The 56741-nt window shown below is 52.0% G+C and carries 58 protein-coding genes and 1 pseudogene (2 of these 59 only partly in view); 17 read left to right on the forward strand and 42 right to left on the reverse strand.

Annotated elements, in window-relative coordinates:
• Positions 1 to 59, forward strand: partial view of a hypothetical protein gene (locus ACNA6I_RS11990; protein WP_053072431.1) — the 3' end only. 403 nt of this gene lie to the left of the window's left edge; only the last 59 of its 462 coding nucleotides appear in the window; the start codon falls outside the window, past its left edge; its stop codon occupies positions 57 to 59.
• A 45-nt stretch (positions 60 to 104) separates the two neighbouring features.
• On the opposite strand, the gene ACNA6I_RS11995 is transcribed toward ACNA6I_RS11990, so the two are convergent.
• Positions 105 to 950, reverse strand: a complete 846-nt coding sequence (locus ACNA6I_RS11995; protein ID WP_048005174.1) for a sulfite exporter TauE/SafE family protein — start codon at positions 948 to 950, stop codon at positions 105 to 107.
• A 101-nt stretch (positions 951 to 1051) separates the two neighbouring features.
• On the opposite strand from ACNA6I_RS11995, the gene ACNA6I_RS12000 reads away from it, so the two are divergent.
• Both ACNA6I_RS12000 and yyaC read left to right on the forward strand, forming a co-directional pair.
• The gene (locus ACNA6I_RS12000) at positions 1052 to 1891 is read left to right on the forward strand and encodes a LysR family transcriptional regulator (protein WP_063190778.1); all 840 of its coding nucleotides are present in this window, start codon (positions 1052 to 1054) and stop codon (positions 1889 to 1891) included.
• Positions 1892 to 1959: 68 nt separating this feature from the next.
• Complete coding sequence (yyaC, locus tag ACNA6I_RS12005) at positions 1960 to 2544, forward strand: spore protease YyaC (RefSeq protein WP_148795950.1); 585 nt, start codon at positions 1960 to 1962, stop codon at positions 2542 to 2544.
• Between the two features lie 17 nt (positions 2545 to 2561).
• Here the strand turns inward: yyaC and ACNA6I_RS12010 are convergent, their stop codons facing one another.
• Both ACNA6I_RS12010 and ACNA6I_RS12015 read right to left on the reverse strand, forming a co-directional pair.
• The gene (locus ACNA6I_RS12010) at positions 2562 to 3872 is read right to left on the reverse strand and encodes a CitMHS family transporter (RefSeq protein WP_148985310.1); all 1311 of its coding nucleotides are present in this window, start codon (positions 3870 to 3872) and stop codon (positions 2562 to 2564) included.
• A gap of 131 nt (positions 3873 to 4003) precedes the next feature.
• Complete coding sequence (locus tag ACNA6I_RS12015) at positions 4004 to 4879, reverse strand: LysR family transcriptional regulator (protein ID WP_048005177.1); 876 nt, start codon at positions 4877 to 4879, stop codon at positions 4004 to 4006.
• Between the two features lie 125 nt (positions 4880 to 5004).
• Here ACNA6I_RS12015 and ACNA6I_RS12020 point away from each other — a divergent pair, with 125 nt between their 5' ends.
• Positions 5005 to 6135 (forward strand): 2-methylaconitate cis-trans isomerase PrpF family protein, encoded by a 1131-nt coding sequence (locus ACNA6I_RS12020; RefSeq protein ID WP_048013596.1) that lies wholly within the window; start codon positions 5005 to 5007, stop codon positions 6133 to 6135.
• Positions 6136 to 6173: 38 nt separating this feature from the next.
• Here ACNA6I_RS12020 and ACNA6I_RS12025 read toward each other — a convergent pair whose 3' ends face one another.
• The 18 genes and pseudogenes from ACNA6I_RS12025 to ACNA6I_RS12110 all read right to left on the reverse strand — a co-directional run bounded on the left by ACNA6I_RS12025 (position 6174) and on the right by ACNA6I_RS12110 (position 23493).
• Entirely contained in the window at positions 6174 to 6620 is a 447-nt protein-coding gene (locus ACNA6I_RS12025) for a toxin-antitoxin system YwqK family antitoxin (protein ID WP_048005179.1), read from the reverse strand.
• Positions 6621 to 6630: 10 nt separating this feature from the next.
• Positions 6631 to 7101, reverse strand: coding sequence for a GNAT family N-acetyltransferase (locus ACNA6I_RS12030; protein WP_148796085.1), 471 nt, complete (start codon positions 7099 to 7101; stop codon positions 6631 to 6633).
• Positions 7081 to 7491, reverse strand: a pseudogene (locus tag ACNA6I_RS12035) (DinB family protein); the annotation flags it as partial. The pseudogene ACNA6I_RS12035 and the gene ACNA6I_RS12030, both read right to left, overlap by 21 nt.
• 3 nt (positions 7492 to 7494) lie before the next feature.
• Positions 7495 to 7992 carry a hypothetical protein gene (locus ACNA6I_RS12040; protein ID WP_416313372.1) on the reverse strand — a complete coding sequence of 166 codons (498 nt, stop codon included), beginning with the start codon at positions 7990 to 7992 and terminating at the stop codon, positions 7495 to 7497.
• A complete protein-coding gene (locus tag ACNA6I_RS12045; protein ID WP_416313373.1) occupies positions 7989 to 8750 on the reverse strand; it encodes a class I SAM-dependent methyltransferase in 762 nt (253 codons plus the stop codon). The genes ACNA6I_RS12040 and ACNA6I_RS12045 overlap by 4 nt, the downstream gene beginning before the upstream one ends.
• Positions 8751 to 8858: 108 nt before the next feature.
• Positions 8859 to 10622 (reverse strand): acid phosphatase, encoded by a 1764-nt coding sequence (locus tag ACNA6I_RS12050; RefSeq protein WP_048013599.1) that lies wholly within the window; start codon positions 10620 to 10622, stop codon positions 8859 to 8861.
• A 272-nt stretch (positions 10623 to 10894) separates the two neighbouring features.
• A complete protein-coding gene (locus ACNA6I_RS12055; RefSeq protein ID WP_416313374.1) occupies positions 10895 to 11350 on the reverse strand; it encodes a GNAT family N-acetyltransferase in 456 nt (151 codons plus the stop codon).
• A gap of 97 nt (positions 11351 to 11447) precedes the next feature.
• Entirely contained in the window at positions 11448 to 12650 is a 1203-nt protein-coding gene (locus tag ACNA6I_RS12060; protein ID WP_416313375.1) for a Bcr/CflA family efflux MFS transporter, read from the reverse strand.
• A 168-nt stretch (positions 12651 to 12818) separates the two neighbouring features.
• Positions 12819 to 13736: a cupin domain-containing protein gene (locus ACNA6I_RS12065; protein WP_048015168.1), complete on the reverse strand. Its 918-nt coding sequence runs from the start codon at positions 13734 to 13736 to the stop codon at positions 12819 to 12821.
• 75 nt (positions 13737 to 13811) lie between these two features.
• Positions 13812 to 15014 (reverse strand): sensor histidine kinase, encoded by a 1203-nt coding sequence (locus ACNA6I_RS12070; RefSeq protein WP_048005185.1) that lies wholly within the window; start codon positions 15012 to 15014, stop codon positions 13812 to 13814.
• Between the two features lie 212 nt (positions 15015 to 15226).
• Positions 15227 to 17011 (reverse strand): ABC transporter ATP-binding protein, encoded by a 1785-nt coding sequence (locus ACNA6I_RS12075; RefSeq protein WP_416313376.1) that lies wholly within the window; start codon positions 17009 to 17011, stop codon positions 15227 to 15229.
• Positions 17008 to 18747, reverse strand: a complete 1740-nt coding sequence (locus ACNA6I_RS12080) for an ABC transporter ATP-binding protein (RefSeq protein WP_048005187.1) — start codon at positions 18745 to 18747, stop codon at positions 17008 to 17010. The genes ACNA6I_RS12075 and ACNA6I_RS12080 overlap by 4 nt, the downstream gene beginning before the upstream one ends.
• A 159-nt stretch (positions 18748 to 18906) precedes the next feature.
• Positions 18907 to 19446 carry a ferric reductase-like transmembrane domain-containing protein gene (locus ACNA6I_RS12085; protein ID WP_048005188.1) on the reverse strand — a complete coding sequence of 180 codons (540 nt, stop codon included), beginning with the start codon at positions 19444 to 19446 and terminating at the stop codon, positions 18907 to 18909.
• Complete coding sequence (locus ACNA6I_RS12090) at positions 19443 to 20336, reverse strand: FAD:protein FMN transferase (protein WP_053072435.1); 894 nt, start codon at positions 20334 to 20336, stop codon at positions 19443 to 19445. The genes ACNA6I_RS12085 and ACNA6I_RS12090 overlap by 4 nt, the downstream gene beginning before the upstream one ends.
• Positions 20333 to 20614, reverse strand: coding sequence for a hypothetical protein (locus ACNA6I_RS12095; protein WP_048005189.1), 282 nt, complete (start codon positions 20612 to 20614; stop codon positions 20333 to 20335). The genes ACNA6I_RS12090 and ACNA6I_RS12095 overlap by 4 nt, the downstream gene beginning before the upstream one ends.
• Before the next feature lie 71 nt (positions 20615 to 20685).
• A complete protein-coding gene (locus ACNA6I_RS12100; RefSeq protein WP_416313377.1) occupies positions 20686 to 21330 on the reverse strand; it encodes a hypothetical protein in 645 nt (214 codons plus the stop codon).
• Between the two features lie 125 nt (positions 21331 to 21455).
• Positions 21456 to 22841, reverse strand: a complete 1386-nt coding sequence (locus ACNA6I_RS12105) for a sensor histidine kinase (protein ID WP_048005190.1) — start codon at positions 22839 to 22841, stop codon at positions 21456 to 21458.
• Positions 22831 to 23493, reverse strand: coding sequence for a response regulator transcription factor (locus tag ACNA6I_RS12110; RefSeq protein ID WP_048005191.1), 663 nt, complete (start codon positions 23491 to 23493; stop codon positions 22831 to 22833). Before ACNA6I_RS12110 ends, ACNA6I_RS12105 begins: the two co-directional genes overlap by 11 nt.
• A gap of 122 nt (positions 23494 to 23615) precedes the next feature.
• Here ACNA6I_RS12110 and ACNA6I_RS12115 point away from each other — a divergent pair, with 122 nt between their 5' ends.
• Positions 23616 to 24032, forward strand: a complete 417-nt coding sequence (locus tag ACNA6I_RS12115) for a hypothetical protein (protein ID WP_048005192.1) — start codon at positions 23616 to 23618, stop codon at positions 24030 to 24032.
• Between the two features lie 4 nt (positions 24033 to 24036).
• Here ACNA6I_RS12115 and ACNA6I_RS12120 read toward each other — a convergent pair whose 3' ends face one another.
• Positions 24037 to 24498: an N-acetyltransferase family protein gene (locus tag ACNA6I_RS12120; protein ID WP_414130285.1), complete on the reverse strand. Its 462-nt coding sequence runs from the start codon at positions 24496 to 24498 to the stop codon at positions 24037 to 24039.
• Between the two features lie 69 nt (positions 24499 to 24567).
• Between ACNA6I_RS12120 and ACNA6I_RS12125 the strand changes: the two genes are divergently transcribed.
• The gene (locus ACNA6I_RS12125; protein ID WP_048005193.1) at positions 24568 to 25566 is read left to right on the forward strand and encodes a GTPase; all 999 of its coding nucleotides are present in this window, start codon (positions 24568 to 24570) and stop codon (positions 25564 to 25566) included.
• A 93-nt stretch (positions 25567 to 25659) separates the two neighbouring features.
• Here the strand turns inward: ACNA6I_RS12125 and ACNA6I_RS12130 are convergent, their stop codons facing one another.
• The 3 genes from ACNA6I_RS12130 to ACNA6I_RS12140 form a co-directional block, all read right to left on the reverse strand.
• A complete protein-coding gene (locus ACNA6I_RS12130) occupies positions 25660 to 26754 on the reverse strand; it encodes an NADH:flavin oxidoreductase (RefSeq protein WP_063190784.1) in 1095 nt (364 codons plus the stop codon).
• A gap of 212 nt (positions 26755 to 26966) precedes the next feature.
• Positions 26967 to 28274, reverse strand: a complete 1308-nt coding sequence (locus ACNA6I_RS12135; protein WP_048005195.1) for a hemolysin family protein — start codon at positions 28272 to 28274, stop codon at positions 26967 to 26969.
• 294 nt (positions 28275 to 28568) lie between these two features.
• On the reverse strand, positions 28569 to 28922 hold the full coding sequence (locus ACNA6I_RS12140; protein WP_048005196.1) for a winged helix-turn-helix transcriptional regulator: 354 nt from the start codon (positions 28920 to 28922) through the stop codon (positions 28569 to 28571).
• Positions 28923 to 29078: 156 nt separating this feature from the next.
• Between ACNA6I_RS12140 and hxlA the strand changes: the two genes are divergently transcribed.
• From hxlA to ACNA6I_RS12160, 4 genes are all read left to right on the forward strand, one after another.
• Positions 29079 to 29711, forward strand: a complete 633-nt coding sequence (gene hxlA, locus ACNA6I_RS12145; RefSeq protein ID WP_048005197.1) for a 3-hexulose-6-phosphate synthase — start codon at positions 29079 to 29081, stop codon at positions 29709 to 29711.
• Between the two features lie 4 nt (positions 29712 to 29715).
• Positions 29716 to 30273: a 6-phospho-3-hexuloisomerase gene (gene hxlB, locus ACNA6I_RS12150; RefSeq protein ID WP_159644478.1), complete on the forward strand. Its 558-nt coding sequence runs from the start codon at positions 29716 to 29718 to the stop codon at positions 30271 to 30273.
• Positions 30274 to 30369: 96 nt separating this feature from the next.
• On the forward strand, positions 30370 to 31230 hold the full coding sequence (locus ACNA6I_RS12155; RefSeq protein ID WP_416313378.1) for an alpha/beta fold hydrolase: 861 nt from the start codon (positions 30370 to 30372) through the stop codon (positions 31228 to 31230).
• A complete protein-coding gene (locus ACNA6I_RS12160; RefSeq protein ID WP_416313379.1) occupies positions 31227 to 31526 on the forward strand; it encodes a hypothetical protein in 300 nt (99 codons plus the stop codon). Before ACNA6I_RS12155 ends, ACNA6I_RS12160 begins: the two co-directional genes overlap by 4 nt.
• Positions 31527 to 31570: 44 nt before the next feature.
• On the opposite strand, the gene ACNA6I_RS12165 is transcribed toward ACNA6I_RS12160, so the two are convergent.
• Positions 31571 to 33517, reverse strand: coding sequence for an LTA synthase family protein (locus tag ACNA6I_RS12165; RefSeq protein ID WP_416313380.1), 1947 nt, complete (start codon positions 33515 to 33517; stop codon positions 31571 to 31573).
• 200 nt (positions 33518 to 33717) lie between these two features.
• Complete coding sequence (locus ACNA6I_RS12170) at positions 33718 to 34725, reverse strand: NUDIX hydrolase (RefSeq protein ID WP_416313381.1); 1008 nt, start codon at positions 34723 to 34725, stop codon at positions 33718 to 33720.
• 111 nt (positions 34726 to 34836) lie between these two features.
• On the opposite strand from ACNA6I_RS12170, the gene ACNA6I_RS12175 reads away from it, so the two are divergent.
• From ACNA6I_RS12175 to ACNA6I_RS12190, 4 genes are all read left to right on the forward strand, one after another.
• Complete coding sequence (locus ACNA6I_RS12175) at positions 34837 to 35451, forward strand: LysE family translocator (protein WP_416313382.1); 615 nt, start codon at positions 34837 to 34839, stop codon at positions 35449 to 35451.
• Positions 35452 to 35577: 126 nt separating this feature from the next.
• A complete protein-coding gene (locus ACNA6I_RS12180) occupies positions 35578 to 35889 on the forward strand; it encodes a metal-sensitive transcriptional regulator (RefSeq protein WP_048015083.1) in 312 nt (103 codons plus the stop codon).
• 37 nt (positions 35890 to 35926) lie between these two features.
• The gene (gene copZ / locus ACNA6I_RS12185) at positions 35927 to 36133 is read left to right on the forward strand and encodes a copper chaperone CopZ (RefSeq protein ID WP_048013621.1); all 207 of its coding nucleotides are present in this window, start codon (positions 35927 to 35929) and stop codon (positions 36131 to 36133) included.
• A gap of 84 nt (positions 36134 to 36217) precedes the next feature.
• Positions 36218 to 38632 (forward strand): heavy metal translocating P-type ATPase, encoded by a 2415-nt coding sequence (locus tag ACNA6I_RS12190; protein WP_416313383.1) that lies wholly within the window; start codon positions 36218 to 36220, stop codon positions 38630 to 38632.
• A gap of 34 nt (positions 38633 to 38666) precedes the next feature.
• On the opposite strand, the gene ACNA6I_RS12195 is transcribed toward ACNA6I_RS12190, so the two are convergent.
• The 3 genes from ACNA6I_RS12195 to ACNA6I_RS12205 all read right to left on the reverse strand — a co-directional run bounded on the left by ACNA6I_RS12195 (position 38667) and on the right by ACNA6I_RS12205 (position 40324).
• Entirely contained in the window at positions 38667 to 39023 is a 357-nt protein-coding gene (locus ACNA6I_RS12195; RefSeq protein WP_416313384.1) for a MerR family transcriptional regulator, read from the reverse strand.
• 149 nt (positions 39024 to 39172) lie between these two features.
• A complete protein-coding gene (locus ACNA6I_RS12200) occupies positions 39173 to 39967 on the reverse strand; it encodes a class I SAM-dependent methyltransferase (RefSeq protein WP_048005207.1) in 795 nt (264 codons plus the stop codon).
• A 180-nt stretch (positions 39968 to 40147) separates the two neighbouring features.
• Positions 40148 to 40324, reverse strand: coding sequence for a hypothetical protein (locus tag ACNA6I_RS12205; protein ID WP_156183332.1), 177 nt, complete (start codon positions 40322 to 40324; stop codon positions 40148 to 40150).
• Positions 40325 to 40409: 85 nt separating this feature from the next.
• On the opposite strand from ACNA6I_RS12205, the gene ACNA6I_RS12210 reads away from it, so the two are divergent.
• Positions 40410 to 40931 (forward strand): putative glycolipid-binding domain-containing protein, encoded by a 522-nt coding sequence (locus ACNA6I_RS12210; protein ID WP_048005208.1) that lies wholly within the window; start codon positions 40410 to 40412, stop codon positions 40929 to 40931.
• 93 nt (positions 40932 to 41024) lie between these two features.
• Here ACNA6I_RS12210 and ACNA6I_RS12215 read toward each other — a convergent pair whose 3' ends face one another.
• The 8 genes from ACNA6I_RS12215 to ACNA6I_RS12250 form a co-directional block, all read right to left on the reverse strand.
• Positions 41025 to 41456 (reverse strand): NUDIX hydrolase, encoded by a 432-nt coding sequence (locus ACNA6I_RS12215; protein ID WP_048005209.1) that lies wholly within the window; start codon positions 41454 to 41456, stop codon positions 41025 to 41027.
• A 19-nt stretch (positions 41457 to 41475) separates the two neighbouring features.
• Positions 41476 to 44697, reverse strand: coding sequence for an ABC transporter permease (locus ACNA6I_RS12220; protein WP_416313385.1), 3222 nt, complete (start codon positions 44695 to 44697; stop codon positions 41476 to 41478).
• Positions 44694 to 45386, reverse strand: coding sequence for an ABC transporter ATP-binding protein (locus ACNA6I_RS12225; RefSeq protein WP_053428231.1), 693 nt, complete (start codon positions 45384 to 45386; stop codon positions 44694 to 44696). Before ACNA6I_RS12225 ends, ACNA6I_RS12220 begins: the two co-directional genes overlap by 4 nt.
• A gap of 167 nt (positions 45387 to 45553) precedes the next feature.
• A complete protein-coding gene (locus tag ACNA6I_RS12230) occupies positions 45554 to 46087 on the reverse strand; it encodes a GNAT family N-acetyltransferase (protein WP_231579072.1) in 534 nt (177 codons plus the stop codon).
• A 32-nt stretch (positions 46088 to 46119) separates the two neighbouring features.
• Entirely contained in the window at positions 46120 to 46488 is a 369-nt protein-coding gene (locus tag ACNA6I_RS12235; protein ID WP_048005212.1) for a hypothetical protein, read from the reverse strand.
• Positions 46489 to 46881: 393 nt separating this feature from the next.
• Positions 46882 to 48966, reverse strand: coding sequence for a heavy metal translocating P-type ATPase (locus ACNA6I_RS12240; RefSeq protein ID WP_416313386.1), 2085 nt, complete (start codon positions 48964 to 48966; stop codon positions 46882 to 46884).
• A gap of 18 nt (positions 48967 to 48984) precedes the next feature.
• Positions 48985 to 49248 (reverse strand): ArsR/SmtB family transcription factor, encoded by a 264-nt coding sequence (locus ACNA6I_RS12245; RefSeq protein ID WP_231578972.1) that lies wholly within the window; start codon positions 49246 to 49248, stop codon positions 48985 to 48987.
• A gap of 202 nt (positions 49249 to 49450) precedes the next feature.
• Positions 49451 to 49627, reverse strand: coding sequence for a hypothetical protein (locus tag ACNA6I_RS12250; protein WP_156185293.1), 177 nt, complete (start codon positions 49625 to 49627; stop codon positions 49451 to 49453).
• A 175-nt stretch (positions 49628 to 49802) separates the two neighbouring features.
• Between ACNA6I_RS12250 and ACNA6I_RS12255 the strand changes: the two genes are divergently transcribed.
• Positions 49803 to 50261, forward strand: a complete 459-nt coding sequence (locus tag ACNA6I_RS12255; protein WP_159129427.1) for a VOC family protein — start codon at positions 49803 to 49805, stop codon at positions 50259 to 50261.
• Positions 50262 to 50445: 184 nt separating this feature from the next.
• Here ACNA6I_RS12255 and ACNA6I_RS12260 read toward each other — a convergent pair whose 3' ends face one another.
• The 4 genes from ACNA6I_RS12260 to ACNA6I_RS12275 all read right to left on the reverse strand — a co-directional run bounded on the left by ACNA6I_RS12260 (position 50446) and on the right by ACNA6I_RS12275 (position 56151).
• Positions 50446 to 50796: a hypothetical protein gene (locus ACNA6I_RS12260; RefSeq protein WP_159129426.1), complete on the reverse strand. Its 351-nt coding sequence runs from the start codon at positions 50794 to 50796 to the stop codon at positions 50446 to 50448.
• Positions 50797 to 50934: 138 nt separating this feature from the next.
• A complete protein-coding gene (locus ACNA6I_RS12265; RefSeq protein WP_159130331.1) occupies positions 50935 to 52074 on the reverse strand; it encodes a mannitol-1-phosphate 5-dehydrogenase in 1140 nt (379 codons plus the stop codon).
• A 5-nt stretch (positions 52075 to 52079) separates the two neighbouring features.
• Positions 52080 to 54152 (reverse strand): BglG family transcription antiterminator, encoded by a 2073-nt coding sequence (locus tag ACNA6I_RS12270; protein ID WP_159129425.1) that lies wholly within the window; start codon positions 54150 to 54152, stop codon positions 52080 to 52082.
• Positions 54153 to 54237: 85 nt separating this feature from the next.
• Positions 54238 to 56151, reverse strand: coding sequence for a PTS mannitol transporter subunit IICBA (locus ACNA6I_RS12275; RefSeq protein ID WP_048013632.1), 1914 nt, complete (start codon positions 56149 to 56151; stop codon positions 54238 to 54240).
• 200 nt (positions 56152 to 56351) lie between these two features.
• Between ACNA6I_RS12275 and ACNA6I_RS12280 the strand changes: the two genes are divergently transcribed.
• On the forward strand, positions 56352 to 56741 hold the 5' portion of the coding sequence (locus ACNA6I_RS12280; protein ID WP_416313387.1) for a class I SAM-dependent methyltransferase. It continues 156 nt past the right edge of the window; only the first 390 of its 546 coding nucleotides appear in the window; it begins with the start codon at positions 56352 to 56354; the stop codon falls past the right edge of the window.

Raw genomic sequence — 56741 nt, forward strand, 5'->3', positions numbered from 1 at the left:
TCATCCTGGTTTATATAAACTGGTTTCGCATGGCCCGTTCCATTACCGCTGCAACATAAAAACGAAGCCCACGTCACCATCTGACGTGGGCTTCTTCTCTGTACCTAGGCTGACGCACTCGGCTCTTTTCTTTGCTTGTTGATCAAGACGGCGAAAAAGGCTACCATGGCCGCGCCGATTAGAATCAGGGAAAGGGTCGGGATCTGAAGCAACTTGAGGATGACGCTTGCTGCTACGATGATATACAGGAAAGCGAGCATGCGTTTCACCTTATCCGTCGCAAAGTTCTTCAGCTGGGTTGAACCGATCGGGGTTCCGATCAGTGCACCTGCGATGAGAAGCACGCCGTGGCGATAGTCCAGTGTTTCACCCGCTGCCATATAGGAACCGATCCCGGATAGGACGATGATGGAAGCCGCCGTGATGCTCGTTCCGATCGCTTTCTTCAGATCCAGCCTGATCCATTTTGACAGGAGCGGGGTCATGACGAACCCGCCGCTGACACCCATCAGGGATGAAATGACCCCTGTGATGAACCCGATCACCGGAACGGCACCCTTGCCTTTCGGTTTCGCATCCGACTTCTCTTTCCTGAAGAATTGGTAGGAGAACCAGCCAAGGATCGCGATATAGACGATGGAAATGACGAGGGATGCACCATTTGATGCTTCAAGCCATTTCACGAATGGGGCTGTGACCGTTGAACCGATCACACCTGCAATCCCGAGGATGATGGCAAGGCGTCCGTTCACATTTTTCAACCGTATATGAGAAATCGTGCCGGTCACCGTGGATCCGAGGGTCAGCATCAAGGAGAGGATGATTGCCTGACTCGGGTCATAGCCGAGAACCAGGAGCGTAGGAGTCAGGACGATTCCTCCTCCGATGCCGAAAAAACCTGACAGAATCCCGATGAACGCACCACCGATGATAAAATAAATCCATTCCATTTCTGTTCACTTCCTTCCCTTTCATTATACAGCGGGGAAGTTTATAATAGAAATGAATAATACGAATAATGATGATTACGTTTCGTAATGGAGGTGCCCTTATGCAAATCGATTGGATCCGGACGTTTGTCACCCTTGCGCAGCTTCAGCATTTCACGAAGACGAGTGAATTCCTGAATCTGTCCCAGCCGACGGTGAGCGTCCATATCAAAAAGCTCGAGCAGGCTCTCGGCGTTGCCCTCATCAGCCGCTCTTCCAATTCACCCGCCTTTCAATTGACGCCTGCTGGACAGAAAGTTTATGAGCAGGGCAAGAAGATGCTTGAGATTGCCCGCTCCATGGAACATATCCAGGAAGAAAAGGAAGAATTCCACCTGCGGATCGGGTCCACCCATACGGTAAGCGATGTTCTTCTCCCCGATTTTGTGAAACAGCTGAAGGTGATGTATCCACATGCCCATCTGCAGCTCCGGATCAACAATCATGAGACGATCGTGGAGGAATTGAATCACGGTGAGATTGATTTTGCCCTTGTGGAAGGGACGAAGGGACTCGAGCCTTTCCAGGTCGAAGTCATCGCACGGGATGAGATACGTTTCTTTGCTAGCAATCGCATGAGCCTGGAATCGTCCCCCATCATTCTGAGGGAGCTTGGTTCCGGAACGCGTGAATATGCTGATGATCTCCTGCGCTCAGAGCGGATCCAGCCTGTGGAAATCCTCGAGGCAAGCAGCCACTCCCTCATTAAGCAGCTGGCGATCCGCGGACTTGGGATTGCCTTTCTTTCCACTTCCATGGTGAAGGAGGAGCTCAGGCAAGGGAAACTTGTCCCCATTGATCCTTTTGTCGTCTACCGGCCCTTCTATTTCGTACACGCTGGAAAGTCCGGCGAGGGAAGCGTCGTGGACAACCTGATCCAACTTGTTAAAGGTTTGTCATGATGTGGAAATCCTTTCACACCGGCTGCATGTATAATGGAAGTACGACCACATGGAAAGGAGCTTGAGAGATGCGTTCATTCGATAGAAGCCAGCCCGATCTGCCAGTGTGGATCTCGGCACAGTCCAGGGAATACGAAACGGAGACCCTCCTCCAACTGCTTCAATCGATGCTGACCGATCTGGAGGAAAGTGGACGCACCCCCGTCATTCTCTGTATTGGATCTGATCGATACGTAGGCGATTCATTGGGACCACTCGTCGGAACGATGCTCACCCGGTTTTCGATTCCTTCACCTGTCTATGGAACCCTTGAAACGCCCATTCACGCTTTTAATCTTAAACCAACGTTGAAAGCCATCCAGAAAACGCACCGTAACCCATTCATCATGACGGTGGACGCGGCACTCGGGAAACAAAATGCGGTCGGTTCCATCCTTTTCAACACCGGCCCCCTCACCCCGGGGAAGGCACTCGAAAAGATGCTTCCTGAAGTCGGGGACTGTCACTTCCAGGGGATCGTGAATTCCGCCGACCCCCTTCCCTCTTCCCAGTTCCTGAATGACACCCGCCTATACACGGTGATGACGCTCGCTGAGCGAATATCCGCCATCATCCAAGAAGCCCATATACGCAAAGAAGCAGGGACCCTTTGAGATCCCTGCTTCTTTTATTAGAGAATGGCTCCTGTGATGAAACCAACGATGATAATGATGACGGAACAGAATAGCGCCCATTTGATGGCATATTTCTGAAGCTCTCCAATATCGGTTTTCACCATCCCTACGAGCAACAGCGTGGATGCCACAAGCGGACTCAGGAAATGGACCGGTTGCCCGAGGACAGACGCCCGTGCGATTTCAAGCGGGCTCACCCCATATGCCGCTCCTGCTTCTGCAAGGATTGGAAGCACCCCGAAGTAATATGCATCGTTTGATAACACAAAAGTGAACGGCATGCTCGTGATGGCTACGACGAGAGGGAAGAATTTCCCCACGGACTCAGGGATGATCGAGACGAGGGAATTCGAAATGGCATTGACCATTTCCGTACCCGAGAAGATTCCGGAGAAGATCCCAGCTGCGAATACAAGAAGCACGACGGTCATGGCATTCCCCGCATGGGAGAGGATCCGCTCCTTCTGTTCTTCAAGATTCGGATAGTTGATGACGGTGGCCAAGACGAAGCCGAGAAGGAAAAGCACCGGGATCGGCATGAGGCCCATGACCAGGATGGTCATGACCGTCACGACGAGGATCAGGTTGATCCAGCGGAGTTTGGGACGCTTGCAGCTCTCTTCCAAGGCAAATGATGCTGCGGCCTCGTTTTGGCTCAACTCCTCTGTGCTATGTTCATCAAGGGAGATGACGCCGATCCGCTCCCGTTCTTTCTTCCCAAGGAAGTATGACATCAGGAGGATCGCACCCATCCCGGACAACATCGTCGGGATCATCGGGATAAAGAATTCATTCGCATCGAGTCCCAAAGCGGCAATGGCCCGGGTCGCCGGTCCTCCCCAGGGCGTCATACCGCTCATGATGCTGACAGACATGAGCGAAATCGTGGCGAGGATCAGCGGGTTCATCCCGATGCGCAGGTACAGAGCGAGCATCGCGGAGATCGTGATCATGTGGGTAGTCGTCCCGTCCCCATCAAGGGCGACCGTCATGGCAATCACGGCCGTCCCGATGGCGATCTTGAGTGGGTCACCTTTGACGATCTTCATCATCTTCTGGATGAGGGGATCAAACAGCCCCGCATCGATCATGATCCCAAAGAACAGGATGGCGAACAATAAGAGGGCCGCTGAAGGCGCAACGGTCTTCAATCCTTCGAGCATCATATCCCCCAGTTGCAGTCCAAACCCTCCTATGATACCGAATATGACAGGCACGAGTACAAGGGAAGCCACTGGCGAAAGTTTTTTCGACATGATCAAATACGTGAAGACAACCACCATGGAAATACCTAAAAATGTAAGCATCATTTCATCCTCCTTATAGAAAACGCTTTCAATTACCGATCTGTTTTTTTCAGAAAATTGATACTATAAGAATATGGGACGCTTACAAATAAGTAAAATATAGAATTTTTACTTATACTTATAAGTATTTTTTATAATCCAACAGAGATATCGACGTGCTGATTCAAAAAGTCCACAAAGTGCTTCACCGTCGCAAGCTGAAGGGATGATTCATTATACATGAGCCATGTATCCCTTTGGACAGGCGTCCCGTCTTCGTAGGTCAATCCATACGTATACAGGTTGTCGGAAGGTCGCAGGCAGATCTCAGGCAGGATGGCGACACCGAGGTCATGCTTGACCATTTCCTTGCACGTTCCCTGGCGATCCGTATCCATCGTCGTTGAGGGCGGTTCATTGAAGCGGTCATTCCACCAGCCCGTGATCAGGTTTTTCAAAGAGGAGTCGGTGTTGTATTGAATGAACGGGAGCTCCGGCAGACGTTCGATATCGACTTCGTTCTTCGATATGAGAAAAAGTCTTTCTTTGTGAAGGAGCTTCTTCTTCCCGTTCCATTGATAATCGCCCCGCATGATGCCAAGCTGGACGCTTGATGAATCGAGCAGCCCCTTGATGACCGTACTCCACCCCGTCTTCACGCTGAACTGGACGTTCGGATAGAGAGTGGAGAATTCTTTCAGGATCTTCGGAAGCTTGTACTGGGCAAAGTTGCTTGATACACCGAGTCGCAATGTGCCACGCACATCGTCTTGCATGTTGAGCATATAGTCCTTCGTCTTTTGAAGCTTCTCCTGCATTTCTTCAGCGTACTGGGCCAGATACAAGCCTTCACTTGTCCACTCGATCCCCCCTTTGATCTTATAGAACAGATTGATCCCAAACTCCTTCTCCAGGTTTTTGAGGCGGTATGTCAATGCCGGCTGGGAGATGTAAAGCCGCTCTGAAGCCCTGCTGATGTTCTTCTCTTCCAGCAGGACGCTGAGAGCGGTCCAATCCTTTTCATCCATGCAAATCACTCCTGATTATAAATATTTTTTTGATGTTTACGACTAAATTATCTATTTTACTTATAGCTATTCTTATCATACTATAGGGAGCAACAAAAGTGGATTCCTGAAAGGTGGTTTTTTCTATGAAAGTTCCAGTTGTGATCATGCGCGGAGGTACGAGTAAAGGAGTGTTCCTGAATAAAAAGGATATGCCCGGGGACCGTTCCCTTTGGGAGGAATTCCTCCTGGATATCATGGGGAGCCCCGATCAGCGTCAGATCGATGGTCTCGGAGGGGCGAATTCCCTGACCAGCAAGGCTGCCATCATCCAGGCTTCCTCCATTGAGGGGATCGATATCGAGTATACCTTCGCCCAGGTGAGCATCGGAAATCAGATGGTGGACTTCAGCGGAAACTGCGGTAACATCTCGTCAGCGGTGGGACCGTATGCCATTGAGCAGGGGCTGGTAAAGGTGAAGGAGCCACTCACTGCCGTCAGGATCCTTAATACGAATACTAATAAGGTCATCACGGCAGAGGTGGAAGTCGAAGACGGCAGGGTGAAAACTGAAGGGACTACGACCATTCCTGGTGTACCCGGATCCGGTTCGCCAATTTACCTTTCGTTCTCAAATGCTGAAGGGGCCGTGACGGGACGGGTCTACCCTACTGGAAATCCTGTTGATTCGATGACTACGGGAAGCGGGAGCACCATCCCTGTATCCATCGTCGATGCCGCCAACCCCCTTGTGTTCGTGCATGCAAGGGACGTCGGACTGGAGGGAACCGAGCTTCCCGAGGATTTCTCTGCTGAAAAGCTTGCGGAACTGGAAGATATCCGTTCCCGGGCAGCTGAACTATGCGGTTTTGCATCGAAAGAAGACGCGACCCGTCTGTCACCGGCCATCCCGAAGATGACCATCATCGCACCTCCGAAAGACTATGTGGATGTGGTCGGGACCACCCACCACGCTTCCGACATCGACTGCCTGATCCGCATGATGAGCATGCAGAAGCCCCATCAGGCACTCGCCATCACCGGAGCCATCTGTACGACGACCGCCGCCTTCCTGAATGATACGATTTTATCGGATATCCTCGAAGTGAAAGGGGATATTGTCAGACTTGGACATCCCGGGGGTATCATGCAGACCAAGGTGGACCTCATTGCCGGACATATCAGCGCCATCAAAGTCGTGAGGACCGCCCGGACGATCCTTGAGGGATCCGTCCATACGAAGAAAGAGTACACCTCGGCCGTCCAGTCGGCATGACGAGCAAAGAACCGGATCGCCTACTCTGGCCATCCGGTTCACTCTTTTCCCCACTTTTCTGCAAATCGGCGATCCGACTCGGTCCACTCCGCTTTCTCATCTGTCACCTGACCATTCCGATCATACAATCTATACGTGATGCGTTTACCAGCGAAACTCTCAAATTCTTCGCGTATTCCACCGTTTTCGTAGAACTCCAATTGTCTTCCATGAGAAGCACTCTTATGCATCGTCCGTATCGACTCGACGGCTCCGCTTGGGTAAAATTCCACGTAGCGCCCCTCCTTCACCCCTTCATCAACATAGAAATAGCTTTCCAGTTTCCCATTTGGATGCAGATCATAGGCGAGCCCGGTGAAGAGATGTTCTTTACCGTCGTGATCGATGTAGACGATCCCCTGCCCATAAGGCCCTCCATATTCGAGCTGGGTCTCAAATTCCACCCCATGCCTCAAAACATATTCCTTGGTGAGCAGTTCTTCCATGTTGTCCTCCTTATAGATCCTTTTTCATGTAAAAATGGGAATGGTCCCTTCCGACGTTTTCAAGGGTGCCGAACACATCATATCCATGCTTCTCGTAGAAGCCTCTCGCCTGAAAGCTAAGGGTGTCGAGTTTGATGAAATCGCAGCTTCGTACAGATGCAATCCGTTCAGCTTCTTGGAGGAGCCTGCTCCCGTGGCCTCCGCTCCTCAGACTTTCATCCACCATGAGGATCTTGATCTCCATCCAGTTCCAGCAGATCTCTCCCACAAGGCCTCCCCTGATTTCACCCGTTGCATCACTGAGCGTCAGTGTGATCTCCTCATATCGCCCCTTCAGATCTTCGGGGAAGTGCTTGAGGTTGAAGGAATAGAGCTTTTCTGAAATGCTTTTAGCTGCTTCGTCACCTTCCGTCCGTTGAATGGTGAGCCCATCTGAAAGGAATGCATCGATCTGCTCTTTATGGTGAAGATCATGCTCCATCAGTCCAAGGAAATAACGACCGATGGAGATGTCTTTTTCACCGATGGTCATGATGTAATCAGCGTTCAATTCCTTGATCTCTTCTATGATTCTAAGCTTTGTTTCGGTAAATTGCCGGAACAGCTCCGCTTTTGATGCCTTCTCCATCCGTGTGACTGCCTCATGATTGAATGCATCCACTTCCGGGGCAGGGGACATGCTTTCTGCTGACCCGATTTCCCTCAGCCGATGATCCAGGAGGAATTCATCCCACGCGATGAGGTGGGCAAGTGTTTCTCCTATGTTCCATTTCCCTGGTTTGAGTGGGGTTTGCCATAGGGTATCGTCAAGGTCCATCAGGGATGCTCCCCATTCGACCATTACATGTTGATGTTGGATGATGGTTTCCATTTCTCAACTCTCCTCCAGCCAGGCGTGGACTATTTTCTTCATGTCTTGATCAAGACCCGCGGCCGATCCTTCATCTTTCATGGCTTTCTTCGCCAACTTCTTAGGGAATATACTTTCAAGGGAAGATTGATGAGTGCTTCCGTCATCGGGTTCTTCGTACTTCACCACGGTGTAGTGATTTCCTTCTTCCTTTAATTGAATATGGGCAGGGAGAGAGGCTCCTGCTTGTATGTCGTCACCGGTTGCCAAGTCATACCCTTCGTATAGGGTGTAAAGATATACATCGATGGTACCGTCCCCTTCTTTCGTACCATAAATCTTATGTACTTCAAATTGTTCGTCCGTCTTTTCGAACTTAGGTTCATTATGTTCGACGATGGCGGTAGAGATCACGTTATCCATTTCCGGAGTGACCTCTTTATCCCCGTTCGCTATACCTTGGTTGCAGGCCGCAAGCAACGGGATCATGACGAGGGCCGGTAACCAGGTCAATTTGCTCATCTTTCATATGTCCTTTCCTCGAATGACCCGATGGACACTTCTGTTTCATATGGAATGGTCAGGCTTCCCTCTTGGCAGTGCTCCCGGAAAAGTGTTCCCAGTGCGTTTACAAATGACTGATACTCGGGGTGATCGGCCGAAGGCGTGTAGGACAGCGACAGACCATGATGAATCAATTCCTCTTCATCGAGGGTATGGGCATTATCCATCTGTACGAGTTTGATGTCTGATCCGAAAAATTCCCGTTTCGCTTTTAGATGATCACCGCTTGAATTCCCCGCCGTCTGCTTGATGGTGAAGTCCTGCAGCACATTGGAATACGCCTCAACGAACGGATCATCCCCCTTCATAGAATTCCAGATGAGGAGCACCCGGCCACCCGGTTTCAGGATACGCTGGAACTCCGTGCGGCAACGGTCTTTATCCAACCAATGAAATGCCTGGGCAACGGTGATGAAATCAACGCTTCCCGTCTCCAGAAGGGTTTCCTCTGCCGGTGCTTCCATGTAGGAAACACGTTGGTTGTCACGGCAGGTATGACGACATTCCGCCAGCATGTCGGCACTTGGTTCCACGGCCGTGATGAAGGCATTCAATTCTCCCAGCAGGCGTGTCAGTCGTCCTGTCCCGGCTCCGATGTCTGCAATCCGTGATTGGTCATCAGCTCCGAGGCTTCGCATAAGTTCAAGGATGCCTTTTGGGTAAGGCGGTCTTCCTTTTGTATAAGAAGAAGCCCTTCCAGTAAATTCTGTCTTCATCTTGATCTCCCCTTCCACATTTTGTATTACCATCCATTTTACGCTTTTTAAAGATGTTTACAATAAAAAAATCAAACCGCTCCCCGTTTTGGAGCGGCTTGATCCCTCTTATTTTATCAGCTTCAGTTCCAGACTGTGGGCCTTGTAGACCGTCTTTACTTTGGTCCCTTTTGGAAGCCCGGTCGTTTCGATATGATTGAACACTTTATGGCGGTCCAGTTTCCCGTAGGTCATGACGGTGACGGATTTGCCGGGGCGATGATCGCTTGGGAAGTGTACCTTGAGTGTGCCGCCTAGCTCCGCTTCCCCTTTGATGACGAGAACATCTTCGCGGCTGTCTGCATCCAACTCGAGTACGGATTTCTTCGATTGGCTGTAATCACCATTGATGACGAGTTTTCCTTCATGTTCTTTTTGAAGGGTCCCTCCATCCACGTCCACATCCCCTTGTCCGAGAGCCGTTTCCGATGCAGCAACAAGGATGCCTTTCTCCACTGTCGTGTCGCCGCCATATGAGTTATCCCCCGACAGTGTCAGTTCGCCTGTTCCTTTCTTCGTCAGGGATCCTTTCCCTGAAATATCATTTGCCCATGTATCTTCTGCATGGAATCCACCTTTGGAGGCGTCCATCTTCACCTTGACATCTGTTTCAAACGATCCGAATCCATCTGCAGCAGCATAGAGGTTCAACCGTCCCCATCCTTCCAGGTCATCAAGAAGCGGGTAGCCGGATGAGAGTCCCGTTGTGGAAAGTACGCGGCGGCGATCCTCGTCGCTCAGGTATGGAAGACGGGTTTCGAGGAGCACCTCAGCTCCCTTCGGCACGACCATGGGCTTCTTGGTGGAACCGGTCGGTTTGAAGCCATAGGTGAGCCTCTCTAGGTAGGCGTGTCTATTGGCCTCCTTATCGGCAAATCGGTCCGGTGCATTCCCAGACTGCGTCAGTAGCTTGGTGTGAGCTTCCTCATAGGCTCCTTCCTTCAACGCTTCATTATCGGGATCTGCGAGGATGGAAGCAGCAAGCGCCGTGGCCATCGTGCGGCCGCCCATCACATCGAGGGGTGAATGAACCCCGGCAACGAGGCGGTTATCCCCGAGCTCCGACGCGCGCGTCAGCATTTCCTGATACCGTTCGGGAACCGCATAGGCAATGGCGAGTGCCGTCAGATAGGCGGCGTTCGTATGGCCGCTCGGGAACCCTCCGTCATTGGTCGGGTCCTCCTTCAGCGTCGGACGCAGTTCCGGGACGACGATGGATGGATCGGCCCATCGGAAAGGACGCTTGTACGAGTAATAATCTTTGGCCGAGCTGGTTGATGAGTACTCGCCCCTGAGGGTTTCCACAAGTCCGGCCATCTGTCCGAGCTCAGAGTCAGTGGTGCCCGCGCCTGTCCCTTCATCGGTGTATTTCTTCGTCAGTGCATCCTGTGGGATCCCCGTGATGGTGGTGGTGGCGTTGGCATCCCTCCGGTAGATATCCGTGAGGGACCCGAGTCCATCAAGGGCACTGTAACTCTGGCTCACGCGGTCATCCAGATAGGCGGCATCCGCTTGAGCCTTTGAGCGGGAGGACGTCTTGTCCAACACGGTTTGAATATTATGTTCATGGACCGATTGATCCAGTACGACACCTGAATCCCAGGTTTCCCCCGGTTGCCAGATTCTGTTGTACTGTGAGAGGACGCTGATGGTCGGATTGCTCGCGGTCTTATTGCCCGACACATTATTCTTATATGTATCGATGAAGTAGCCTGACGGCGGTTCCGGTACCGGATCCACCCCTTGTTTCGCCCCTGCCTGGACGCCTCCAAGAGCGCTTTGTGAAATCACAAGTGATAGTACGACGGCCGAAATCGGCTTTATTGCCTTCATTTTCTCCCATCCCTTCTGTCCGCATTGAGCCGTGGGTGACACCACTCTTTGCGCTAATCTCCGATTAGGGTAAGCGCTTTCTCTTTTACCTAAAAAAAATCGACTTCCCTCTCGGATTCAAACTGATTATAAAGTAAGTAGACTGAAAATTCAATCTCACTAATATAAAACAGGTCCTACTTCCCATGATGGGGGTTGAGACCTGTTTATATCAGCATTTATGGAAAAGGAGATGAAAGTCCATATCTTTAAATCATCCTCATGGCTCATTTCTATCGCCTTCTCTCCTTTTCAAAGAATACCAGAGTCAGAATATCATTGATTGTGAGGGTTCGGACCTTCTCATACCCTGATTTTTCATAAAACCTGATGGCGGGCAGATTCTTCTCTGCTGTCGCCACTTTGTAGAGAGAATGGGGATGAGACCGTTCCAATTCCTGCAGAAGCCTCCCGGCAATGCCTTTGCGGAAGTGCGCTGGCTCTACGATGAGACGGTGGATGTCCACCTCGTTTTTTTCTTTTTTATAGGCAATCGCTCCGCATAGAACACCTTCTTCAAACCAGCCAAGAAATGTTTCTCCGCATTGTTGCAAGTCTTCGGTGGTTTCCTTCAATGGCGGGATATCGTCCGTTCCAATCAGCCCTGCCTCTACCTTGTAAGAACGGAGCTGCATGGATAAGACGGTTTGTGCCTGGAGCGGATCGTTTATATCCATCGTTGCAATCATGATGAACCCTCCTTCTCCTTGCATCATATCACTGATCACACGGCTGGAGAATATTTTTCCATATCCCAACGATAAAAAAGAAGCACAAGGGAGACCCTTATGCTTCTTTTACTTCTTTGGTGAACGTGAAGAATGCGATGGCCCCCAGGAGGGCGGTGGTGAATAGGATGGCTCCCATGGGAACCGGTGAAGCTTCGTTGATCCCGACAAGGGGAGAAACGATGGCACCGACAACGAGGGGCAGCATCCCGAGGAGGGCACTTGCACTGCCTGCCCTGTGGCCCTGTTTTTCCATGGCCAGGGTGAAGGTACTCGTCAAGATCATCCCGATCGAGATCATATACAGGAAGATCGGGATGACGATGGTGGCCAGCGGTCCTTGGATGAAGGTCGCGACCAGCAGGATGGCAGTTGCGCTTACAGAGACGATGACGGCCGTCTTCAATAGATTCCGTTCCCCGACATACTCACTGAAGCGCCCGATGATGAAGCTCCCTGAGATGATGGCCAGTCCATTGATTCCGAACAGGATGCTGAACGTCTGCTCCGACACTCCATAGATCCCCTGATAGACAAATGGGGTTCCGGATACATAGGCGAAGCTTCCTCCGTGGATAAGTCCGATCGTCAGGACGTATCCGATGAAGGAGCGGTCCACCATGAGGCTTCCCATCGTGCGGACGGATGACCCGAGCGTACTCGGGATCCGCCTCTCGGGCGGAAGGGTTTCCTTCAGCTTCAGGAAGATCATGAGGACGATGACGAATCCGATCAGACAAAGGGCATAGAAGATCGTATGCCAGCTGGCGAATGGCAACAAGAGGATCGCACCACCCGTGATGGGCGCGATCATCGGTGCCGTTGCATTGATGACCATGAGGAGCGCGAAGAATTTGGTCAGCTCACGCCCCGTGAAGACATCCCGCACGACGGCACGTGATAGCACGATTCCGGCAGAAGCCGTGAAGCCCTGAAGGAATCTCGCCCCGATGAGGACGGTGATGTTCGGTGCAAGGGCACAGAACAGGGAAGCGAGAGCAAAGAGGAAGATGGAAATGAGAAGCGGTTTCCTCCTCCCCTGCGCATCACTGATGGGACCGACGATGACCTGTCCGATGGCAAGACCGATGAGGCAGGCCGTCAGACTGAGCTGGACCATCGAGGCACTTGCTCCGAGGTCTTTGGCGATCCCTGGAAAACTGGGTAGATACATATCGATATTAAGAGGCCCCAGTATACCGAGCATACTGAGAAGGAACGCAAGGGCGATCCGCTCTTTTCCTTGTGGTTGTTGATTCATGGCCTGAACACCTTTCTACTGCGTTGAAATTCTTGTTGATTTTAGCAGAGCCCCCTCCCATTTACAATACATTTGTTTCAATTTCCGGAAGAGAACGTTTTCAATGCAAAAGAAGGATCTATAGCTACACATACAAGAAAAAACAGCCCCCATTGGGAGCTGCCCTTCTTACCACCAGACCCCGTTGGAATATGGAAGTCTCGGCTGGTTTTCCGCCGCCTCGGCATCGGCTTTGGTTTTGTGCACCGTTCCCCTTGCATGGTGCGGAGGGGCATAGATGGAGTAGAGCTTGATCGGGGTGTTCCCCGTGTTGATCACGTTATGCCACGTTCCTGCAGGCACCATGATCGCAGATGCATCCTTGACGGGCTGCTGGTAATAGAGATTCTCCGGACGGTCCCCCATCTGTACGATCCCCTGCCCTCCTTCAAGACGCAGGAATTGATCAGTGTCCGGATGGATCTCAAGGCCGATATCCTCTCCCGGCTTGATGCTCATGAGGGTGACCTGCAGATGATTCCCCGTCCACAGGGCCGTGCGGAACGTATTGTTCTCGAGTGTCGCTTCCTCGATATTGACGGAGAATGGACTCGGACCATAATCCTTGAGGACGACACGCTGACTCCGGCCTGCCCCGATGGCGCAAAGGCGCTTCGCGTGCTCCCATCCGCCCTGATTGGCATTCAGCAGCACTCCATATACTTGGGAATGTTGACCTGAACCTCCCACTCTCGAAAATTCTTCGTATCTGTTCAGTTCCCGATCATAAGCGATCTGAAGGCCTTCATCGTACGAACTGAAGGGAATGGATTCGACATGGTACACCGGTGCCGTCCCCGTCATGGACATATACCAGTTCGTCAGCTGCCAGCACATCCGCTGTTCATTCTCCATCAGTTCAAGGAGGGTATCCTGGGAGTCCCGGTCATGGGTTTCATTCACCAATCGACTGTACAGATCCACGGAAGAAGCCTTATGGCTGATTCCCGCTGCTAAATCCGCTATTTCATCGTACTGCACGGTTTCCCTCATCACTCCGGTCTCGACGGCCGGCTCCACATAGCAGTATGACTGATTAAAAGGCATGCATCTCAACATCACTCAATCCCTTCACATGAATATCCACGATATCATATGCTTCCAGGGCGGATGTGTGTATGCCTATTGCTGCACGAGCGGGAAACGCACGGTGACCGTCGTCCCTTCTCCTGGTTCGCTTTCAAAATGAATATGACCGTCGTAGCGCTCGACGATGTTGTAGCAGATCATGAGACCGAGTCCGGTCCCCTTGCTCTTCAATGAATAAAACGGCGTCCCGAGATGATCCACCTGCTCCTTCGTCATCCCCCTGCCGCGGTCGGTCATCGTGATGAACACATCCCGACCGATCCTTGCCGCCTTCACCGACACCGATTCCCCGGAATCAGACGCTTCGATGGCATTTTTCAACAGGTTGACGAAAAGCTGCTTCACTTCCATCGGGTTGGCCGCGATCAGGCACTGTTCATCCACCTCAAGCTCGATGCTGTTGTCATGAAGGATCCCGTACATGGATAGAAGCTCTGTCACATCCCTCAGGATCTGTTCCATGTCGACACGATCCACTTCGTCCGTCTGCTCCGGTTTCGAAATGGACAGGAACTGCGAAATCACATGCTCCGCCGTATCCAGTTCATTCAACATGAGGCTGAAGTTTTGCTTATAGTCCTTCGGCAGATTCTCATCCTGTGAGTAATACTGCAGAAACCCCTTCACCACGGTCAGTGGGTTCCGGATCTCATGGGCGACGGCTGCTGCGAGCTGCCCCGTCGTTTTCATCCGCTCTGCCTGCTGCACCTCTTCATAATACATCCGCTGTTTCTTGATGCGGCCATTCGTCAGGTAGAAGATGAAATAAAGGATGATCTGACTGGCTACGAAATTGACCAGATTGCCGGGAATATCCGAGTAGAAGAAGGAATAGGTCCTTCCTTTATCCACCCAGCCGATGTACATCGCCATGCATGCCACAAAGAATATGTTCAACGAAAGCGAAGAGTAGAAAAGCTTCTTATCGAAGAACAGGATGGAGAGTGCCGGGACGAAACAAAGAAGGACAAACGCCGACCACGTACCCGGGTACATATAAAACAGCGCATAAAAATAAAGCGATACCGTCAGCACCGTGATGGACCGGAGCCATCTCCGTTCATGCGTCGGATACAGGAGAAGGCAGACAGAGATGATCACCACCATGATCCCGTGCACTGCCACACCGGACCCTGCAGGATTATCGACGATCACCCCGATGATCATGAGGATGATGGCGACAACCGCCACGGTATAGTAATTCCTTTTATGAAATCGTTCGCGAAATTCTCTCATAACGTACTCCTAAATGAAAAATAAGAAAAGATACCTGCAGACGAGGTATCTTCTTCCGATTTTAACATTGTACCATTATATGGATTGATTTTGTTCGATTTTTTCTCAGGAAGTTTTTCCATGGCTGGCAGCTCCTGCTTCCCGGCTGACACCTGAGGATCAGGATCTTGGCCATATTAAAACCGGCCCGGATATTCCGGACCGGTACTCTGTTACATACCTCCGACGGTCGCACCGCCGATTTCCGCTTCGCGGCCGAACAGTCTGGCGTAAACGCCATCCCGATGGAGAAGAAGGTCGCCGTGCGTCCCTTCTTCCACGATCCGCCCGTTCTCGAGGACGACGATCTTATCGGCAGCAAGCACGGTGGAAAGCCGGTGGGAGACGATGATGATCGTCTGGTTTTTCCCTGCGCGGAGCACGGCTTCATTGATCTTCGTTTCCGTGATTGGATCAAGAGCCGAGCTCGCTTCATCAAGGACCATGATCGGTGCATCCTTCAAGATGGCGCGGGCAAGGGATAGGCGCTGCTTCTGACCGCCCGACAGGAGACTTCCCCTTTCCCCGACGAGGGTGTCGAGGCCGTCGGGAAGCGTGGTGATCAGATCTCCGAGACCGCTCGCTTCAAGGGCTTGCATGAGCTCTTCATCTGTGGCATCCCGCTTACCGATCCGCAGGTTTTCAGCAAGGGACCCACTCCGCATCATCACGTCCTGGGTGACGATGGCCATCTGGGACCTGAGCCAGTCCGTGTCCCATTCCGTCACGTCTCGTCCGTCCACCCTGATGCTGCCTTTCCCTGCATCATAAAACTTGAAGAGAAGGTCGACGATGGTAGATTTCCCCGATCCACTCGAACCGACAAGGGCACATGTCTCGCCCGGTCTGATCGTGAAGGAGACGCCTTTGAGCACATCTTCTTCCTTACCAGGATAGGTGAATGTCACATCTTCAAGCTGGATATCCCCCATAGCACGCTTACCCCGGATCCCTTTGCTGGATTCTGCATGGGATGCTTCTTCAGCAAGGAGGATCTCCGAACGGTCAAGGGCCGGACCCGTCCGTCTCACTGACAACCAGTTCCGCAGGAGGCGCTGCATTTCATTCGCCGCGATGGTGACAAGGCCGCCCGCTGTCAGCATCTGACCGCTCGTCAATCCCTTATCCCAGATCAACAATGTGGAAATCAGGTAAACCAGGGCCAGAGCGAATCCATTGTAGCTTGATACGACCACGACGGACTGCATGCGGGCCTTCAGCTCTTTGATGGAGTGCTTGACGAATGTATCCCTGATGGCGACGACGCTCTCCACTTCACTGTCGGATACGCCCGAGACCCGTGAAAGGTGGATCCCCGTCACCGACTCGCGCAGCCGTTCAAGGTAGCGCGACGCTTCTTTCCGTGCATCGGCTGATGCCGCACGGGTCCTTGCCCCGACCAGATTGGACGTCCAGTAGAAGAGGACGCCGAATACAACGCTCGCAATCATGAGGTACGGATGGATAAAGAACAGGACAATGCTGTAGATGAATACACCTTGTGCACTTGCCATGAACGTGGAGCCTTCCCACGCGAGGAAGTTATGCAGGGTGTCCGGATCATCCGACACCCTCGCAAGCATTTCTCCGGTGGAATTATGATGATAGAACGAATACGGCAGGACCTGTAGATGCCTGAACAGCCGCAGCTTCTGCCAGTTCGTCACGGTCTTCGCGGTCTGATGGCAGAAGTATTCATCGATGACCATCATGACGAGGTCGAGGACTGCCGAAAGGATCAACAGCCACATCAGACCCCATAGCCATTTGGAGTTCTCCCCCGGCAGGATCGTATCCACGAGCCAGCTCAAGGCCAATGTCGGGATCAGGGCGGAGAACACCTGAGAGATGGCGATGACCACGGAATCCGCGATCACCCATTTTTTATAGGGACGGAGGAAGGACAGGACCCTCCTGCCGTCACGGCTTTTCTTTGGTGAAACCGTACCGGCGCTCATCCGATCAGCTCCCTTTCCAGTTCGCTGTACTGAGCTTTGTACAGTTCATAGTATTTACCCCTCTGCATGAGGAGTTCTTCATGTGTTCCTTTTTCCGCGATGACCCCTTGATCGAGGAGGATGATGACATCCGCCTTCCGTACCGTGACGAGGCGGTGGGCGATCGTAATGGTCGTCCGTCCAGGGATCAGTTCTTCAAGGGAAGCCTGGACCCGTTCTTCGGTCTCGCCGTCCAATGAAGACGTGGCTTCATCAAAGATCAGGACGGGTGGCTGCCTCAGGATGGCACGGGCCATGGCGACGCGCTGGCGCTGCCCGCCTGAGAGCTTCAATCCACGCTCCCCGACGATGGTGTCGTACTGCTCATCGAGGGACTCGATCAATTCCTTGAGCCCTGCGGCATCCACCGCCTGCTCGAGTTCTTCCTGTGTGGCATCGGGCTTTCCATAAAGCAGGTTTTGACGCAGGGTGCTGTTCAAGAGGAATGTTTCCTGTGATACGACCCCGACCTGCTGGCGGAAGCTGTTCCGATTGTACTCATATAAATTCTTGCCGTCGATTTCGACAGAGCCCTGATCCGGCTCATACAGACCGAGGAGGAGCTGGACAAGGGTACTCTTCCCTCCCCCGCTCGTACCGACGATCCCGATGTGGCTTCCTGGATTCAAGGAGACCGATACGCCTTTCAGCACCTGCTTGTCACTGCCAGGATACGAGAACCATAGATTCGTAAGATCGATTTTCCCAACGACGTCCCCGAAGGCAGGAAGGTTCTCATCATGTTCTTCCGGCAGATCGAAATATTCATAGATCCGCTGAAGGGCCGGGATTGCCTGCTGGATCGTCAGGGCATGCTCCGCCATGGAACGCACGGGCTGGAACATGATGGGGATGAACGTCAGGCAGGCGACCAGGGTCCCGACCGTGATGCTTCCCTTCCAGATGGCAAGGCCACCGACCAGCATGACGACACCCGGTGCCGCGATATTGAACAGATTTCCGAGACGCCAGTTCACCTTTCCGATCAGGGCCGCACGGATGGAGAACGTCTTCCAATCGGAGAGCTTCTTCTCCTGCGCCCCCGTTTCCTGATCCTGCGTCTGATATGTCCGGACGAGCCGGACGCTTTCGATGCTTTCCTGCAGGTGATTATACATGTCAGCGCTCATATCGCGCTGAATGGCACTCATCTTCCTCATCTTCGTTCCAAGAGTGAAGGACGGGATGATGTAGATGGCGAACACACAGAACATGACGATCGCCGCCGGCCAGAAGAGCACGAAGACGGCCGAGAATGCCGCCACCGCTCCGACCACCTGCTGGAGGATCCGCGGAACAACCGTGTTATTCAAGTTCTGGATCGACTCGACATCATGGGTGAGCCTGAAGAGCATATCGCCCCTAGGTGTTCTCGAGAAGAATGACATCGGTGCGCGGTGAAGCTTCCGGAAGGCCCGGATCTGCATATCGGTGATCACGTCGAGGCCGATCTTCACCTGGACGAACTCCTGCATCGTCTCGAATAGGGATTTCCCCAGGTAGGCACCGAGGACCCCGCCCGCCACCCACAGAAGGAGGGTAAGATCGCCGCCCACGATCACGTCGTCCACGAGCTTCTTCACAAGGACGGGCGGTGCGATGGTAAAAAGACCACCGATAATAGAAAAGATAAGAGCAACTAAAAGCATGCGCCAATAAGGCTTAAAATGATTCACTGTCGTGCGTACTAGATTCATGGTGCTTCCTCCTCACAAAATACTATTTTATTACAATCGATGGGAATATTCACTATAAACTGAATCTTTTTATGATTAAAAATCATTCGAAGCGTTTTCATGAGGAGAGGGGCTGTGGAGGAGGAAAGTGAGAAAGGCAGGACCATGTCCTGCCGATGATCAGTAGGAGGAACGGGCATCCACAGGTTTTTTCTGCTTCCTTCGTCCTGCCGTCATGTAGATCGTGGCCAAAAGGACGAGAAGGAACGTGGATCCGTACATGGCTAGTGCCCATTCTTCCCTGCCTTCCGACCCCATGAATAATCCATGGGCCCAGATCAACAGCCAGGACGGAAATGCAAGGTAATGGGCTTTCTTCCACGCTGCACGTCCGATCGTTTTCATGAAGTCGGAGGTCAGGATGACGATGAGCAGCAAATACAACCCGATCGTCCCGAATCCGCTCAGAACCGGCTCATAGGAGGAGGCAAACGGGACAAGGAGCCCGACCAGGCTATACGGTTCATACGAATCGAACAGCAGGAGGAATCCGTGTAGTCCACCGAGAAGGAGGGCGATCTGTCCGATTTGCTGATGGAATTGAAGCAGGAAGAATTTCTTCTTCGGTACCCCCCTCAGGATCCCGCCGAGCACCGACAGGGTCAGGAGAAGATAGGAAGTGAGTCCGAGGACCCTGATGCCGAACCAGATCCAATTCATCCCGCCACCTCCATTGCGCTGTAAAGGCCTTTATTTCCTCCGGCTGCGACGCGGTCATCGTTCAGATAGACAAAGTAGGCCGCATCCGGGAATTTGGCTGCCTCCTGTTTCGCCTCTTCATAAGGAAGGATGCAGAAAAGCTTGGCGACCACCTCCGCCTCCATGGCAGAAGATGCGATCACGGTCGATTGCACGACGTCACTCGTGGCTACTTCGCCGGTCCGACCGTTCAGTATGTGGTGATAATCCTCTCCCTCATGACTCCATCGTCGATGATGATTCCCTGACGTTGCCATCGCCAGGTCTTCAATCACAAGCTTGATCATGTCTTTTCCCGGAAGCATCGGGTGAGCGATGCCGACTCGCTGGCGACCGATGGCCACGAGATCGCCTCCCGCATTGACCAAGGCTTCCGTGACGCCCTCACGAGTGAGCATCTCCCGGGCACGGTCGACGATATATCCTTTCCCGAATCCGCCAAAGTCAAAGTGAAAGTCTTCGAGCTTCATGATCCATTCCTTCGAAAGCCATTCCATCGGCTCATAAGTGAAGCCTCTTGTTGGTTCTCCGGACACTTCAGGTGCGTACGACTCATGGAACGATGCTGTGTATCCGATCGCCTTCATTGATCGTCCCATGAATGGATTCACCATGTATCTGACCTTTCTTGTAAGGATGAGGGATTTCTCGAGAAGGTCCGCTATCGTTGCATCGAGAAATACTGGAACGTCTGCTGGTAGTTGGTTGAGCTCATCTACAGGATTCCCGGGGATGAAACGGCTGGCCCTCTCTTCGAATCCCTTGAACATGGCCTTCAGCTTTCTTTCCTGCTCAAAGGAGAGGCCGTGTGACATGATGGTTGCGTTCATGGCTGTAAATGTATGAGTCATCGCTTCGACACCCCCGAGCTGCCATGATCCTGACTGAATCCTTCGGACGGAGCCTGGAAGAATGCATCACCCTCATCCTCATCATGGTCAAAGTTGAACTCTCCCCCATCTTCCCTTTCATGGATCATCGACTGATCCCCGCTTCTTCCACCGTCATCAAATGACCCTTCCGCCGATGCACCGTTCACCTCTTGTGTGTGATCCGCGACAAGACCGCCGAACGTCAAAAGCGACAGGGTCACCGTTGATATCACTGTCCATTTCACCTTTTTCGTCATCCTTCATTCTCCTTTATCATTGATTAAGGATACTGTACGACGGAATGGTGAAAATTGAGTGAAAAGGCGGTTCAGATTATTGAAGTCATCAAGACGCCGACGGGATCGGTCGCCGTGAGCGTTTCACGCTGCCGAACCTCCACCGATTTAAGGGAAGATTCCTGTCCACGTGAAAGCTGGAGCTCCCAATCGGCGGTACGAATCAGGCAGGTTTCCCCCTTGTCCTCTGCTTCCGCTCCAAGAAGCTCTGCCAACGCCGAAAGCCTGCCTGGCCGGTCGATGTTCAGCTTAAGCCTTGCGAGTGAAGGGTATGCTTCCGACCGTACGGCTTCTTTTCTCCGCTGAAGCTCCACCCTGAATCTCCACGGGGTGGAAATGAAGGTCCTTCGTTCCCCTTCGTCGACCCTCCATCCGAGGAGAGCCGCATTTATAAGCACTTCGTTATGCTCCCGGTCATCCACCAAGAAACCAATATGATCGAACCGGTCGCGCTTTCCCTGACCGAATGTGATGTTCACCTGCCCCTGCACCATTTCGATGATGCGGAATTGGACCTCTTCTTGCCTGAAATCTTCCCATTCGAGGGGCGGGTTGAATTCCCTCATCGTCCCGTTGGCCCTTCCGATGCGCTGCCGCGTTTCAAACCCGATCCCTCGGTACCACGCTTCCATTTCTTCTACTTTATCCGTCCACCAGTGATAATGAAAACATTTCATCTTTTTCATCTCCTCTACTACTATCAGCATATCGTTCTCTCACGCGACCTGCTTCGGCAAAGGGGTGGAAGAACTTCTACGACTTTAGGAGGAAAAAACAAAAAGCCCCTCATCAATAGGAGCTTTCAGTAGAAAAATGACATTGGACGTTCCGGCGGAAGTGGGATCACCACGCGGAATTCCGAACCTCCACCACTTTCACTTTGGACGGAAATCACACCTTCATGTCCTTCGACAATCCATTTGGCAATGGACAACCCGAGGCCGTGACCGCCTTCTTTCCGTGTCCTTGCTTTATCCACCCGATAAAACCGGTCAAAGATGCGCAGCTGATCTTCTTTCCCAATGCCGATTCCCGTATCTTGTACAGAGAGGATGAATGTCCTGCCAGAAGCGTTTTGGTCGATCCTGCAGGCGAGAATTACGCGGCCGCCTTCAGGGGTATATTTGATGCTGTTGTCCAAAAGGATATACAAGAGCTGTATCAGCTTGTCGCGATCCCCATGGATAGGGAGTTCTCTTGACGATTCAAGACTGAGCGTGATCGACTTGTCCCTGGCCATGCGGTCGAAGGTCTGAAGGATCTTCTCTGCATCGGGTGTGAAGTCGAACTCTTCCTTTTTCAAGACCAGTCTGGCTTTTCCTTCATCATCTGAGCGTGCGAGGGTGAGCAGGTCGCCGATGAGGCGGTTCATCCTTTTCACCTCGGCTTTCAGTCCTTTCACCATTTTCCTTGTGAACGGATCAGATTCTTCGTCCCCCATCTCGAGTGCTTCCACAGAGGACAGGATGACGCTCAAGGGCGTCCGGAGTTCGTGGGATGCATCCGCTACAAATTCCTGCTGTCGCCGGTAGGACTGCTGGATCGGAACGAGGGCACGCTTCGACATGAGATGACTGAGCCAGACACCCAAGGTGATGAAGAGGACGGCAAGGGCCCCAAAGACGAACAAGATCCATTTGAATAGACGGTAAAAGGAGGATATATCGAGGCCGATATACATCCTTCCCACCACCTCCCCCTGAGACGTGATGGGCTGGGACAGCATAAGGACCCTGAGGTCGAAATCCTCATATCCTTCATTCTCCGTCACATCGATGGAGTCTTGACGGATCTGGCGTTCATCCGGTTTCCAGTCAGACAGTTTATCGAGGAAGGTATCCCTGAGATTCGGATAGATTTCATTCGTTTGCAGGGGCTCCCCGTCACTGTCCAGGATATAATAGAACACCTGGTTTTCGCTGAGGATGGAAAGTCGCTCCTCCCCCCTTGGATCTCCACGCCTATGGGCACCCGCTTCCTGCAGTTCCTTGGTCTCATGTTCCGCCAGGCCCTTGAGTTCCCGCTCCTGATCATAAAGCACGGTCTTATAAACGATGAACAAGGCCAACAGGATGAACACCACAAGAAAGCCGGTGATGATGACGCTATTGAACAGGGTGAGCTGCATGCGGGTTCTCGTGAACAGATCACCTGACTGCCTTCGGGAAAAAATCGATTTACGTTTCAATCCTGTACCCCACTCCCCGGACGGTTTCAATCAAGCCTTCCCCGATCTTCTTCCTTAATAGTTTGACGGTGGCATCCACGGTCTTGTGTGAAACGTCGGAATCAATTCCCCATATCCGGTCGAGGAGAAGGTCCCGCGAGAGCGCCTGATTCTGATTGCGGACCAGCATGTCGAGGAGCTGGAATTCACGGGGGGTAAGATAGATTTCCTCCCCGTCCCTCATAAGGCAGTGGCTTGTCCGGTTCAATGTGAATCCCCTGATCCCGATGGTGTCTGATTGAAGTGGGGCCAGATTCCTTCTGGCAAGGGCTTTGAGCCTGGCATGAAGTTCTGCAATCTCAAAGGGTTTCACGAGATAATCGTCTGCGCCCGCTTCAAATCCTTCTACACAATCCTCCACGCCGTCACGGGCCGTGAGCATGAGGATCGCTCCTCCGTAACCACCTGACCTGAGGCGACGGCAGATCTCGACTCCGTCCCCGCCAGGCATCATCCAGTCCATGATGATCACATCATAATAGGACGCGAGGGCATAATCATGGGCCTCTTCCCCGCTCAACACCCAATCAATGCGCTCCACCCCTTTTTTCTGCAATAAATGGACGATCAGCTCACCGAGTGTTTCATCGTCTTCTGCCAGTAAAATATGCATACCCGCCACCCCTTCGACCTTTTTAGTCCAATGTAGCAAACATAAATGAAAATTTGATGAAAATGACTGGATCCCTTCCTGCTATAATCAAAGCATGCAGTGAATAAAAAGGAGGCACCCCAATGGAGAAAGGCATATTCATCAGCATACACCCCCAGTACTGCACCCTGATATCAGAAGGCACGAAGGTGCATGAATTCCGGAGCGTGAAGCCGAAGCGGCAGACGGATTTCCTGTGGATCTATGAATCGGCCCCATCATCTGCCCTCACCTACATAGCCAGGACCGCTACACCCGTTGAATTCCCGGATCAAGTGGAGGTTCGAGGTGATGGCGATGCGCGGTTCAACGAAGGCGGTACCAAGTACCGGTTCGCCTTCCCCATCTTGGAGCTCTGGCGTCTGGAAAAACCGATCCCTTTCACCTACCTGAAGGAGCACTTCGGATTCCACGCTCCCCAAAGCTATGCCTATCTCGATCGCTACCCGGCCCTAGTCGATCTGGTACGCAGGGAATCAACCCTCGTGAAAATACGGTGAGGCATCAGCGTCGCCATTCGTATAGAAGGTCAGGCAGCTGCTCTTCATTCTCATGTCCCCGGCCGATGATGCGGAAGCCGTGCTTTTCGTAAAATCGCCTGGCCCCCTCATTCACTTCGAAGGTATAAAGGGTCAGGATGCCGGATGACGCTTCCTTGGCATGTGTCAAAAGTGCCGTCCCGACGCCCTTCCCGTGATGGTCCTTATGGATATAAAGCTGGCTGATCTCAGTCCTGTTGTAAGCAATGATCCCGATCACCGATTCGTTTAAGAGGGCGATGTCCACTTCATGGTCTGCGGGCAGGATTTCATCAAGAAAATAAAGATGTTCTTCGAATGAATGGATGTCCTTTTGGCCGATGGCTGCTTCCTTGCTTTCCCTCCACATCCTGACGGTTTCCGGACCGAATCCAGATTGATAAGGGATGATCTTCATGACTGTTCCCCTTCTTCCTTTTTCCATCATTATACTACGTGGATAGAGTTCCGCGCTTCCGGCTTTCTCCACATTCTGCTACTATTAGGATAAGGAGTGATGAACGTGTTTTCTTTTCATGATAAAGAATTCGAACAGGCCTACGACCAAGAAGTGAATGAAATCAACGCTCAGCTCGATAAGGAAATCGTCTTCGCCATGATCGGGGATGTGAACGCCGGCAAATCGTCGACGATCAACATGCTCATGGGCGATGAAGTCGCCAAGGTCGGCGCACAGCCCGGGGAGACTTCCCTCATCGAGAAGTACGCCTATACCGATAAGATCATTTTTGCCGATACACCCGGACTTGATGACATCAATCAGAAAAATTCCGCCGAAACGATGAAGTTCTATAAAGAAGCCGATGTGATCCTCTTCTTCCTGAATGCGGCCGGAACCGTGTTCTCTGAAGGAGAGCGGAAGACATTCGAAGAGGTCCGCAAGATCAACCGGAACATCATCTTCGTGTTGAACAAGATCGACGCGGCAGAAGATATTCCAGGATTGGTGAAGTACATCCAGGATCATACGAATTACCGCTACAAAGTGACGCCGATCTCTTCCAAGACAGGCGAGAATATGGAGATGCTCCGCGGTGCGATCCTCGATATCCTCCAGGAGAAAAAAAAAGATATCCTTTTCGCTAAACACCTGAAGGAAAAATCATCGACGGCGAATAAATGGATCATCGCAGCAGCAGGATCCTCCACGGCCATCGGTGCTTCTCCGATCCCGGGCTCCGACATGGTGCCCCTCACCGCCATACAGGTCGGCATGATGGTCAAGCTCGCCACCCTTTACGATAAGCCCCTGACAAAGGACCGGGCAAAGGAGCTCACCATTGCCACCCTCACCGGCAACGTCGGAAAGACCCTGTTCCGCCAGGTCGTCAAACTCGTCCCGGGAGCAGGAATGGCCGCAGGCGCCAGCATCGCAGGCGGCATGACCCTCGCCCTCGGGTACGCCATCAAATACGCATACGAGAACGATATTGACCTGGATCCCAAAAGTTTAGGCAAATTGTATGAGATGTTTTCGAAGAAGAAAGACGTGTAACGAAAAAGAAGCAGCACGGGCCATGGCCCGTGCTGCTTTTGCGTTTGTGTTGTATGTACGCATGAGAACCGTCCCCATGCGTCATTTTGGCACTCAATATAATGTTTGCAGCGATTCTTTGCTGAATGCGCGGATTTCGTCGGTGCGTCCTTCTTTGATTTTCTTGACCCATTCGGGGTCCTGGAGGACGGCGCGCCCGATGGCGATAAGGTCGAATTCGTCGTCTCCGAGGCGTTCGGTGAGCTCAGAGATATCGGTGGCTTCCGCTTCTGAGAAGCTGGTGAATTCACCGTTCAGGCCGACGGATCCTACGGAGATGACGGGTTTTCCGGTGAGCTTCTTCGTCCAGCCCGCGAGATTCAAAGGAGAGCCGTCAAATTCAGGTTCCCAGAAACGGCGCGTCGAGCAGTGGAATATGTCCACTCCCGCTTCGACAAGAGGGGTAAGAAATTGCTCAAGCTCCTCCGGTGTCCTGGCGAGCTTCGCAACATAGTCGGTCATCTTCCACTGTGAAAAACGGAAGATGATCGGGAAGTCCGGTCCGACTTCACGCCTGCATGCCTCAATGACTTCGACGGCAAATTGCGTGCGTCCTACAAGATCGCCGCCATAGCGGTCGGTCCGCTTATTCGTTTTCTCCCAAAAGAATTGATCGATGAGGTATCCGTGGGCACCGTGTAACTCGATGCCGTCGAATCCGATCCGTTTTGCATCGGCTGCCGCCTGGGCATAGGCTGCGACGAGCTGTTCCACTTCTTCCGTCGTCGGCGGCTCAGTCACCTGTTCCCCGGTAAGTGTCAAGCCTGACGGTCCAACGGGCAGTGCCTCAGCGTTCGGTAGCTCGCCCTTCTTGCGGGTCATCCCCACATGCCAAAGCTGGGGAACGATCTTTCCTCCCGCTTCGTGGACGGCCTCCACGACTGCTCGCCATCCTTCCAGGGCCGTTTCCCCGTGGAATAACGGGATGCTGTCACCGGATACGGATGCCGGATGGTTGATGCCGGTACCTTCCGTGACGATCAGGCCTACTTCATTTTCTGCGCGTCTGCGGTAATAATCGACGACGGGTTGCCCCGGTACGCCCCCTGGTGAAAACCCGCGCGTCATCGGTGCCATCACCGTACGATTCGGCAGGGATAGGGCTCCATATTGGAAAGGTTGAAATAACGGATTCACAGATTGACTCATGAAAGAATTCCTCCTTTTGATATCTATTCACCATTATTTCAAATCAATTTGGAGAAAGAAAGCAATCTGTTTCCCCGCTAGCCCATCCACATGAGTAAGACAAAATCCGCCAAACTGAAACAGCGCGCATCTGATGATGATCGATAGTCTATTTCTATGACCACAAAAAACCACCGGAGAGTATACTCTCCGGTGGCCATGCAAGGTTCCCATCAGGAAACGAGGGACTCAGGCTTTTTCACTTCTAAATACTGGATGTGATATCCATCCTTTTTGTGCACTTTGAACACGTACCCGTGGGACTCAAGCTCTGCTTCGCTTTCGATCGTGTTGGATAGGAACCATCCTCCGACCGTGTCGACTTCTTCGTTCTCGAGTTCAATGCCGAGCACTTCATTCGCTTCTTCTATCAGAAGCTTCGCATCGATGATGAAGTGATGATCGTTCAGCTTCCTGACGGGTGCCACTTCATCCTGGTCAAATTCATCGCGGATCTCGCCGACGATTTCCTCGAGGATATCTTCGAAGCTCACGATGCCCGAGGTGCCGCCATACTCATCGACCAGGATGGCGATATGGGTGCGGAGCTTCTGCATCTTGAGAAGCACATCGTGGATAGGGGCCGTTTCCACCACTCGGATGATGGGGTTGATATGGGATTTGAGGGAGAAGTCGTCCCCCGTCCTCTTGCCCTGCCTCAACCGTTCAGTGAGGAGCTCCTTGACGTTGATGAATCCGACGACGTGGTCTTTATCCCCATCGATCACCGGGTATCGCGTGAATCTCTCCGACTTGATGAGATCCATGATTTCATCGAATCCCTGGTCGACGGACACGGTCACCATCTCTGTTCTAGGGACCATGATTTCCTTCGCTAGTCGTTCGTCGAAGGTGAAGATATTATTCATGTATGTCAGTTCATTCTGATTGATTTCGCCGCTCTCATAGCTTTCAGACATGAGGATCCTGAGTTCTTCCTCGGAGTGGGCCGCATCGTGCTCGGAGGCGGGCTTCATACCGAATGCCCGGACGAGGAGACGTGCAGATCCGTTGAGGAACCAGATGAACGGGAAAAGGATCCGGTAGAACAGGATGATGGGACCGGCTGTCAGGAGCGTGATCGTCTCCGCCTTCTGGATCGCCAGCGTTTTCGGAGCAAGTTCCCCGATGACAACGTGCATGAAGGTCGCAATCATGAAGGCGATGGCAATGACAAGGACGCTTGAAAGGGACTCGCCGATATTCAGGAAACTGAAGATCGGCTCTAAGATGACGGCGAAGGTGGACTCACCCACCCATCCGATCCCGAGGGCGGTCACCGTGATGCCCAGCTGACAGGCTGACAGGTACTCATCCAGATGACTGACAACCTTTTTGGCCGAAGCCGCTCCCCTTTTCCCTTCGAATACTAGTTGATCAATTTTGGTGGAACGCACCTTCACCATCGCAAATTCCGTTGCGACAAAAAAAGCGGTGAGGGCGATCAAAATGGCAAAAATCGTTAAGTTTATGGCTGTCAATACATCGTCTTACCCGAAGGAAGACTTACACCTCCAATAATATAGATCCTTTATGGTCCTCCATGGACCAAACGATAACGTGATGGTTACTAGAATTATACAGGAGAACCATCCTGTCACCGGTGGATAATATGACAATTGTGTGGAGAATCGAATGCCTCACCGGTAGTTCCTGGTTGGCTTTATAACATTTCCCATATGAATGATAACGGATTCAACGCTACCTCTCCATAAAAAGACTGAATCTGTATGAGCCTCGTCCTCATGCGGATTCAGTCTTTTTTAAATCGTTATTTATGCTTCTATTTTGCTTGGTTCTTTCAACGTGGTCATATACGTTTTGCCCCATTCGTACATGGATTCGAGTATGGGCATGAGTGTTTGACCTTGTGTTGTGAGGGAATACTCTACTTTGGGAGGGACGACGGGATAGACCTCACGGTGGACGATCTGGTCTTCTTCAAGCTCTCTGAGCTGGTTGACGAGCATGCGCTGGGTGATTCCGGGCATGAGGGCTTTGAGCTCTCCGAATCGTTTGGTCCCTTCTTTTCCAAGATGCCAAAGGATGAGCATCTTCCATTTACCGCCGATGACGGAGAGGGTCAGTTCTTTTTCACATTGGAATGTTTTCTCTTCTAAGCGTGACATAGGGCTACCTCCTGATTGAATTCTATCCCTTAGTATACTTTTTGACACTATGTAAGTAAAATGTGCGTACTTACATGGATTCACCTCATGCGTTATAGTGAAATTGCTGAAGGGGTGACCCGCACAGCACAAATTTTTTCAAGGAGTGAAGGATCTATGAAATTACAACTTGCACTGGACTTAGTCAACATTCCCGAGGCGAAGGAAGTCGTCAAGGAAGTAGAAGAATACATCGACATCGTGGAAATCGGAACTCCTGTCGTGATCAATGAAGGACTGAAGGCTGTTAAGGAAATCAAGGAAGCATTCCCTTCCCTGTCTGTTCTTGCCGACCTTAAAATCATGGATGCAGCAGGCTATGAAGTGATGAAAGCTTCAGAAGCAGGCGCAGATATCGTGACGATCCTCGGAGTGGCTGAAGATGCCTCCATCCAAGGTGCCGTCGAAGAAGCGAAGAAACAAGGCAAAGAACTCCTCGTCGATATGATCGGAGTGAAAGATATAGAAAAACGCGCGAAGGAATTGGATCAGTTCGGAGCAGATTACATCTGTGTCCACACTGGATATGACCTTCAGGCAGAAGGCAAGAACTCATTCGAAGACCTTCATACCATCAAGAGCGTCGTGAAAAACGCCAAAACGGCCATAGCAGGCGGAATCAAGCTCGAGACCCTTCCTGAAGTGATCAAAGAAAACCCAGATCTCATCATCGTCGGAGGCGGCATCACATCCCAGGATGATAAAGCAGCGACTGCAGCGAAAATCCGCGAGCTCATCAACAAAGGGTAACCCCATGCAGACGACAGGCTATATGAACGAAATCCTGAAGGAGCTGTCAAAGGCTCCGGACTTGATCGGGGACCGGTCGGCGGAACAGCTGACCAACCGCATCATGGAAGCCGGTAAGATTTTCACGGCAGGTGCCGGACGCTCCGGGCTCATGGCAAAGTCTTTCACGATGCGCATGATGCATATGGGACTCGATGCATACGTGGTCGGGGAAACGGTCACGCCGAACCTTGAAGAAGGGGACCTCCTCATCATCAGCACCGGTTCAGGCGAGACGAAGAGCCTCGTACCCATGGTAGAGAAAGCGAAGGAGCTCGGTGCGACCGTGGCGGCCGTCACGATCAAACCCGACTCCACCATCGGAAAACTGGCCGATATCGTCGTGGAGCTTCCCGGTTCACCGAAGCATGAATCAGGTGAAGAGCGTACCACCATCCAACCGATGGGCTCCCTCTTCGAACAGACGCTCCTCCTGTTCTACGATGCGGTCATCCTCCGCTATATGGATAAAAAAGGACTCACATCCGATACGATGTTCGGCAGGCATGCCAATCTGGAATAGGAACACAGAAACGCCCGCGAATCTTTCGCGGGCGTTTTGTTATGCAGGAAATCCCCTCCTGAATGCCGTATATAAAAGGGAAAGGACGTGAAACGGATGACATGGAAACAGGAACTACTCGATACGAAGCGGGGATGCTTTGAAGTCTTTCGTAAAGGAAGCGGTGATCCTTTATGCGTGACCCATCACTACTCGGCATTCAATGCTTCAGGAGACCATTTTGCCGACGCCTTCACCGAAACACATGAGGTGTTCCTTGTGAATATGCGGGAAGCAGGGCACTCGGAACGTGCACATGAACCGTACCAGCTCGGATTTCTCGAAACGGTATTCGATCTCGAGGCGGTGCGTGAGTCCCTTGGGATCAAGAGCTGGACGTTCGCCGGCCATTCCACCGGCGGGATGATCGGGACTGTGTACGGCATTTATTTTTCCCAAAGCCTGAATTCCCTTGTGATCGTCGGTTCGGCAGCAAGGGAATTCATGTCAGGATCATCTAAGTGCATCTACCATGAAGATCACCCTGACTACGTGCGGATGCAGGAGCTGAACATCACCTTGAAGGGATCTGGCCTTCCGGAAGACGAGAGAAAAGCACTGACCCGTGAGCGGATTTCGTTTTCTTTATACAAACCGGAGCTTTTTCCCTCTCTCTTCCCTCCCCATGTCACGAAGCGGATCAGTGCCACGCGCATGGACTTCTTCAATCGGGAGATCCAGCTTTTCGACGTGACCCGTAAGCTGCACCTCATTGATACGCCGACCTTGATTGTCTGCGGCCGCCATGATGTCCAGTGTCCTCTTTTCTACTCTGAAGAAATGCGGGAAAGAATTCCTCATGCAGAACTTGTCGTATTTGACGAAAGCAATCATTATCCATTCCTCGAGGAGAAGGAGCGCTTTCGGACGGTGATGGAATGCTTCTTCGGAAAGGTTCAAAGAGTGAGTGAAGCATGATGCTGAATATCGGCACCGTTATACTCACAGCCTTGATCAGCTGCTGTCTGTCGAGCGTGATTTCGCTCCCCTTTTATGTCAGGACCGGACGGAAGTGGTTCGCACTCTTCATCGCTTTTGCACTGCATGCGCTTATTATAGCAAGTGTGATCCTTATACTTCATTCCGACTCCTCCAAACAGATCGAGAGGTTTCTTGACACGGCATTTTTTCTCGCCTTCCTCCCCTTTGCCCTCACCTACGTCAATTACGTGTTGATTGAAAGAGCAGGCAAGAAGACCGTCCCTTCTTCATAATTAGTAAAACAGCCCCCGCCATTTCTAGGCGGGGGCTGTCATGTTTACTGATCATTCACGTCTGCTTCTTTGTCATAAATGTAGTTGTAGTCATCACGATCGATCGGCGTGTAACCTTCAGGTGTGTAGAAACGGAGCAGATCTTTGTTGACGATGCTGTCGGAGATGGAAAGCTCGGTCTTCGCCTGCTTGTTCAGCTCGGCAAAGCCGTCACCCTTGATCTCTTGTCCGTCTTCATTGCTGTAGTATTTGCCGTTCACCGATGTGATGGTCGGTGTGATGAAATCTCCATTACGGAACGGGATGACTTCACGGTGATCCTTGCTCAGGAGGTCGGATCCGATCTGCAGGTAATCCTTCGTATCGACACCGAGGAGATGGAGCACGGTCGGCATGACATCGACGGCTCCTCCGTACGTATCCTTGGCACCGCCTTTGACACCTGGTGCATGAATGAATAGCGGTACCCGTTGGAGCTGGGCATATTCATAATCATCGATGTCTTTCCCGATGATTTCTTTCATGGCTTGGTTATGGTTCTCGGAGATTCCGTAGTGATCTCCATACATGACGACGATCGTGTTGTCATAGAGACCCGATTCCTTCAGCTGGTCGAAGAACTGCTCCAACGCTTCATCCATATAGTGCGCTGACTGGAAGTATTGATTGACAACTTTATCATCCGTGTCGGCAGCAGGGAAGTCGGTATCTCCCTCATCCATCTTGAACGGGAAGTGGTTGGACAGAAGGATGTACTTGCTGTAGAACGGCTGCTCGAGGCTCTCAAGTAGCGGCTGGGATTCTTCCACGAATGGTTTATCCTTCATGCCGTAGTTCTTGATGTTATCCTCTGACATATCGTAGTATTCGGCATCGAAGAATTTATCATAGCCGAGTGACTTGTACATTACATTCCGATTCCAGAATGTTTTGTAGTTACCGTGGAATACCGCGGAAACATAGTCATCCTTCTTCAGGATGGCCGGAGCCGAGTGGAATGTATTCTGCGCCTTGCTCACATAGACCGATCCTTGTGCCATAGGGTACAGGGAGTTGTCCATCATGAACTCTGCATCGGACGTTTTCCCTTGTCCGGTCTGATGGAAATAATTCTTGAAGTAGAAGGTTTCATTATCATGAGCCAGTGAATTCAGGAACGGTGTCACTTCTTGCCCATCGATCTCATAATCGATGATGAAGGACTGCAGCGATTCCAGGGAAAGGTACACCACGTTCATGCCTTTCGCCTTGCCGAAATAAGCAGGATTCGGCTCTGCGAAATTGGCTTTGATATAGTTTTCCACACTGGTGATGTCGCTACTGTCCGCCATGGCGCGCTGTCTCGCGGTCTGGACGTTCTGGACGATATCATAGATCGTGAAGTTGTATGATCCCAGGTATTTCACCAGATAGTTGCGGTCGAACGTACGTGTCAAAAGTTCTGGACGATCCTTTTCCGCAAGATGGAGATTGATGGAGAATACGATGGCAGCCATGGCAATGACAAGACCTGCCGATTTCCATTTCCGCTTAGCGGCCGGCTTCGACACCTTGAAGGCCAAGAGCGCGATCAAGAGGATCGTATCGGCGAAATAGAAGATGTCCAACGGTGTCATCAGGGAGAAGGCACTGTCACCGAGCTGCCCTGCATTGGTCTTTGTCTGCATCAGGACCGGGACGGTGATGAAATCGTTGAAGAAACGATAGTAGACGACATTGGCATAGAGCAGGAATGATAGAAGGAACTGAATGACAATCAACAGGGTCGATTGCACTTTCCCCTTGAAGAACAGGGCGATTCCCAAGAATAATAGACTTGAGCTTAACGGGTTTAAGAATAATAGAAATTTCTGCATGCTGTTGTCGATCCCAAGATTGAACTCAATCTGATAGGCAGCATACGTTTTCATCCATAGGAGCACGACGGCTAACACAAATATGGCTATGGGCCCTCTGAAAACATTCTTAGTTGATGTTGAAACTTCTTGCATGTTACGCACCTCATAATTGGAATGGTTTAGTAAACATGGATCTGATGCAGGCCTTTGAGGAGCACGGTCGGGGGTATCTCCCAAGTATTTTCAGGCATGCCTCGCATGTTCAGTAAACGATTTATTACCCCGAACGAAAAGTATTGTTAAAACTTTACCATTCTACCTGAATTTCAGCAAGAATACAACTGGAGATCTGCCTATCTTCGAAACTCCATCTTCAGGCCGGGAGCGGGCTCCGACGATTGCTTCAGGAGTTCGCGCGTATCGGTGCGGATCCAGTACCACTGGGTCATCGCACCGAACTCGACCCTTACCTTGAAGGAGCCGTCGGGCTGTTCATCCGCATGGATCTCGATGAGCTGCTCCTCTTCTTTAAGGACATTGAACGCATGGAAGGACCGGACATAGCCCCCTTCGAGAGGCAGCGTGCGGAGGAGGAGCTCAACCGAAAACGTATCCACAGGAACATGATGAAGAGAAATACGCCTCTCCCCGCCTTCCCTCTCGATGATCACATGGTCTCCGGCATACACGGCCCTCACGCCACCACCTGAATCCTCAACGGAAAGGGGACGATTCGTGGAGGCCATCAATCGGGTCAGGGTCCTTCGATCCCCGATTTCTTCGGATGTGAGGGTCTGTTCCCTCACCAGGACTGCGCCGTCCTCTTCGAATGAAATCCGTTCACGCGTCTCTCCAATGATCCTCTCCATACCTTCTTCTATTATATACACCTGTTTGACGGCTTCGGATGCCTCCAGACACCTCAGGCCATCTTCCGGTCTCTCTTCCAGCACATGATGCAAATAGTCCCCATGTCCCCTTGCCAACGGAATATCCCCCGGTGAAGAAATCCAGAACAGGGTGAACTGCAGTCCCTCTTCTTCTCCACCGCCAGAGGGCTCATGCTGCCATTGATCAGGAGCATCCCCCTGATCCAGGCGATAAAAATGCCGATGATGAATGCTTCCATCGTCCGCTCGCCACCTGTCGTCGGCAAGGAATTCAGGTTTCCCCCATTCTGTCAGGCCGGTCTCCTCGATCATTTCACGGACGACGGCCGCTTCAGGATCTTCTCCGTCCTGCACCGTCCCTTTGGGGATCTGGACACCCGCTTCAAGGATCGGATGCTGAAACACCAATACCTGTGGTCTTCCATCGTGATTTCTGGTTATGTATCCGTACGCTTTTTTGATCGGTTCCACGCTTCCTTCTCCCTTCCTATAAAAGGCTCATTTCTTCCATTTAAATCCTTCTTTCATTCTACCGGATTTTTTACTATACTAAAATGAAACTTCTGAGGAGATTGTGAACATATGGACTTCATTTTTCTTTTAAAAGGCCTGCTGATCGGGTTCACCGTTGCAGCGCCCGTCGGCCCGATCGGGATCCTTTGCATCAACCGCACCCTTTCAAAAGGGCGCTTGACGGGATTCGTATCAGGACTGGGGGCCGCATCAGCCGATGCCATCTACGGATGCATCGCCGCATTCGGCCTGACCTTCATCACGAGCTTTTTGATCAGCCAGAAGCTGTGGCTTCAGCTGATCGGCGGACTCTTCCTCTGTTATCTCGGTATCCAGACGTACCGCTCCAGACCTGCAGGTCATGCTGCTTCTGCAAGGGGTGGCGGACTGCTGAAATCCTATACCTCCGTCTTCTTTTTGACGGTGACAAACCCCATGACCATCCTTTTCTTCATCGGGATCTTCTCCGGTATCGGTCTCGGAAAGTCCAACTTCGACCTGATGTCGGCCCTTCTCATGGTGACGGGCGTGTTCCTTGGATCAGCCGCATGGTGGCTCTCCCTGAGCTTCGGCGTGAGCCTGTTCAGGAAAAGATTCTCGGATGACACCCTCGCCTGGATCAACCGTCTTTCAGGGATCATCGTCTTCGGTTTCGGGGTGTTTGCCCTGCTTCAATTGCTCTGATGCACCTTCTTTTATGGAAGGTGCTTTTTTCGGATAAGCAACCCACTTGACATACCCCCTACAGGTACATTACACTTGACTCAAATGAGAAAAACAGGAAGCAACGTGCTTCCGGGAGGTGATCGTATGGAAGATGGATTGAAGGACGGCATCTCCTGCCGCAAGAGTCATCACCCTGAAGAGGTGAAACGGAATCTCACCAGCCGGCTGAATCGCGTCGAAGGGCAGATCCGCGGCATAAAAGGCATGATTGAAAAGGACGTGTACTGTGACGATGTGATCACACAGCTTTCGGCGACCCAGTCCGCCCTCAACAGCGTAGCGAAGATCCTACTCGAGGGGCATTTGAAGGGCTGTGTCGTGGACCGTCTCAATGAAGGGGACGAATCGGTCCTCGATGAATTTGTCGTCACGATTCAAAAGCTGATGAAAAAATAACTCATACCGGAATACCCAACCAAAAGGAGCGATTATCATGGAACAAATCACCTTGAATGTACAAGGAATGTCATGCAACCACTGCGTCAATGCCATCGAGAAGAATGTAGGCGGTCTTGACGGTGTTAAAAAGGTCAACGTAAGCCTCGCGGATGCCAAGGTCGAAGTGGAATTCGACAATGCCGTTGTCAGCCTCGACGAGATCAAGGAAACCATCGACGATCAAGGCTATGATGTAGTGTAAAGAATCAAATGGGAGTGCAGTCCATGCACTCTTTCTTTTCCACACAAATATACCCTTACCAGGTATAAAGGAGGCTTGACGATCATGAATGCAAACAAGAAAGAAACCACCCTGAACATCTCGGGCATGACGTGTGCCGCCTGTGCGAACCGGATTGAAAAGGGACTGAATAAATTGGACGGTGTCGAAAAGGCCACCGTGAACCTCCCCCTTGAGAAAGCGTCCATCTCCTATGACCCTGCCAAACTTGGTGAAAAGGACTTGGAAGAGAAGATCGATGCTCTCGGGTATGTAGTCGTCCATGAAAAAACGGAGCTTGAGATTACCGGGATGACGTGTGCCGCCTGCTCGGCCCGGATTGAAAAAGGATTGAAAAAACTCGATGGAGTCACATCTGCAAGCGTCAATCTTGCCCTTGAGAAGGCCGTCATTTCCTATCACCCTTCTCAAACCTCCGTCAGTGAAATGATTGCGAAAGTTGAAAAGCTCGGGTACGGCGCCCACCGGCCATCTCAGGAAGATGCGAGCGATCACCGGGAGGAAGCCATCAAGGTCCAGAAGCGGAAGTTCATCCTTTCCGCCATTCTCTCCCTTCCGCTACTCTGGACGATGGTAGGCCATTTTTCGTTTACTTCCTTTCTATACGTACCTGATTTCCTTACTAACCCGTGGGTCCAGCTGATCCTGGCAACACCCGTGCAGTTCATCATCGGGGCACAGTTCTACATCGGAGCATACAAAGCACTGAGGAATGGAAGTGCGAATATGGATGTCTTGGTAGCCATGGGGACATCCGCCGCTTACTTCTATAGCCTGTACCAGGCCATCGTGACGGCCGGAAGCCATCACGGGCCCCATCTGTATTTCGAAACGAGCGCGGTCCTCATCACCCTGATCCTCCTCGGGAAGCTGTTCGAAGCGAACGCAAAGGGACGTTCATCCGAGGCGATCAAGACGCTCATGGGTTTGCAGGCAAAAACGGCCCATGTCTATAAGGACGAGAAGGAAATCGACATTCCGGTAGAGGAAGTGGCAACCGGAGACATTGTCATCGTGAAGCCTGGTGAGAAAATTCCCGTTGACGGAGAAGTGACGGATGGCCATACGTCCATCGATGAGTCCATGCTTACAGGTGAAAGCCTTCCTGTCGACAAGGTCATCGGCGATCCAGTGTTCGGTTCAACGGTGAATCAGAACGGTGCCATCCGGATGAAGGCCCTTAAAGTCGGACGAGATACGGCGCTTGCCCGCATCATCAAGGTCGTCGAGGATGCCCAGGGATCCAAGGCACCGATCCAGCGCCTGGCGGACCGGATATCAGGCATTTTCGTTCCCATCGTGGTGGGCCTCGCCCTCCTTACCTTCCTTATATGGATGATCTGGATCGAGCCGGGTGACTTCACCCAGGCCCTTGAAGTCTTCATCGCCGTCCTTGTCATCGCATGTCCGTGCGCACTCGGCCTTGCCACTCCTACTTCAATCATGGCCGGTTCCGGACGGGCGGCGGAATTCGGGATCCTCTTCAAAGGCGGGGAGCACCTCGAACAGACCCAGCTCATCGACACCGTGGTGCTGGATAAAACCGGGACCGTCACGAATGGAAAACCCGTCCTGACCGATCATCTCATGGCTGATTGGATGGAAGAGGATGATTTCCTGCGACTCGTCGCCTCCGCGGAGCAGCAATCCGAACATCCCCTGGCACAGGCCATCGTCCAGGGTCTGAAGGATAAAGGGGCACTCCCTTCTTCCACCTCATCATTCGAGGCCGTTCCCGGTAAAGGCGTCCGTGCCACAGTCGATGGCCGGCATGTGCTGATCGGCACCAGGGCCTTCATGGATGAGCTTGGGGTAGAAACAGCCTTTGTCGCCGAAGATAAAGTAGTGCTTGAATCACAGGGAAAAACAGCCATGCTTGTCGCCATCGACGGACGGTATGCAGGACTCCTGGCTGTCGCGGATACGGTAAAACAAACCTCAAAGGCTGCCGTCGAACGACTTCAAAAATTGGGCATCAATGTCATCATGATGACGGGGGACAACACGCGCACAGCGAAAGCGATCGCTTCCCAGGTCGGTATCCATGATGTGATCGCAGAAGTCCTCCCGGAAGGAAAGGCCTCTGAAATCAAAAAGCTTCAGAAAGTCGGCAAAAATGTGGCCATGGTCGGGGACGGCATCAACGACGCCCCTGCCCTCGCCACGGCCAATGTAGGGATGGCCATCGGCACCGGGACCGATGTAGCCATGGAAGCCGCTGATATCACCTTGATGCGCGGTGATCTTCACAGCATTGCCGATGCGATCCTGATGAGCGGCAAGACCATGCGCAACATCAAACAGAACCTCTTCTGGGCATTTGCCTATAATACAATCGGCATCCCCATTGCCGCAGCTGGGCTGCTTGCCCCGTGGGTTGCAGGGGCCGCCATGGCGTTCAGTTCGGTCTCGGTCGTGTTGAATGCATTGAGATTACAACGTGTGAAGAAATGGAGTTAAACGAAAAGCCCGCCGGGATCCGGCGGGCTTTCTCCTACTGGAGGTTCTTCTCAATCTCCCCGTAGGATACGAGCTTCTTCTCGATCCGCTTCCAATACTCGAACTGGGAGCTCAGCTTCGTTTCGACATTCTGCTCGGGCTGAAGAAGAAGTTTTCGCCTCTCCTCTTTTGTGGCATCCCCCTCTATATAAAGATCCACATACTCTTTGATTTCCCTGATAGGCATGTCCGTTTCAGGGAGGGCCAGGATAAAATAGATCCACTCAACGTTCACGTCATCGTACACCCTGATTCCCTTATCGTTGTGGTCCACAAAGGGCAGGATGCACTCTTTCTCATAATATCGCAGGGCAGAAGCAGGTACACCCGTCATCTCTGTGACCTGTTTCATACTGTACGTCATCGGCCTCATCTTCCTATTTAGTGTGCTCAGTTAAAGTGGCCTCTATCACATGCTGAAGGAGCTTTCAACAACCGCCCCACCAGTGGGCAACAAAAAAAATGCCGGGATACCCGGCAAGTTCTTTGCTGGATTACAGTTTACAGTCCAGGAGACCAGCTTACATCCCTTTTCCCCTTCCTCAGTTTGAATACGAGGAAATTCGGGTGGATCAGGTCTTCCCTGTACTCCTTATCCTCCCTCACCAGTTCATCCGACGGTCTCGGCTCCACCATCTCTTCAATCATGAAACCTGTCTCCCGGATGGCAGTCGTGTACGTGGTGAGGCTCCTGTGGTAGAAGACCACTTTGTTTTCGGCTCCTTCGGGGAACGGCTGTTCATAGACTCCCTCAAGGAAGTATCCGGATACCCTCCACGCTTCCTTTTCACCCTGTTCATCCCGGATCCATCCGCTTCCCGGCGTGATGAAGCACGGGTGGAGGATGGAAAAGACGAGCGTCCCGCCATCTCTCAGGAGCCGGTAGCATTCCCGGAGTGCCGCCGTGTGATCTTCAAGGTCCTGGATGACCATATTGGAGACGACCTTATCAAACGACCGATCATCCAGGAAATTCAGATTCTCACAGTTTCCATGGTGGTAGCGGATCCCGGATGATTCCGTCGTCTTCGCTTCGGCAAGCTTGAGCATTTCCGTGGAATAATCCACGGCCGTCACATGGGCCCCCTTCCGTTCCAGGAGCCTGCTCAAATATCCTTCTCCGCAGCCTGCATCGAGGATCTCCGTCCCTTCCACATGCCCGAGAAGGGAGAAGATCGCGGGATTCAAGAGGATTCGCCTGCTCCAGTCCCCCTCCTCCGTGTAGCCTGCCGTGAATGCCTCCGCGTGCTCATTCCATCGCTCGATCGCTTCGTCTGTTGATAGATTCTTTTTCAATGTACGCCCTCTTTTCGTCAGAAAGTCGTAACGTTACGCTCCTTGTGCACTTCTTTATTTTCACATTGAATCAAAAAAATAAATAGACTTATATTCCGTTTTTTTGTATCATGTAGATAGAGTCATACCTATAAAAACAAGCCGGAGATTTTCATACGAAATCTCCGGCTTTTCTTGTATCTACTTCCTCTTCCCGAGGTGACGAATGATCAGGATGATGGCGAGGATTCCCATCGCAATGAACAGGAATGATTCCACGCCCCAGCCCGACTTCAGAATCACCCAGGAATCATAGAGGGCAAAGAAGCTGACGATGGCCAGGGTGAAGTAGATGAAGAGCAGTAGTTGCTGTTTCATAGTCGTTTTCCTCCCGGCCTTATTTTGGCATAGAACGGGTGCGCCGGCAAGGACCGACTCGCATTTCATAAAGGAGGACAAAAAGATGATCCGCTGGAAAAATCAACGTGAAGAAACAGAAGAACTCTCCCTCGCTGAAAAGGACGGGTGCATCACAATCCAGAGCACGGTGCATCATTCAGCAGAGGAAGTCCACTACAGCCTTGAACTGGATCAATCCTGGACGTTCAGAAAAGGTTCTCTCCGCATCGGTGACCGGTCCTTGATCCTTCATGCCGACGGATCTGGAAGCTGGTCCGTCGGGGAACACGGGCCCATCGAGGAGCTGACCGGAGCCATCGATATCGACATCTCCTGCACCCCTTTCACCAACTCCCTCCCCATCAATCGAATGGAGTGGGTGCAGGGCCGAACCGTGAGCATGGACGTCGTCTATCTTTCAGTGCCAGATCTCACATTCCGGAAGGTCAACCAGCACTACACCCTTCTCCGGGATTCAAACGGTATCAGGGAATTCCGTTATCAAAGCCCCACCTATGAATCCAGCATCTTTGTAGACAGGGAAGGGCTGGTGGTGGACTATCCCGGATTGTTCCTGAGAATCTAGCTTTCTGTGTAATGAGAGAGCGGAGCCGGATCAAACAGAAATAAACGCCCGGCAGCATCTGGGTCCCTTGCTGCCGGGCGTCTTGTGAAACCATCACTTCACTTCCATGGTTTCCTGAAAAAAGAGAGACTTGTAAAGGGCAGCGTGGGCAAGGATATGCCCCAGGCTCCCTTCTCCTGCATAGTGCGTCTGATCAGTGAAGTCGACATCCAGTGGAGACCAGTAGAGTTCATTCTCTTCTCCGTGCACCTCGGCGTCACGCGTGCATCTCCCCGCGTAGACTTCCAGGTCGAATCCCGAGAGATGATAGGTCAAGTCCATGAGGTGGAACAGGGAGACATCTTCCCCCGTGAGGCCCGATTCCTCCACCATTTCCCTGTAGGCGGCCACCTGACCTGATTCACCCTCTTCGATCTTCCCTCCGATGAAGTTGCTCAATCCTTGATACGGATCCTTCCTCCTCCTGCACAGTAGGACCCTATCCATTGATTCATTAAAGATGACAATCAGATTATATCGTTTCATCGCCGGATCCTTTCTGTCGTCAGAGTCCCTTATCTATGTGCTTGATCACGACATCCCCAGGCTGGGAGGCACGGGACAGGATGAAATTGAAGTTTTCCTTGTTTTTCGGTACTTCGAACGCCAAGGAAACAATCGCTTCCCCTCCCGGCTTCATCCGGATCCCGTTCCAGTTCTTGCGGGAAATGACCTCGGTGTCGACAGGCTGGTATTCTTTCCCATCCTGATCCTTTAAGAACTGTCCTGTGATCTTATAGTCATCCCACTCATCTTCCGTCGTCAGGTTCTGGATCCGTGCTTTGATGACGATGGATTTCGTGTTTGCCTTGGCTTTCTTAGGTTCATCCAGCCTGAACGTATACTGAAGGGGATCGGCGTTCCACGGCTTTTCGAATTCGATTACTTTCCAGAATTCGCGGTCCAGGGCCACCTCTTCGCCTTGCCGTTTGGCTTCAGGTTCAGCATCCGATTTTGTTTCGTCTTTTGAAGGGGCGGTGGATGTTTGGATCGCTCCATCCGTCCCCTTCACATCCTTGGTATCAGCCGTGGTGACAGCCGGTTTGGCGTCAGGAATCGCTTGAGATAAGATGGTGACAAGGCCGATGAAGAGGATTGCTGTCGCCACTCCCAAGGTGACCTTCACCCGCTTCTCCGTTTTCCCGGAGTGCTCCGCTGTGCCGCCAAGCGCTTGATAAGGCTGGACTTTCACCGCTTTGTGTGCCGGGAAAAGTGCTCCCGCCATCCCCGTCAGGATCGGGATGACAATGGCCAGGGCAAAAAATGGCGCATGCTCCAAAGGCGGTTCCCCGTAGATTTTCCAAACAAATACAAAGGCGATGAGGATGCCGATGATGCCGGCGAACAGTCCGCTGAATGCCCCTTCATAGAGGACCAGGGAGCGGATGGAACGATTCTTCCACCCGATGGATTTCAGCAGGGCGATCTCGGGCTGACGCTCCGATATGTTTTGCCACATGATTTCCGTTGTGGTGAGGATGGCGATCAATAAGGCGACGCCCATGGCAATGTAATGCATCGAGCTTACTTCCATGGCGACGTACTCTCCGAGCCAGGTCGCGAACATGACCCCCTTCAACCGGTAGGTGATGAAGAGGAACACCACGAACAGGCTGGTCGGAAGGGCAATGGAGATCACCGACAGGCAGCTCCGCTTCCATCTCGACAGGAAGGAGTTCAGGCTCATGGACCAGATCGCAGCGGATGGGATCAGCCTCCTCCCGATATGGGAGATCTCTCCTGCCTTCATGGATTCATACGGTTTGATCTTCCCGACGAGATACGCAGGGATCATCGTTCCGAGCAGATAGATCAGGATGCCGAACAGCCCCATGAGAAGGAATCTGAACGGCGACGTCTCCACCGTGGAGGTGACGGTGAAGTATCCGAGGATGATCCAGCTCACCACCGACACGAAGGTCCCGAGGATCAGGGCTTCCGTGAAGAGCATCCGCGACAGCTGGACCGGTCTCCAACCGATGGATAATAGGACGGCGAATTCCTTCTTCCTCGTGTACATCATGATGAGGTTCGATGAGAACACGTAGATGATGGCCACCAGGATGACGCTTGCGATCACCCCGCTCAAGCCCACTTTTGCTTCCTTGAAGATCGTCATGGATGAACCGATTTTGATCCACGGCTGTTCCACCCAGCCGATGGACTCTTCTCCCTTGATGCCCGGGATATGGGTCAGGGCCGGCTGAGGCGATGACCCGAGGGTGATATCGGTGATGAGTCCGGTTTCGTCCTCGATCCGCTTGGCGACTTCCTGTAGCGTCTTTTCACTTTCATCGGTCATGGCTTCCACGCCTGCGACCTTGATCCGGATCGACGAAATCGGCTTCTCTCCCATCAATTCCGCTGCGGCATCAAGGGTCGTCAGCATCATCGGCGGCTTTGTCAGGAACCCATACGGATTGTTCAGGGGCTTCATTTCCTGAGGAGGGTTCACAGGCTCACCGTTTTGATCGAGCACGAGATTCGACTTCGAAGGGAAGTAGGTTTCCATGGGAAGCTCTGTCAACGGATCCTTTGAGATGTTGAGCTTCGCAGGGTCAAAGATTCCTTTCACATCGATCTTCACCCGCTTCCAATCGTTGAAACTCCCATCCCCGAACATCTTGACGGGACGATAGGCGTCGGTTTCAGCGAGGGGTACCCCTTCAGGGATCTCGTAAGGCTCCACCTCATAGGCAAACGGCCATCGCTCGGAAAACGGACTGCTTACCGGGCGGTAGTTGACCGGGGTTGCTTGAAAGGCGATGAAATTCTCCTTGGTGGTACTCAATTCGGGATCAGGATGCATCGCCTGATCGAGGATTTTTTTATGGGCCTCCTCGGTTGTGAAGGTGTAGGACTTTACCTCTTCACCCGACTGTTTCTCCAGGTAGTCTTGCCCTCCGTTCTCTTTCACCTTCTCCATCGTTTTTGCCTGTTCCTCAGTGGAAAACGGAAGATCAAGTTTCATGAGCGTATAGGTGACCTTGCTCTCTACGTACTCCCGGTTGCTGAGGAGGACGGGAATCCTGGTCTGGGTGAAATCTTCATCTTCATACTCCACCACTTCGGCTTGGTCGTCCGGTTTAAAATATCGGCTCCCTGCTTCATCGAGGACGGACTGATCAAGTCCGACAAGGGCGCTTTCCGCTTCCGGGTCCACCCCGGCGATCATGACTTCAGAACCCATCTCGAGGGACTGTTCCCCCATGAAGGGCGAAGCCCCGTACTCCTTCCCGAGACCTTCCGGTTGCCAGTTCCCTACCGTGAAGTACGTATTGCCCCCATCTTTCCGGATGCCTGCACCTGTATCCGTTTCATCGGTGATCTTCAGGCGGTACACTCCGGGCTCCGATATGGTCAACGTATTCATCTCGATGGAATTGTTCATGAAACCGATCATGGCGATGGGCGCTGCGACATCAATGTCTTCCATCGTTTTGATTTTTTCATATTGTTCCATCGTGATGCCACCGGAAAGCCCACTTTGATAGTTGGGCTCGAGGAGATTCAACTCTTCCGTGACGCTTCTAGTATCAGGCGGACGCACGACAATGTGGTACGAAGATTCCCACCTGTTCTGCAGCTCTTCGACGATCGTCCCGTTGTTTGACTGGGTGACCCCGACCAAGTAGCTGAGGCCCGTACTGACGATGAGTGCCCCGACGAGGAGCAGGGTAAAGCGCCCTTTATTGCGCCACCAGTTATTCCATATGAATCGGATCATACCCGGGCCAGCTCCTTATCCGAGAGGATCTTCCCGTCTTTCATCTCGATCATCCGGTCTGCCTTGGCAGCGAGGGCCGGATCATGGGTCACGAAAATCACCCCGCAGCCCTTCTCGCGATTCAGTTCGGTCAGAAGGGAAAAGATGATATCCCCAGTCTCCGTATCAAGGTTCCCTGTCGGCTCATCGGCAAGGAGCCAGTGTGGCTCATGCACAATGGCCCTGGCGATGGCCACCCTCTGCTGCTGCCCGCCTGAAAGCTGGGACGGCAGGGAGTTCATTTTATCCTTCAGCCCCACCCGCTCGAGGACGGCTTCTGCCCGTTCTTTTTTGTTATATGGTACATTCCTTGAGAAAAGGGGTGCCATGACGTTTTCCAGTGATGTAAGGGTCGGAAGCAGATGAAACTGCTGGAAGATGAAGCCGATATGATTGAACCTGAAGTCGGCGAGCCCGTTTTTGTTATACGTTTTAATGTCTTCGTTGTTATAGAGGATGCTCCCTGAAGTGGGACTGTCCAATGTACCGAGTATGCTCAGGAGGGTTGATTTCCCCGACCCCGATGTCCCGACGATGGACACAAACTCGCCCTTCTTGAATGTGGCATTCACTTCATCCAGGGCGCGCGTCTTGATGCCGTCCCCCTGGAATTCCTTCCTCAACCCTTTGCATACGATGGAAAAGTCCATGTGTAGATCCCCCTATTTTTTATCTGATTATTTCAAATATAGCAAAATCGGGATTGTTTTCCTATAACTTTTACAAATATATCTAATGGGTAGATTGTTTGGTTGAGCGTGACCGGTGGGCAGATCACGCTTTTTAATGAGGAAGATGGGGGTGGTGAACAGGCATTTCAGCCTGGCGGCAGGTGTGACGTTTGGATCCTTCCCATGATCAGCGTGTCGTGGTAGGTTCCATCGCTCAACCGTTTGTCGTCCACCAGGATGCCTTCGGTTTTAAAGCCGTACTGTTCGTAGAGCTTGATGGCTTTATGGTTGTCGGCGAGGACGGAGAGGGTGACCTTTCTGATCTGCTGGGCGTCTGCCCACTGCAGCGACTGTTCTAGGAGCTTGCGGCCGACGCCGTTTCCCCAGTGGTCCTTCAGAAGGCAGACGCCGAATTCAACCCTATGGGCGGAACGTTTCAGTGGACTTCCTTCGCACCGGGAGAATCCTACAATCTCACCGTCCGTTTCCGCTACGAGGAAAAGATGATTGGGCGTTTCTTCATCCGTTTGGATGATCGTGCGGAATTCTTCAGGCGTGATGAAGGCCTCCCCCTTTTCCCGGTCCATGAATTCAGTCTCGCCATCGATAATGGGACGGATGGCGGATAGTCGGGGTGCATCTTTCATTTGCGCCTGGCGGATGGTATAGTGTCTGGTCATCGAGTCGGTCACGTCCATTTCGTGTGAGATTATTAGTCGAATATAATAGGGATGGTTTGTTTCCGGTCTCCTTTTATAAGGGTGACCGTCGCTTTTTGATCACTTTCCCAATGGATCTTGATCTCATCAGGTATCTTGGTTTTCGTCATCACCTGATCCCCGTATCGGATATCGATGACAGGATCGGGGAATTCGTCCACTTTCACCACCTCGATGGTGTGAACGTCATGGGGGGAAGAACTGATTTCAAGGGTGGTTTCACCGGTCCTGAAAAAGAGCCATCCGATGATGAATGGGAGAAGGAGGATGGGGAGGACGACGGCAAGGAGGCACCCGATCCCGGTCAGGTTCTTCGTTTTTCTTATATCGATTTCATCTTCATGGTCTGTTCGTGGGTTCATATTTGGACCTCCCTTCCATTTTTAGAGTATCATATCCGGTAGAATTTGGTGGATTTTTATTAGAGAGGCGTTGGAGGACTAGCCGCATGCTGTCCGATTTCCTTTGATTTCATTAAAAATTGTCTTCTTTTGGATAACACGGATCTGCTTTATTACCGGCTTTTTGAATTTTTTTACCGACAATCGGATTTTTTCTACCGACTTTGAAGAATCTATTACCAACTCTCTAATTCTCTACAAAATCCATTACCAACTTCACGGGCTTCTTTCCAACTTGCTTGCGGATTGACCGGGTTCTTCCATTTATCCTCTGCTTCCACGCCTTATGACCGACTCCCCTCTCATGCCATCGCAAAAAAAAGAAGCAGGCCGCGGTTGGCCTGCTTTCTCCTATCAACCCTGTTTCTTTTCCCCAAGCATGACCGTCAGACTGATGAGCGTGACGAGGATCGTGGCACCCATGTCAGACAGGATGGCGATCCAGAGCGTCAGCAGACCCGGGATTGTGAGGAGCAGGGCGATGAGCTTGAGTCCCAGGGCGAGGGTGATATTGATTTTGATGATGCGGTTCACCCGTTTGGCGATCCTGATGGCCGATGGGAGCTTGCCGAGGTGGTCCTGCATGAGGACGAGGTCGGCGGTCTCGATGGCGCTGTCGGTCCCTTTGCCCATGGCGATCCCGAGGTCGGCCGTGGCGAGGGCCGGGGCGTCGTTGATGCCGTCGCCCACCATGGCCACGCGGCCGGTCCTGGTGAGCTCTTTGACCTTGGCGACCTTTTCGTCCGGCAGCAGGCTCGCATAATAGTCGGTCAGTCCGACTTTGCTCGCGACTTTCTCGGCCGTACGGTCGTGGTCGCCCGTGAGCATGACCGTACGCTTGATGCCTGCTGAGTGGAGGCGTTCGATGATGTCATGGCTCTCTTCCCGGATCTCATCGGTAATGCCGAAGAGGCCGAGGACCTGCTCTTCATCGGAGACGATGACCAGGGTGTAGCCTTCCCGTTTGAGCTGTTGGATTTCACCGTTCATCTCGTCTGATAGTCCAAAGGAGATGCTGTTTTCATTCCCTACCTTGTATGTCCGGCCGTTCAGGATGGCCGAGACCCCTTGCCCGGTGATCGTGTTGATCTCGTCGGGTTCGATGAAGGTGAGGTCCTCTCCCGCCAGTCGCTCCATGACGGCTTTGGCGATGGGATGGGAAGAGGATTTCTCGATGGACCCGGCGATGGTGAAGAAGCGGTCGTCGTAGATCTTCACCTGCTCCACATGGGGTTCCCCTTTTGTGAGCGTGCCGGTCTTATCAAAGGCAATGGTGTCGATTTTCCCGAGCTGCTCGAGGAACACCCCGCCTTTGACGAGGATCCCGTTTTTTGCGTTGCGGGCGATCCCTGAGACGATGGCAATGGGAGACGACAGGATCAAGGCGCACGGACAGCCGACGATGAGGACGGCAAGCCCTTGGTAGAACCACTCTCCCCACTCCCCGTTCAGGAACAGGGGCGGGATGACGATGACCAAGGCCGCAATGATCATGATGAGCGGGGTGTAATACTTGGCAAACTTATTGATGAACTGCTCCGTCGGGGTCTTCGTCTCCTGTGCCTCTTCCACCAGATGGAGGATCTTGGCGAGGGATGAATCATGGTATTCCTTCTGGATGGATACCTTCAGGACCCCTTCGTTGTTGATGCTGCCACCGAATACGGCTTCTCCCGGCTGTTTTTCAACCGGCATCGCTTCTCCGGTGATGGCGGCTTCGTTCACGGAGCTTTTGCCCGATTCCACGATTCCGTCGGACGGGATCTTCTGCCCTGACTTCACGAGGACGATGTCCCCCACCTTGAGGCTTGCGATCGGTACGACGCTCTCTTCCCCGTCTTTCAACAGGATGGCTTCCTTCGGTGCGACTTTCAGCAGCTCTTCCATGGAGCGGCGCGCTTTCTCCATGCCCATGCCTTCGAGGAGCTCATTGACGCCGAACAGGATCGCTACAAGCGTACCTTCCTTCCATTCACCGATGGAGAAGGCCCCGATAAGGGCGATGGTCATGAGCGTATCGATGTTGAACTTCAGGCGGAACAGGTTCTTCGCTCCCTTGAGGAACGTGGGATATCCACTGATGGCGGCGGCGGAAAGATACAGGGCAATCGATGCTGGATGATTGATCACCGAGTCAACGAAAATCGCCAGGAGGAAAATGACCGCTGATACACCAAGGAGCATCTTCATCCGGCTGCTGCTTGTGTGGGAATGATCATGGCCGTGAGCCCCGTGGTCATGATCATCCTTCTGGATGGCTGCTCCATCCGCGTGCAAAATCTTCTCCACACGTCCCATGTCGACCCCGTCGGCGAGCACCATCTTGCTGCTGTTGTAAAGGATCCTGGATCCTTCCCCGTTATCAAGCTTATTGATCTCCTCTTCCATTTCCCGCGCGCAGTTGCTGCAGGATAGACCCTGGAGTTTGTATTCTTTCATTATGTGTTCCCCCAGTCGTTAATGGTGCCGTGCGTGGTGGATCGTTTGCTGCAAAAGATTCATCACATGATCGTCATCCGCTGAATAAAATAGGGTCGTTCCCTGACGGCGATACTTGACGAGACGGAGGTTCTTCAGGAACCTGAGCTGATGTGAAACCGTCGTCTGCAGGAGTGAAAGCTTCTCGGCGATTTCATTGACGGAATGCTCTTTTTGCGCCAACAAATGAAGGATCCTCACCCGGGTCGGCTCCGATAAGGCCTTGAACGTCTGTGTGACCATGAAGAGGGTTTCTTCATCGATGGCATCACATGTGCAGAGATGACTTTCTTCTATTTTTTCTGGTTCGATCGCTTCATTCTTGTTCTTTCCCATTTTCAAACTCCTATCCTATTTGAGTATATGACAATGTGTTCATATATGATATGTTCATCATAAGAAAAAGGTGCACCCAAGTCAAGGCGTGCACCACAATTTGTATCCACTATTCGGATTTTTCTTTTCTTGCTTTATCCACTGCTACCCATATGTAATAAAGGATCCAAAAGAAGATGATGATGAGACTCGCAAACAGGAGCTGATGATACGGGATGAAAAGGAAGACAAGGATGGTGAAAATCAGGAAGGGCGGCAGTAGTATAAAGTATTTTTTCCAGTCCACGTCGGGCACCTCCTCTTCCACCTTACTTCCATCACCATACCACGTATCGCCCTCATGGAAACATTAGGAATCTCTGCGACTTATGGCGTATGAAAGAATCATCCTTTTACACGGTGGCACTTCCCTCTCCTACCGGTACACTTTCCTTAACAAGCTTATTAAGGGAGGAAACATCATGATCAAAGGACTATACGAAGCCCATTTACCCGTCAGCGATCTTGAGCGCGCGATTGGATTTTATGAAGGACTCGGGCTGAAGCTCGCCAAGAAATACAAGAAGACCGCCTTCTTCTGGATCGTGGAGAATGAAAGCTGGATCGGGCTGTGGGAAGGCGAGCAGGCAAACATCCCCTATCACGCGTCGATCAGGCACATCGCCTTCCGGGTCGACCTGGAAGACTTGAGCACGGCGAAGGAGTGGCTGAAGGAACGCGGCATTGCCATGAGGGAAGCGTTCGGATTCCAACCTGTGGAGCCGATCGTCATGCCCGATCAGGCGCACGCCATGGTTTATTTCCATGACCCGGACGGGAATTCCCTTGAGTTCATCTGCAGGCTGGACAGTGAGCCGGTAGATGAACCGGATATGTATTTGAGTGAGTGGGAGGCACATGTAGAAGTTAAGTCTTCATGATTGGTCCGTGCCTCTCCGCTCCGTAGGACCGCTTTCCGCGGGGCGTGCGGTGAGCCGCTTCGGCTGCGCCTCCAGGGTCTCACCTGCCCGCCTTTCCCGCAGGAGTCGGTCCTCCTCCGCTGCGAGGCACTCTGTGCTTTTTACGCGGTCCTTTCACGCTTCCTTCAGTTGAATGCGCTCATATCTATCGGTCTACTCTGAGGATATCCAGGTGCTTGGATGTCGACATCAGGTCTATTGTGTGATCCCCTTTTGTGTAATAAACGGAAGCCCCTTCCCTTTCTCCTTTTTCCCATCCATTGGCCTTGAGGACCATTTCAAATCCATAGGGAATCCCGTTTTCTTCAGATGCCCTTGACCAATCATACTGATGACCATGCTCATTATCCCCGACCAGTTTCGCATGTGTAGGAACTGGAAAGTGGTATAGATCCTCTGACGGCTCGTAAAGAGATAATGTGATGAAATAGTACAGTGGTGCTGCAACGATTAAGGCTGTGGCTGTTGCAAGGATCCAACCGATTTTTTTCTTCATTTCCCCCACCCCATTTCAGTTATGTAGTAGTAAACCTTTTCCATATTTCCATTGTATAATTTTTCTAAATGCAGGGATACTGCCAGCCTGCCGAAAAAACAAAAAAGGAAGCACGGGGTCTCCATGCTTCCTTTTCCTTTATGCTTTCAACGCGTCGTACTGGGCGATGATTTCTTTCGTGATGGCACTGTCTGGATCGAGTGCGCTGATCTCTTTCAGTGCACCGGCTACGCCGTGTTCTTTGATGATGGATTGAACTTCGACGGCTTCCGGATCTTGCGGGTTGTCGAAGAGCAGGGCAGCTGCGATGGCTTTTGCGAGATTCGTGTAGCCAAGGCCAGCTTTGGCTGCCTGTGTGGTCGGGCGGATCAGACGGTCTTCCGGTCCGAGTTTACGGATTGGTGCGCGGCCAACCCTGGTGACACCGTCGTTCAGGTAGGCGTTTTGGAAGCGGGAGATGATCTTCTCGATGTAGGCGAGGTGATCCTCTTCATTCAAGCCGTATTCCTTCACAAGGTATGCTCCTGTTTCTTTCAGCGTCTCACGCACCTGGTGGGCGATGGCTTCATCGGCAAGGGTCTGATCGATCGTTTCCTTCCCTTGAAGGTAGCCGAGGTAGGCGATGACGGCATGTCCTGTGTTGACGGTGAACAGTTTGCGCTCGATGAATGGAGCGAGCTCATCCACGATGGTCATTCCGTTGACCGGCGGGATGGTTTCAGACGTTTCCACGACCCATTCGTAGTAAGGTTCGACAAGGACGTCGAGTGAATCCTGATCCTGGATCGGCACGATGCGGTCGACGGCGGAGTTGAAGAAGTGGACGTTCCCTTCCATCTTGCTGACGGTTGATTCAGAAAGGTGCTCAAGGATGTATCCTTTCAACAGGTCGGTTGCACTGATCTGGTTTTCACATGCGATCACATAGAGCGGCTCGGATGTTTTCTCCAGGCGCGCTTCAATTCCCTTGGCGATGAGGGGGGCGATGCGCGGCAGGATATTCGGTCCGATGGCTGTTGTAAGGTAGGTCGCTTCTGCGATGCCTGCGACGACTTCGTCTTCCTGGTGGAGGTTATTCAACCCTGAGACGTTGGTGATGGTTTCAGACTCGTTTGATTCCGTTGCAAGCTTCACCTGATAGGTGCCTTCTTCGTTCAGCTTGTTGATGATGGTGTCGGCGATATCGACGAAGGTGACGTGATAGCCTGATTGGGCGAATAGGGCTCCGATAAAGCCCCTGCCGATGTTTCCTGCTCCAAAGTGGATCGTTTTATTCATCATTATCATTCCTTTATAAGGTTTTGTTGAACATAGTCTAAGAAGAGTTCTTCGAGCTTTCGATAGATCATGGCCTCGTTGGTGGAAGAATAGATCATCATGGACGCCTGGTTTTCAATGAGGCTCGTGGAGATGAGGCTGAGGATTTCGTTTTCCCTTTCACTTAACCCTTCCGGGGCCAGCATGAGGAGAAGGCTCTTCATCTCCATGGGCTTCCCGTTCATCCCTTTGATGAGGAACGGCTTGTCGAGATGCGCCACCTGGAACACGAGCTGGGTGACGTGGGGGTCGAGGCAGTGGAATAGCCCCATATTCGTTCCGGGAATCCCAAGTCCGCCCCGCTGTTCCCTTTCCATCAGCTTGTCCATGACCTTTCCTTCATCGGTCACGAGGCCATCCAGCTTCGCCTGGCGGACCATTTCGTTCATGACGGTGAAATGATCCGTCACGGATTGCTTCCGGTACACGCGGAAGTGATCCAGGATCGATTCGATGCTTGTGTGGACGTCTTTGATTTCCTGCAGAAGTCCGCGGATCTCCGTCGGCTTCTTCTCTATTTTTACCGGTTTCACCGGCTTCAGGTATTTCCTGCTTGTGATCCGCTCAATGTTGTTCTGGACGTACGTCTGAATAATCGCGATATCCTCTTCGCTCAAGAGCGGGCTGACAAGGATATAATCCAGATTGGTGAACGGAAGGCGCACGGTGGATATGACGATATCATAGTCGTCGGGATCGGCATCCCTGAAGTCATTCAGGGATAAGATGCCGACGGGATTGATGATCTTCAGTTCCTTCTTGATCCTGCTTGCGAGCATCTTGGACGCTCCGATGCCTGTCGGACAGACGATGACGGCATCGACCTTCACCTTCTCTTCGTTCATGAGAAGGGCCGATCCGAAGTGGAGGACGATATAGGCGACCTCCGCATCGGGGAATATCATGTCGGGAAACTCTAGCTCCAGGCTGTCCTTCACGGCGAGGAACAGGACCGGGTACTTCTTCTTGATCTCATCCGTCAGGGGGTTGAAGAGCTCCATCTTCTGTTGAAGGCGGAAGATCGACGGTCCCATATGCGCCATGAGCCCCTGATACAGGGAGAAATCATCCGTCAGATCGACGGTGAGCTTGACCGAAACATCGCTCACGAGTTTCTTCACAAGATGACCGAGGAACACACTATCATAATAGGTGGCACCCGGTTCCTGCAGCTTCGATCCCCGGAGGATGACCGACCAGAAGGCGACATCGGCCTCTGTGATCGTCACGGAGAGCCTTTCCCTGAGGACGTCTGCGACAGACTTCATGAGGCTGTATTCCCTTGATTCGTCGGGAGTTCCTTGGCTCTGAAGGACATGGCCCCTCCGCACCCGCTGGATGGAGAGGCAGATGTGGACGACAAGGCCGACGAAATCACTGTCGACCAGGTTCACACCTTCCTGATCCAATACGATTCCGAGCGATTCATAAGTAGCAAGGAGAAGCTCAGGTTCATAAAACCCGAGAACAGGCAGTACGCTATCCTGCCCTTTTTGCAGGGAATAGAGGCTGTCGATAATCTCCTCGTAGAAATACACGATGGAGAAGCTTGCCAGGGCATGGCGGCGGCTTCCTTCATCGGCTGCTACTTCCACCCCCACCCCCCGCTTCCGGGTGAGCGTCACGTTGAACTTGGCTAGCCAGTCCGCGACTTCATCAAGGATGGTCGTCAGGCTTGAGATGCTGATGCCCAGCTCATTGGCCAGAACGCTCATCTTGAAAGAGGAGCCTCCCTCGAGAAGGGTGACGAGGAGCCGGAGCTTCCTCTCTTCAGGTGTTTCATCCGTCGGTTCGGATTCCGCCAGCTGTTGGATGAGCCTGTAGATGTTTTCATTTTTCCCGCTGATGAAAAGACCATCGGCAGGTGTCCGCATGAGCTCGAGCTGATGCTGCTTCAGTACGCCCTCAATGGACTTCAGGTTGCGCTGGATTGTCCGTCCGCTTACGTTCAAATACGCAGAAAGGGAGTGGACGGTATGTTTACCCGAGGTTTTCACAATCAGTTCGATGATCGCTTTTTCCCTGGATGTAATGAACATACGTCTCCCCCCTTTCTTTATCTACACTAGTATAAGAACATCCAAATCGGAAAAGCAAGCGTGCGCCTCTCCGATTTGGATTCCATTAGTTGCTATTGATGATGTCTTTGATTTCTTTTGCAGAAGAGGCGAGGACCATTTTGTCGACGTTCTCCTGCTCGGAGCAGATGACCGCGATGCTTGAGAGGATCTCAAGATGCGTGCCGTCTTTACCGGCGATACCGAAGATCAGCTTCGCTTTCTCTCCGTTGAAGTCGACACCGTCTGGAACCTGGATGATGGTGAATCCGGATTTCAGGACTGCCCGCTTCGCTTCTTCCGTACCATGCGGGATGGCTACGTTATTACCCATGTAAGTCGTCGTGATGCCTTCACGATCGATCATGGCGTCTACATAGCTGTCTTCCACGTATCCGGCTTTTGCCAATGCTTCACCGGCAAATCGGATGGCTTCTTCCTTCGTTGCGAACGATTGATTCAAGAAGATGTTCTCTTCTAGTAGAAGATCGTCATCTCCTGAGTCAGGAGCGTCAACAGGTGCTTCCGCTTCTTCCACGAGCTCTTCTTGAGCTGGTGTCACGTCAGCCTGAAGGCTTCCGATCAGCTTGTCATATTCGGGACTGGATAGGAAGTTATCCACTGAGATGTGGTACGCACTTGGAAGCTTGCTTTGCGCACGCGGCGTCAGCTCTTCCTGTGTGATGACCACTTGGGCATCGGCCGGCAGATTGCTGATGGCCGTGTTGGTGACGGTCACGCCTTCAATGCCTGCTTCCTTCACTTTCTTACGAAGGAGTGAAGCACCCATTGCACTGGACCCCATTCCGGCATCACAGGCGAAAATGATTTTGTTTACATTCTCAGGAAGCTGTCCGTTTGATTGCTGGTTGAAGTGACCGGCAACGGAGCTTTTCTTCCCTTTCATATCTTCCATTTTCTTTGTTGCTTCTTCGATGTTTCCATCGTCTTTTTTGCTTGATTTCAAGATGACGGCCGACACGAGGAAGGATACGACTGCAGCCACGATGATCGCCGCGAAGTTCGCGATGTACGCTCCAACGTCTCCAGTCGGTGTCACCAATCCAATGGCGATGACACTACCTGGTGAAGCCGGTGATGCAAGACCTCCGCCAAGAAGGACAAGGGTCAGCACTCCACTCATACCACCAAGGATGACTGAAAGGAGCAGTGCCGGTTTCATCAGCACATACGGGAAGTAGATCTCGTGGATCCCCCCGAAGAAATGGATGATGGCGGCACCAGGTGCGGATTGCTTCGCTGTTCCTCTTGAGAAGAACATATACGCTAGCAGGACACCAAGACCTGGTCCAGGGTTTGCTTCCAATAGGAAGAGGACCGATTTTCCTGTTTGTTGAACCTGCTCCAACCCGATCGGGGAAAGGATCCCGTGGTTGATCGCGTTATTCAGGAACAAGATTTTGGCCGGTTCGATCAAGATGCTTGTCAGCGGCAAAAGATGCGCTGCGATGAGCCAATCGACACCGTGGACAAGGAGCTGGGTGAATGCATCCACCGCAGGACCGATTCCGAGGAATGCAAGGAGGGCTAGGGCTCCACCCAGGATTCCTGCTGAGAAGTTGTTGACGAGCATTTCAAATCCTGAACGGATCTTCCCGTCAACCAGTTTGTCAAATATCTTGATGACATACGCACCAAGGGGACCCATGATCATGGCGCCGAGGAACATCGGCGTATCAGGCGCACCGACGATGACACCCATCGTGGCGATGGCACCGACGACACCTCCCCGCTGATCGTGAATCAATTTACCACCCGTGTACCCGATCAAGAGCGGTAACAGATACGTCACCATCGGACCTACAAGGCTGGCAAGGCTTTCATTTGGGATAAGGCCGTCTGGAATGAAAAGCGCAGTGATTAATCCCCACGCGATAAAAGCACCGATATTCGGCAATACCATGGAACTCAGGAAGTTACCGAACTTCTGAATCTTTACTTTAACAGTAGACTGTGCCATGTAATTTCTCCCCTTCTATAGTAGGATTTATGACATAAGATCACATCTATATGATATGTCACCTGAGAAACCCCATACAACCTTCTTGAAAACTGACTTTGTCGCGACACCCGTGACAAAGGTAATGTATCTGTCTTGACAGTTCAAAATAAAGGAAAATCATCGAATCTGGTCGAATGCATAAGTTGAGGTGAACGATCATGGAAGAATTGAAAGTGGTGATCGGCGCGGGACCCTACCATAATAACCCCGGCTGGATCCATACCGATGAGCTGGAGCTCGACCTTCTTATAGAAGAAACATGGAAAAGGACATATGAAGAAAGCAGCATTTCGGCCGTTCTCGCCGAGCACGTGTGGGAGCATCTCACTGCAGAAGAAGGACTTGAAGCCGCTAAACGCTGCTACCGCTTTCTCAGAAAAGGCGGATACGTCCGCTGCGCCGTACCCGATGGGTTTTTCCCGGATGAGGAGTATCAGCACATCGTACAGGTAGGCGGACCAGGACCGGCGGATCATGCTGCAGCCAGCCATAAAATCGTCCATACATACAAAAGCCTGACTGAGATGTTTTCACAGGCAGGCTTTGAG

The sequence above is a fragment of the Rossellomorea sp. FS2 genome (assembly GCF_047915635.1).
GTDB lineage: Bacteria > Bacillota > Bacilli > Bacillales > Bacillaceae_B > Rossellomorea > Rossellomorea marisflavi_A.

Bases quoted from the DNA above. Each gene is read 5' to 3' on its own strand.
- ACNA6I_RS11995 (WP_048005174.1), bottom strand. From the start codon at position 950: ATGGAATGGATTTATTTTATCATCGGTGGTGCGTTCATCGGGATTCTG.
- ACNA6I_RS12000 (WP_063190778.1), top strand. From the start codon at position 1,052: ATGCAAATCGATTGGATCCGGACGTTTGTCACCCTTGCGCAGCTTCAG.
- yyaC (WP_148795950.1), top strand. From the start codon at position 1,960: ATGCGTTCATTCGATAGAAGCCAGCCCGATCTGCCAGTGTGGATCTCG.
- ACNA6I_RS12010 (WP_148985310.1), bottom strand. From the start codon at position 3,872: ATGCTTACATTTTTAGGTATTTCCATGGTGGTTGTCTTCACGTATTTG.
- ACNA6I_RS12015 (WP_048005177.1), bottom strand. From the start codon at position 4,879: ATGGATGAAAAGGATTGGACCGCTCTCAGCGTCCTGCTGGAAGAGAAG.
- ACNA6I_RS12020 (WP_048013596.1), top strand. From the start codon at position 5,005: ATGAAAGTTCCAGTTGTGATCATGCGCGGAGGTACGAGTAAAGGAGTG.
- ACNA6I_RS12025 (WP_048005179.1), bottom strand. From the start codon at position 6,620: ATGGAAGAACTGCTCACCAAGGAATATGTTTTGAGGCATGGGGTGGAA.
- ACNA6I_RS12030 (WP_148796085.1), bottom strand. From the start codon at position 7,101: ATGGAGCATGATCTTCACCATAAAGAGCAGATCGATGCATTCCTTTCA.
- ACNA6I_RS12040 (WP_416313372.1), bottom strand. From the start codon at position 7,992: ATGAGCAAATTGACCTGGTTACCGGCCCTCGTCATGATCCCGTTGCTT.
- ACNA6I_RS12045 (WP_416313373.1), bottom strand. From the start codon at position 8,750: ATGAAGACAGAATTTACTGGAAGGGCTTCTTCTTATACAAAAGGAAGA.
- ACNA6I_RS12050 (WP_048013599.1), bottom strand. From the start codon at position 10,622: ATGAAGGCAATAAAGCCGATTTCGGCCGTCGTACTATCACTTGTGATT.
- ACNA6I_RS12055 (WP_416313374.1), bottom strand. From the start codon at position 11,350: ATGATTGCAACGATGGATATAAACGATCCGCTCCAGGCACAAACCGTC.
- ACNA6I_RS12060 (WP_416313375.1), bottom strand. From the start codon at position 12,650: ATGAATCAACAACCACAAGGAAAAGAGCGGATCGCCCTTGCGTTCCTT.
- ACNA6I_RS12065 (WP_048015168.1), bottom strand. From the start codon at position 13,736: ATGCCTTTTAATCAGTCATACTGCTATGTGGAGCCGGCCGTCGAGACC.
- ACNA6I_RS12070 (WP_048005185.1), bottom strand. From the start codon at position 15,014: ATGAGAGAATTTCGCGAACGATTTCATAAAAGGAATTACTATACCGTG.
- ACNA6I_RS12075 (WP_416313376.1), bottom strand. From the start codon at position 17,011: ATGAGCGCCGGTACGGTTTCACCAAAGAAAAGCCGTGACGGCAGGAGG.
- ACNA6I_RS12080 (WP_048005187.1), bottom strand. From the start codon at position 18,747: ATGAATCTAGTACGCACGACAGTGAATCATTTTAAGCCTTATTGGCGC.
- ACNA6I_RS12085 (WP_048005188.1), bottom strand. From the start codon at position 19,446: ATGAATTGGATCTGGTTCGGCATCAGGGTCCTCGGACTCACTTCCTAT.
- ACNA6I_RS12090 (WP_053072435.1), bottom strand. From the start codon at position 20,336: ATGACTCATACATTTACAGCCATGAACGCAACCATCATGTCACACGGC.
- ACNA6I_RS12095 (WP_048005189.1), bottom strand. From the start codon at position 20,614: ATGACGAAAAAGGTGAAATGGACAGTGATATCAACGGTGACCCTGTCG.
- ACNA6I_RS12100 (WP_416313377.1), bottom strand. From the start codon at position 21,330: ATGAAATGTTTTCATTATCACTGGTGGACGGATAAAGTAGAAGAAATG.
- ACNA6I_RS12110 (WP_048005191.1), bottom strand. From the start codon at position 23,493: ATGCATATTTTACTGGCAGAAGACGATGAAACACTCGGTGAGCTGATC.
- ACNA6I_RS12115 (WP_048005192.1), top strand. From the start codon at position 23,616: ATGGAGAAAGGCATATTCATCAGCATACACCCCCAGTACTGCACCCTG.
- ACNA6I_RS12120 (WP_414130285.1), bottom strand. From the start codon at position 24,498: ATGATGGAAAAAGGAAGAAGGGGAACAGTCATGAAGATCATCCCTTAT.
- ACNA6I_RS12125 (WP_048005193.1), top strand. From the start codon at position 24,568: ATGAACGTGTTTTCTTTTCATGATAAAGAATTCGAACAGGCCTACGAC.
- ACNA6I_RS12130 (WP_063190784.1), bottom strand. From the start codon at position 26,754: ATGAGTCAATCTGTGAATCCGTTATTTCAACCTTTCCAATATGGAGCC.
- ACNA6I_RS12140 (WP_048005196.1), bottom strand. From the start codon at position 28,922: ATGTCACGCTTAGAAGAGAAAACATTCCAATGTGAAAAAGAACTGACC.
- hxlA (WP_048005197.1), top strand. From the start codon at position 29,079: ATGAAATTACAACTTGCACTGGACTTAGTCAACATTCCCGAGGCGAAG.
- hxlB (WP_159644478.1), top strand. From the start codon at position 29,716: ATGCAGACGACAGGCTATATGAACGAAATCCTGAAGGAGCTGTCAAAG.
- ACNA6I_RS12155 (WP_416313378.1), top strand. From the start codon at position 30,370: ATGACATGGAAACAGGAACTACTCGATACGAAGCGGGGATGCTTTGAA.
- ACNA6I_RS12160 (WP_416313379.1), top strand. From the start codon at position 31,227: ATGATGCTGAATATCGGCACCGTTATACTCACAGCCTTGATCAGCTGC.
- ACNA6I_RS12165 (WP_416313380.1), bottom strand. From the start codon at position 33,517: ATGCAAGAAGTTTCAACATCAACTAAGAATGTTTTCAGAGGGCCCATA.
- ACNA6I_RS12175 (WP_416313382.1), top strand. From the start codon at position 34,837: ATGGACTTCATTTTTCTTTTAAAAGGCCTGCTGATCGGGTTCACCGTT.
- ACNA6I_RS12180 (WP_048015083.1), top strand. From the start codon at position 35,578: ATGGAAGATGGATTGAAGGACGGCATCTCCTGCCGCAAGAGTCATCAC.
- copZ (WP_048013621.1), top strand. From the start codon at position 35,927: ATGGAACAAATCACCTTGAATGTACAAGGAATGTCATGCAACCACTGC.
- ACNA6I_RS12190 (WP_416313383.1), top strand. From the start codon at position 36,218: ATGAATGCAAACAAGAAAGAAACCACCCTGAACATCTCGGGCATGACG.
- ACNA6I_RS12195 (WP_416313384.1), bottom strand. From the start codon at position 39,023: ATGAAACAGGTCACAGAGATGACGGGTGTACCTGCTTCTGCCCTGCGA.
- ACNA6I_RS12205 (WP_156183332.1), bottom strand. From the start codon at position 40,324: ATGAAACAGCAACTACTGCTCTTCATCTACTTCACCCTGGCCATCGTC.
- ACNA6I_RS12210 (WP_048005208.1), top strand. From the start codon at position 40,410: ATGATCCGCTGGAAAAATCAACGTGAAGAAACAGAAGAACTCTCCCTC.
- ACNA6I_RS12215 (WP_048005209.1), bottom strand. From the start codon at position 41,456: ATGAAACGATATAATCTGATTGTCATCTTTAATGAATCAATGGATAGG.
- ACNA6I_RS12220 (WP_416313385.1), bottom strand. From the start codon at position 44,697: ATGATCCGATTCATATGGAATAACTGGTGGCGCAATAAAGGGCGCTTT.
- ACNA6I_RS12225 (WP_053428231.1), bottom strand. From the start codon at position 45,386: ATGGACTTTTCCATCGTATGCAAAGGGTTGAGGAAGGAATTCCAGGGG.
- ACNA6I_RS12230 (WP_231579072.1), bottom strand. From the start codon at position 46,087: ATGACCAGACACTATACCATCCGCCAGGCGCAAATGAAAGATGCACCC.
- ACNA6I_RS12235 (WP_048005212.1), bottom strand. From the start codon at position 46,488: ATGAACCCACGAACAGACCATGAAGATGAAATCGATATAAGAAAAACG.
- ACNA6I_RS12240 (WP_416313386.1), bottom strand. From the start codon at position 48,966: ATGAAAGAATACAAACTCCAGGGTCTATCCTGCAGCAACTGCGCGCGG.
- ACNA6I_RS12245 (WP_231578972.1), bottom strand. From the start codon at position 49,248: ATGGTCACACAGACGTTCAAGGCCTTATCGGAGCCGACCCGGGTGAGG.
- ACNA6I_RS12255 (WP_159129427.1), top strand. From the start codon at position 49,803: ATGATCAAAGGACTATACGAAGCCCATTTACCCGTCAGCGATCTTGAG.
- ACNA6I_RS12260 (WP_159129426.1), bottom strand. From the start codon at position 50,796: ATGAAGAAAAAAATCGGTTGGATCCTTGCAACAGCCACAGCCTTAATC.
- ACNA6I_RS12265 (WP_159130331.1), bottom strand. From the start codon at position 52,074: ATGAATAAAACGATCCACTTTGGAGCAGGAAACATCGGCAGGGGCTTT.
- ACNA6I_RS12270 (WP_159129425.1), bottom strand. From the start codon at position 54,152: ATGTTCATTACATCCAGGGAAAAAGCGATCATCGAACTGATTGTGAAA.
- ACNA6I_RS12275 (WP_048013632.1), bottom strand. From the start codon at position 56,151: ATGGCACAGTCTACTGTTAAAGTAAAGATTCAGAAGTTCGGTAACTTC.